Genomic DNA, 53,322 nt, shown 5'->3' on the forward strand with positions numbered 1-53,322 from the left:
TGCCTTCTTCGCCCCCCCCCCCCCCCCCCGCCTCCCCCCTTCCCCCCCCCCCCCCCCCCCCCCCCCCTCCTTCCCCCCCCCCCCCCCCCCCCCCCCCCCCCCCCCCCCCGCAGCCGTTCGGCGGTCAGCCCTCTTCGGCGGCGGCCTGCAGGCTCATCGGCCCCGCGTAGATCTCCGTGCCGTCCTCGAAGAGACGGACCTGGTCGACGCCGCCGTCGAGGAGGGCCTTCCACTCCTCGCCGATCCAGGACTCCGCGTCGCCCTGCGTGGTGAACTCCTCCGGTTCCACGGACGGCGCCGTCTCCGTACCGTCGGCCTTCTCGAACCGCCACGTCCACACCATGTGCGCCTCCTGGATCCCACCGAGTACGTGTCTGTGCCACCGCGGACCGCGTCTCGACGCACTCCGCCATGTCGTGCTTCCGTGCTGATCGGCAGCTTAACGGCCTTGTTGCCGTGCGTCGTGGTGACCCAAGGCGGAGCCGTTGGTGGTCGCGGTCCCCCCTGCCCCACCCCGCCATACGGGAACATGCCGCACCGGACCGGCCTGTCGAGCGATGCGGCCTTGTTGCCGTGCGTCGTGGTGACCCAAGGCGGAGCCGTTGACGGTCGCGGTCCCCCCTGCCCCACCCCTCCATACGGGAACATGCCGCACCGGACCGGCCTGTCGAGCGATGCGGCCTTGTTGCCGTGCGTCGTGGTGGCCCAAGGCGGAGCCGTTGGCGGTTGCGGTCCCGGTCCTGGTGGTTGCGGTCCCGCCCTGCCCCACCCCGCCGAATGGGAACATGCCGTACCGGATTGGCCGTGTCGAGAGGTGCCCCCGCCGCGCCCGGCGGGACGGGACGCGAGAAACTCGGCGATGTGGATGTGACTCTCCTCGGCACCGGGGCCCCGCAGGGCCTGCCGCGCCCCGGCTGCCCCTGTGCCCGCTGTGCGACCGCCGTCGGCGACGAGGCACGGGCGGCGACCGCGCTGCTCGTCGACGGTGCGCTGCTGATCGATCTGACGCCGGGCCCGGCCTTCGCGGCGGCCCGTGCCGGCAAGTCGCTGGCCGGCGTACGGCAGGTGCTGCTGTCGCATCCGCACAACGGGCCGGTGATGGAGGTGCCGGCCGGGCTGCCCACGCCGGGCCGGGTCGCCGACGGGCGGGAGCTGGCGCTGCTCGACGGGCACCGGGTGCGGGCCCTGGCGGTGGACATCCCGGGGACCGGGTACGAGATCTCCGGCCCCGACGGTGAGCGGCTGCTGTATCTGCCGCCGGGGGCGGCGCCGGCCGGGCTGGGCGACGTCAACAACGGCCTGGGCGCCGGTGGCCCGTACGACCTGGTGCTGCTCGACGTACTGGAGCGGCCGGACGCGCTGGCCCGGCTGCGGGCGAGCGGGGCGGTGGACGCGGCGACCGACGTGGTGGCGGTGCACATCGACCACGGTGTGCCGCCGGGACCCGAACTGCACCGCCGGCTGGCGGCGGTGGGCGCCCGGGCGGTGGCGGACGGCGGCTCGCTGGTGGTCGGCGAGTACCACGCGGTGCCGGATCTGCCGCGGCGCACGCTGGTGCTGGGCGGGGCGCGCAGCGGGAAGTCGGTGGAGGCCGAGCGGCGGCTCGCGGCCTTCCCCGACGTGGTGTACGTGGCGACCGGCGGCACCCGGGACGGCGACGAGGAGTGGGCGGAGCGGATCTCGCTGCACCGCGAGCGGCGGCCGAGCAGCTGGCGCACCGTCGAGACCTGCGATCTGGTGCCGCTGCTGGAGGCGGCCGGGCCGGGCGGGGAGGCCGCCGGGACCGGCCCGGACCCCGGCAACGGCCGGCCGGCCGACGCCTCGCCGCTGCTGATCGACTGCCTCGCGCTGTGGCTGACGCAGGTGATGGACGAGGTCGGGGCGTGGGACGACGCGACCTGGGAGGCCGGTGGCCGGCGGGCGCTGCGGGAGCGGGCCGACGCGCTGGTGACGGCGCTGCGGGAGACCCGTCGGCCGGTGGTGGCGGTCAGCAACGAGGTGGGCTCGGGGGTGGTGCCGGCGACCGCGGCCGGCCGCCGGTTCCGCGACGAACTGGGGCGGCTGAACGCGGCGTTCGGCGCGGAGTGCGAGCAGGTGCTGCTGGTCGTCGCGGGCCAGGCGCTTGCGCTGCGTGGATGACGCTTGCCCCGAGGGGCCCGTGTCCGCTTGCCCGAGAGCGAGGTGGCGGGTGCTGTTGACCTGTGACCGGAACCGAGCTGACCGACGCGGCCGTCCGTGCCTACCTCGCGCGACACCCCGAGGCGACCGTGGTCGCCCTCGGCGAGGGGCTGGGCACCGGTTTCTGGCGGTTGGACAACGGGCGGCTGAACTGGCTCACGGTGCAGCCGGCGGAGTCCGCCGCGCTGCGCCGGATGCTGCTGCCGGACGGCGCCCGGCGGCGTACGGTCGCCGGCGCGATGGCCGATCACCGCTGGCTGGACGCGGTGCGCGAGCCGCAGCGCGGGGTCATCGTCACGGCGCCGGGCGGGCTGCTGCGGCGCTCGCCGCCCGGGGTGCGCGCGCTGCTCGCGGCGTGCGCGGAGCGGTTTCCCGGCGGTGCGCTGGTCTTCGACGCGCTGCCGCGGCGGGATCTGCCGCGGCTGGCGGGCGCGCACCCGGGCATCGTCGCCGTACGCGAGCGGCGGCCGGCGGGGCTGCGGCACCGGCTGGCGGGGTTGCGGCCGGGCACACCGACGGTGTGCGAGCTGCACTTCGCGGTGCGGTGAGCAGAGCTCAGCCCCCACGGCCACCGTCCCAGCCCCCGCCGGAAGAACGTGACCGGCCGCACTTCGCGGTGCGGTGAGCAGAGCTCAGCCCCCGCGGCCACCGCCCCGGCCCCGCCGGAAGGGCGTGACCGGTAATCTGCGCCCAATGAGCAGCCTGAACCTCGATGACTTCGCAGAACTGATCGAGCGCCCCGACGGCGGGGCGCGCCGTGACGCCGAGGAGCGGCGGGCGCGGCTGGCCGTGCCGCCGGGGGCGCTCGGCCGGCTCGACGAGCTGGGCGAGTGGCTGGCCGCCGCGCAGCAGCGGGTGCCGGTGCGGCCCGTCGAGCGGCCGCGGGTGCTGCTGTTCGCCGGGGACCACGGGGTGGCGGAGCTGGGGGTGTCGGCCCGGCCGGCCGGCGGCACCCGGGAACTCGTACGGGCCGTGCTGGACGGAGCGAGCCCGGCCGCGGTGCTGGCCCGCCGGCTGGGGGTGCGGCTGCGGGTGGTCGACATGGCGGTGGACTGCGATCCGCAGGAGCTGCCCGAGGAGGTGACCCGCCATCGGGTGCGGCGCTCCAGCGGCCGGATCGACGTCGAGGACGCGCTGAGCGCCGAGGAGGCCGAGGCGGCGTTCCGGGCCGGGATGGCGATCGCGGACGAGGAGGCGGACGCCGGCACCGACCTGGTGGTGCTGGGCGATCTGAGCGTCGGCGGCACGACGGCCGCGGGCACGCTGATCGCCGCGCTGTGCGGCACGGACGCCTCGGTGGTCACCGGGCGGGGCGGGGCCCCGATCGACGACCTGGCCTGGATGCGCAAGTGCGCGGCGATCCGCGACGCGCTGCGCCGGGCCCGGCCGGTGCTCGGCGACCAGCTGGAGCTGCTGGCCGCGGTCGGCGGCGCGGATCTGACCGCGATGACCGGCTTCCTGCTGCAGAGCGCGGTGCGGCGGACGCCGGTGATCCTGGACGGGGTGGTCTCGGCGGCCTGTGCGCTGGTGGCGCAGCGGGTGGCGTTCCGGGCCCCGGACTGGTGGCTGGCCGGTCAGGCGAGCGGTGAGCCGGCGCAGGCCAAGGCGCTGGACCGGATCGCACTCAACCCTCTGCTCGACCACGGCGTCAGTGCGGGTGAGGGGACGGGGGCGTTGCTGGCTCTGCCGTTGGTGCAGGCGGCCGCGGCCCTGGCGGCAGAATTGCCCGTACGCGACTGACGCGGCGCCGGCCGGCAGCGGCCGGCCGCCGTGCCGAGCGATCGGACGGGCGTCCCGCGCAGGGGCGCTCGTGACTTCACGCCCGTACCGGACCACCGGCGGCGCCCCATAAGATCACGCTTTACACGTTTTTTATGGGAGACATCGCTTGCGTCCGGATGAAGGCCACGAGGACCGCCGCCGCGGTCGCTGGTCACAGCGGGGTGCCGGGTTCGGCATCTGGTACCTGCGTACCGTCACGTTCATCAACCTGCTGAGCGCGGTGTGGGTGTCGTTCGGCAACGACATCCGCCGGCACAACATCGAGGAGTACTTCACCCCGTATCTGCTCACGGCGGGCTTCGCGTCCGGCGCCTTCTCGCTGTTCCTCTCGGTGACGCTGCGGCGGCGCAAGCGGGCGGCGTGGATCTTGAACCTGGTGCTGTCCGGGCTGCTGTCGCTGCTGTTCGGCTTCGCGCTGGCGGCCGCCCCGGAGTTCCGCGGCCATCCGCAGAACTGGGTGTCGCTGCTGCTGACGCTGCTGTTCACCGCCGCGCTGGTGGTCGGGCGCCGGGAGTTCTACGCCAAGGGCGACCGCTCGAACCCGAAGCTGGCGGCCCTCACCGCGGTCGGCGGGCTGCTGGTCACCTCGCTGCTGGCGGCGCTGCTGGTGACCGTCACCAACACCGCGCAGGCCGCCTCCGCCGCGTCCTCGACGTTCCTCCAGCGCTGGCGCTACGGGCTGATGCGGCTGGTGTCGCTGGCGCCCGACGACCGGCACTTCCCCGGCATCACCACGCCGGGCTGGGTCGATGTCGCGATCAATGTGCTCAGCGCGCTGCTGCTGGTGGCCGTGCTGTGGGCGGCGTTCCGGTCCGTGCGCAGCACCGAGGCGATCACCGAGGACGACGAGGAGCGGCTGCGCGCCCTGCTCGCGCGGCACGGCGCCCGCGACTCGCTGGGCTACTTCGCGCTGCGCCGCGACAAGAGCGTGCTGTTCTCCCCCAGCGGCAAGGCCGCGGTCACCTACCGCGTGGTGGGCGGGGTCTCGCTGGCCTCCGGCGATCCGCTGGGCGACCCCGAGGCCTGGCCCGGGGCGATCGAGGTGTGGCTGGCCGAGGCCCGGGAGCACGGCTGGGCGCCGGCGGTGATGGGGGCGAGCGAGGAGGGCGGCACGATCTACGCCCGGCACGGGCTGGACGCGCTGGAGCTCGGCGACGAAGCGATCGTGGAGGCCGCGGAGTTCACCCTCGGCGGCCGGGCGATGCGCACGGTCCGGCAGGCGTACAACCGCATCGAGCGGGCCGGCTACACCGTCCGGATCCGCCGCCACGAGGACATTCCGGCCGAGGAGATGGACCGACTGCTGCGGCTGGCGGACGACTGGCGCGACGGGGAGACCGAGCGCGGCTTCTCGATGGCGCTGGGCCGGCTCGGCGACCCGGGCGACGGACGCTGCGTGATGCTGGAGTGCTCCGACGCCGAGGGGCGGCTGCGGGCACTGCTGAGCTTCGTGCCGTGGGGCGAGAAGGGCCTTTCGCTGGATCTGATGCGACGTGACCGCGACTCCGAGAACGGCCTGATGGAGTTCATGGTCCTGGAACTGATCCAGCGGGCGAAAGAGGTGGAGATCACTCAGCTCTCACTGAACTTCGCGATGTTCCGCTCCGTCTTCGAACGCGGATCGCGGCTCGGCGCGGGCCCGGTGCTGCGCCTGTGGCGCTCGCTGCTCAGCTTCTTCTCCAGGTGGTGGCAGATCGAATCGCTCTATCGCGCCAATGCGAAATACCGGCCGATCTGGGAGCCGCGGTACATGCTCTTCGAAAAGAGCACCGACCTGCTGCGCATCGGCATCGCCGCGGGCCGGGCGGAGGGCTTCCTGGAAGCACCCGGTCTGCCCAAGTGGCTGAACCGCAAGCACCTGGAGAACGTGAGATGACCGAGGCTGGGGTGGGGCGGCCGGAGGTCTCCGCCCTGCGCCGCGCCGCGCGTGCCGAGTGGGGCCCGCTGCTGGGGACGGTCCGGTCCGCGCTGGCCGCATCGAAGCTGCGGGCGATTCCGGTGACGCTCGCCGCGGTGTGCCTGACCCTGGTCTTCCAGTACGTGCAGAACCAGCCCTGGGGCTATCGGACGGTCCAGGACATCGGGTCCGTACAGGCCTGGGAGCACCTGTGGGTGGCGCTGCTGCGCACCCCGCTGTCGCTGTTCGTGCCCGCGCTGGACCTTCCGGTGTGGGGCGCGCTGGCGCAGATCCTGGTGGTCTTCGGCATCGCGGAGATCTGTGTGGGCTGGCGGCAGACGCTGCTGGTCGCCTACCTCGCCACGCTCGCCGGGACGATGTACGCGCGGATCGGCATCTGGATCGGCCCGCAGAGCCCCGTCGGGCTGCCCGATTCGGACAAGTACGTCATCGACACCGGGCCGTCGGCGGCCGTGGTGGGGCTGGCGGTGTTCGTCTGCTGGCGCTACCGGGCGTGGTTCACCGGTTCGCTGGTGGTGGCGGCGATGCTCTTCGAGGTGGTGTTCGTCAAGAACAACCTGGCCGGCAAGGAGCACGTCGCGGCGATTCTGGCGGTGCTGGTGGTGTGCGGGCTGTGGGAGGCCACACGGCCGAGGAAGCCGCGGGGCGCGGCGCGGGTCAGCGGCTCGGGGCGCCGCCGATGAGGTGCTCGACCTTGCGGCGCAGCCCCGACCAGCGGCGGTCGTGACGGTAGGCGCGGACCTGTGCGCGGGCCCGCGCCTTGGGCCGTCTGCGGTAGAAGCGCCTGGCCCAGGGCGAGTTGGGCCGGGCCAGCCGAAGCGCGCCGAAGAGCGCGACGAACGGCACGAAGACCCCGATGACGGCGATCCGGGCCTTGCCCTTGACGAGCGCGACGACCGCGAGGAGGAAGTTTCCGGCCACGGTCCGTACGACCGTGAGGCGGTCGTCGGTCTCGTCCGGGCTCAGTTCGTTGACGCCGAAGGGCAGGAAGCCGCCGAGGACCAGGGCGACCAGCGCGGTGGTGAGGATGACGATCTCGACGCTCTTGGTCCCCTCCTCGGTCCAGTAGACGTCGTCCAGGTGGAGGATCAGCGCGAACTCGTCCAGGACGAGTCCGACGCCGATGCCGAAGAGCACCGCCGCCGCTCCGGCGCCGAAGCCGCGCCGGCCGCCGGCCAGGGCGATGAAGCCGCCGACGACCATCAGGATCACTCCGGGGACGACGTGGTGGACGTGCAGACCGCCGGGTGAGATGTCGCGGAACGGGCCCCGGCCCGCGCGGATGAGACGGGTGATGACCCGGGTCACCAGGAAGGTCAGCACGAACGAGGCCAGGGCGAGCAGCAGCGGCAGTTTCCCCGGCTCGACGATGTTGCGGTACCACCAGTGGCCCATCCCACACGCTCCCCAATTGTCGCGTAAGGCCATTTAACGGCCAGTTGGCGGCCATTCCCCGCCGGGGTCGGCCGGATAGCCTGCCGCGGTGAACGAGACCCCCGCTCCCCCGACCCCCGCCGACGCCCTGCGCTTCGCGTTCGGGACGCTGACCGTGCTGCCGGTGCGCGTCACCCGCTTCGACCGGGCCGCGGCGCGCGGCGGGATGCTCTGCGCACCGCTGGCCGGGCTGGTCGTCGGGCTGTGCGCGGCCGCGCTCGGCGGGGCGCTGCTGCCGCTCGGCGGCGGGGCGCTGCTCGCCGCGGTCGCCACCGCCGCGGTGCCCGCCGTACTCACCCGCGGCCTGCATCTGGACGGGCTCGCCGACACCGCCGACGGCCTGGGCAGCGCCAGGCCCGCCGAGGACGCGCTGCGCATCATGAAGCAGTCCGACATCGGCCCGTTCGGGGTCATCACGCTGCTGTTCACCCTGCTGGCCCAAGTGGCCGCACTGAGCGAGCTGTACGCGACGGGCTGGGCGCACGGTGCGCTGGCGGCGGCGGTCGCGGCGGTCACCGCGCGCGGCGCGCTGACCCTCGCCTCCCGTGCGGGGGTGCCGGCCGCCCGCCCCGAGGGGCTCGGTGCGGCGGTCGCGGGCGCCGTCCCCGTCCGTGCGGCGCTGCTGTGTGCCGCGCTGGTGGCCGCCGGGTGCGCGGGGGCGGGTGCCGCCTTCGGCGGGTACGGCGCGCTGCACGCCGGGCTCGCGGCGCTGCTCGGGCTGGGACTCGGCGAACTGCTGCTGGGGCACTGCCGGCGGCGGTTCGGCGGGGTGACGGGGGATGTGTTCGGCGCGCTCGCGGAGAGCGCGGGGCTGGCGGCGCTGGTCGTACTCGCGCTCGGGTGACCGGCTCCTGCGCCAACTCCCTTTCGTTACTGGCCAGTTCACCGAACGCGGGGACCGGGGGCGTACCTACCGCCGTGACCGTTATGCACCCGCGCCGCATCGGGTGCGGCAGCACACCGGGCCTCGCGGCGCCGCCGAGCGTAGGCTCGGCCGCAGCAGCGCCCAAGGCGCACAACGGATTCCCGGACAGGAACAGGACTCTCATCACCGTGACTGCACTGACCCTCAGTACTTCGTCCGCCGCAACGGTGCGCGCGGATGCCGTCGTCGTCGGCGTCGCCAAGGGCGCCAAGGGCGTCGTGGTCGCCCCCGGCGCGGAGGCCGTGGAGGCGGCCTTCGGCGGCAAGCTCGCCTCCGTGCTGGAGACCCTCGGCGCGAGTGGTGCCGAGGGCGAGGTGACCAAGCTGCCCGCCGCCGACGGTCTCAAGGCGCCGGTCGTGCTGGCGGTCGGCCTGGGCGACGCCCCGGCCAAGGGCGAGGCCTTCGACAACGAGGCGCTGCGGCGCGCCGCGGGCAGCGCCGCCCGCGCGCTGTCCGGCAGCAAGAAGGCCGGCTTCGCCCTCCCGGTCGAGGACGCCGAGGCGGCCGCCGCGGTCGGCGAGGGCGCGCTGCTCGGCGCGTACACCTTCACCGCCTACCGCTCCAACGGCAACGGCAACGGCGCCAAGGGCGGCAAGAAGAACGACGGCAAGTCCGCGCCCCTGGGCGAGGTCGCGATCCTCGGCGGCAAGCCGCGCGACAAGGAGTTCAAGGCCGCCGCCGAGCGCTCCCAGGCGCTGGCCGCGGAGGTCAACCGCGCCCGCGACCTGATCAACACCCCCTCCAACGACCTGGACCCGAAGTCCTTCGCCGCCCAGGCGCAGGCCGCGGCCAAGGAGTTCGGCCTCAAGGTCGAGGTGCTGGACGAGAAGGCGCTCAAGAAGGGCGGCTACGGCGGCCTGATGGGCGTCGGCCAGGGCTCGGAGGCGCCGCCGCGGCTGGTGCGGATCGCGCACACGCACGCCAAGGCGACCAGGACCCTGGCCCTGGTCGGCAAGGGCATCACGTACGACTCGGGCGGCATCTCGCTCAAGCCGGCCGGTCACAACGAGACCATGAAGTGCGACATGAGCGGTGCGGCCGCCGTGTTCGCCGCGGTCGTGGCCGCCGCCCGGCTGGGGCTGGAGGTCAACGTCACAGGCTGGCTGGCGCTCGCCGAGAACATGCCGTCCGGCTCCGCCACCCGCCCCGGTGACGTGCTGACCATGTACAGCGGCAAGACCGTCGAGGTGCTGAACACCGACGCCGAGGGCCGCCTGGTCCTGGCCGACGCGCTGACCCGGGCCTCGGAGGAGTCGCCGGACGCCATCGTGGACGTCGCCACGCTGACCGGCGCGATGGTGCTGGCGCTGGGCCACCGCCACTTCGGGATCATGTCGAACGACGACGCCTTCCGCACCTCGATCTTCGAGATCGCGGAGGAGGTCGGCGAGCAGTCCTGGCCGATGCCGCTGCCCGACCACCTGCGCAAGGGCATGGACTCCCCGGTCGCCGACCTCGCCAACATGGGTGACCGGATGGGCGGCGGCCTGGTCGCCGGTCTCTTCCTGAAGGAGTTCGTCGGCGAGGGCATCGCCTGGGCGCACCTGGACATCGCGGGCCCGGCCTTCCACGAGGGCTCGGCCTGGGGCTACACCCCCAAGGGCGGCACCGGCTCCGCGGTGCGCACCCTGGTCCGGCTCGCCGAGCGCACCGCCGCGGGCGACCTCGGCTGACGCCGGCGTCGTCGCACCTGATATGTCCGTACGGCCCCGAGCTCACCGCCCGGGGCCGTCGGTGTGTGCGTTTGTGTACATGTTCGCCCTCAACGAAATCCGCACGTGCTTACGCACCAGTAACCCCCTCTGGGCGGCCGATCGGCCGCCCAGAGCCCGGCCCGCCGTCCCGGCTTCGTTGAACAAGTGCGAAGATGGGTTCTCGGCAGGACAGGGCCCCCCTTACCCAGGGCCGAAGTAAAAGCGGCCGAACAACAGCCGCGGCCCGGTCATCGACGACCGGCTCCGGCGCACCCATGCATGGAGGACGTGACGTGGCGAACGACGCCAGCACCGTTTTCGACCTAGTGATCCTCGGTGGCGGAAGCGGTGGTTACGCCGCTGCCCTGCGCGGGGCGCAGCTGGGCCTGGACGTCGCCCTGATCGAGAAGAACAAGCTCGGCGGCACCTGCCTGCACAACGGCTGTATCCCCACCAAGGCGCTGCTGCACGCCGGTGAGATCGCGGATCAGGCTCGCGAGGCCGCCCAGTTCGGTGTCAAGACCTCGTACGAGGGCATCGACATCGCGGGTGTGCACAAGTACAAGGACGACGTGATCTCGGGCCTGTACAAGGGCCTGCAGGGCCTGGTCGCCTCCCGCAAGGTGACCTACATCGAGGGCGAGGGCCGGCTGTCCTCCCCGACCTCCGTCGCGGTCAACGGCCAGCAGGTCCAGGGCCGCCACATCCTGCTGGCGACCGGCTCCGTGCCGAAGTCGCTGCCGGGCCTGGACATCGACGGCAACCGCATCATCTCCTCGGACCACGCGCTGACGCTGGACCGCGTCCCGGAGTCCGCGATCATCCTGGGCGGCGGCGTCATCGGCGTCGAGTTCGCCTCGGCGTGGAAGTCCTTCGGCACCGACGTCACCGTCATCGAGGGCCTCAAGCACCTCGTCCCGGTCGAGGACGAGAACAGCTCCAAGCTGCTGGAGCGGGCCTTCCGCAAGCGCGGCATCAAGTTCAACCTCGGCACCTTCTTCGACAAGGCCGAGTACACCGCCGACGGCGTCAAGGTCACCCTCGCCGACGGCAAGACCTTCGAGGCCGAGGTGCTGCTGGTCGCGATCGGCCGCGGGCCGGTCTCGGCGGGCCTGGGCTACGAGGAGCAGGGCGTCGCGATGGACCGCGGCTACGTCCTGGTCGACGAGTACATGCAGACCAACGTTCCGACGATCTCCGCCGTCGGCGACCTCGTCCCCACCCTCCAGCTCGCGCACGTCGGCTTCGCCGAGGGCATGCTGGTGGCGGAGCGGCTGGCCGGCCAGAAGGTCGTCCCGATCGACTACGACGGCGTGCCGCGCGTGACGTACTGCCACCCCGAGGTCGCTTCGGTGGGTATCACCGAGGCCAAGGCCAAGGAGCTGTACGGCGCCGACAAGGTCGTCGCTCTGAAGTACAACCTCGCGGGCAACGGCAAGAGCAAGATCCTCAAGACCACGGGCGAGATCAAGCTCGTCCAGGTCAAGGACGGTGCCGTGGTCGGCGTCCACATGGTCGGTGACCGTATGGGCGAGCAGGTCGGTGAGGCCCAGCTGGTCTACAACTGGGAGGCCCTGCCGGCCGAGGTGGCGCAGCTCGTGCACGCGCACCCGACGCAGAACGAGGCTCTCGGCGAGGCCCACCTGGCCCTGGCCGGCAAGCCCCTCCACTCCCACGACTGACCCCAGTCCCGGGCGCGACCACATCCGCAATTCGTAAGGAGCAACCGAAACCATGGCGGTTTCCGTAACCCTGCCGGCGCTCGGCGAGAGCGTCACCGAGGGCACCGTCACTCGCTGGCTGAAGGCCGAGGGTGAGCGCGTCGAGGCCGACGAGCCGCTGCTCGAGGTCTCGACCGACAAGGTCGACACCGAGATCCCGGCCCCGGCCGCCGGCGTCCTGTCCTCCATCAAGGTGGCCGAGGACGAGACGGTCGAGGTCGGCGCCGAGCTGGCCATCATCGACGACGGCACCGGCGCGCCGGCGGCGGCTCCGGCCCCCGCCGCCGCCGAGGCCCCCGCGGCCCAGCCGCAGCCCGAGCCCACCCCGGCTCCGGCCGCCGCGCCGGCCCCCGCCGCCGCCCCCGCGGGCGGTGCCGAGGCCACCGGCACCGACGTGGTACTCCCCGCGCTCGGCGAGAGCGTCACCGAGGGCACCGTCACCCGCTGGCTGAAGGAGGTCGGCGAGGAGGTCCAGGCCGACGAGCCGCTGCTGGAGGTCTCCACCGACAAGGTCGACACCGAGATCCCGGCCCCGGTCTCCGGCACCCTGCTGCAGATCGTCGTCGGCGAGGACGAGACCGCCGAGGTCGGCGCGAAGCTCGCCGTGATCGGTGCCGCGGGTGCCGCTCCGGCCGCCGCGCCCGCCCCGGCCGCTCCGGCCCCCGCCGCCGCCCCGGCTCCGGCCCCCGCGCCGGCTCCGGCCCCCGCCCCGGCGCCTGCTCCGGCTCCGGCTCCGGCCCCCGCGCCGGCTCCCGCTCCGGCTCCGGCTCCGGCCGCCGCCCCGGCTCCCGTCACCCCGGCCCCGGCCGCCGGTGAGGGCGAGGGCGCGTACGTCACCCCGCTGGTGCGCAAGCTCGCCGCGGAGAGCGGCGTCAACCTCGCCACGGTCAAGGGCACCGGCGTCGGTGGCCGGATCCGCAAGCAGGACGTCATCGCCGCCGCCGAGGCCGCCAAGGCCGCCGCGCCGGCCGCCGCCGCCCCGGCCGCGGTGTCGAAGGCCCCGGCCATCGAGGCGTCCCCGCTGCGCGGTCAGACCGTCAAGATGCCGCGGATGCGCAAGGTCATCGGCGACAACATGATGAAGGCCCTGCACGGCCAGGCGCAGCTGACCTCCGTGGTCGAGGTGGACATCACCGCGATCATGCGGATGCGCAACAAGGCCAAGGACGCCTTCGCGCAGCGTGAGGGCGTCAAGCTCTCCCCGATGCCGTTCTTCGTCAAGGCCGCCGTCCAGGCGCTGAAGGCCCACCCGGTCGTCAACGCCCGGATCAACGAGGACGAGGGCACCATCACCTACTTCGACACCGAGAACGTCGGTATCGCGGTGGACGCGGAGAAGGGCCTGATGACCCCGGTCATCAAGGGCGCCGGTGACCTCAACATCGCCGGTATCGCCCGCAAGACGGCGGACCTGGCGGGCAAGGTGCGCGCGAACAAGATCACGCCGGACGAGCTGTCCGGTGCGACCTTCACCATCAGCAACACCGGTTCGCGCGGCGCCCTGTTCGACACCGTCATCGTGCCCCCGAACCAGGTCGGCATCCTGGGCATCGGTGCGACCGTCAAGCGCCCGGTGGTCATCAACCACCCGGACCTCGGCGAGACCATCGCGGTGCGCGACATGACCTACCTCGCGCTCTCCTACGACCACCGTCTGGTGGACGGCGCCGACGCCGCCCGCTACCTGACCACGGTCAAGCAGATCCTGGAGGCCGCCGAGTTCGAGACCGAGATCGGTCTGTAAGGCTCGCTCACCGGCCACGCGTGTGCCCCCGTCCGGAGCTTCCGGACGGGGGCACCGTCGTTCCCTCCCGGACCGCTACTGTGTCGTCACCGCGATCCGGGGGGAGCCGATGGCACGCGAACAAGTCGACGACTTAGTGGTGGTCCTGCCGGGCATCCTGGGCAGCCGGCTCCTGGACGCCGACGGCCATGAGGTGTGGGGGCCGTCCGGCGGAGCGGTATGGCGGGCCATCCACACCTTCGGACGCTCCGTTAAGGCCCTCACCCTCCCGTCCGACCTCGGGGACGACCATCCCGGCGACGGGGTGCGCGCACACGGCGTCATGCCGACCCTGCACGCGCTGCCCGGAGTGGGCCCGGTCGTCGACGGGTACACCGGGCTGCTCGACTGGCTCGAAGGGCTCTTCACGCTGCGCCGTCGCCGCCCCGGCGAGGGGGACGACGTCCCGGCGAACCTCCTGGCGTTCGCCTACGACTGGCGCCTGTCGTGCCGGTACAACGCAGAGCGCCTCAAGGAACGGGTGGAGCGGGCCCTGGCGCAGTGGCGCGACTCGGCACCGCGGCGCCGGGCGGCCCGGGTGGTCTTCCTCTGCCACTCCATGGGCGGGCTGGTGGCCCGCCATTACGTCGAGTGCCTGGGCGGCTTCGAGATCACCAGGCGGGTGGTCACCCTGGGGACACCGCACCGCGGGTCGCTCAGCGCGCTCGTCCACCTGGTCAACGGGCTCCGCGTGGGCTGGGGGCCGTGGGCCGTCCACCTCACCGACTTCGCCCGCAGCCTGCCCTCCCTGCACCAGATCACCCCCGACTACGCCTGTCTCGTCCAGCCGGGCGGCCTTCGCCACCCGCGGGAGGCCGCGGGGCTGGTGGGGGTGGACGAGACACTGCTGCGCGACGCGAGCGCGTTCCACGCGGGGATCCGGCGGGCGGCGGCCACCCGCCCCGGTTGCGGGGCCGAGCTCCTGCCGGTCGTGGGGGTGCGTCAGCCCACGCCCACGACGGCCGAGATCGCCGGTGAACGGCTTCGGCCGCAGGACACCATCGACGGCCTCGACGAGGGCGGAGACGGCCGGGTGCCCCGGCTCTCGGCGGCACCGGCCGGCACGCCGACCGGATACACCCCCTGCGAGCAGCACGGTTCGCTGCAGAACGGGCGCGGCGTACGCGATGCCCTGTGGGGCTGGCTCGCGGCCGAGCCCCCCTACCACCGGACACCGCTCCATGATCCGGTCCCCTTGAGCGTGCACGCCCCGGAGCTGCTGCCGGCGGGCGCGCCCTACGACCTGACGGTCACGGTCCCGCCCGAGGTGCCGGGCGGGGACGAACTCGCGATCAGCGCGACGCTCCACCCCGTGGAGTCGGGACGCCCGCTGCGGCACACGCTCGGCAATCGCGGCGACGGCCGCTACGCGACCTCCTTCCCCGCCCCGGCCCCCGGGCCCTATCGCGTGGCGGTGGGCGTGACCGGCCGTCAGGACTCGTCGGTGACGGCGCTGCTGCTGGTGGGCGAGGGCGATGGGTGAACGCGGCGGCCACGGCACCGCGCTGGGCGTCGTCGTCGAGTCGTACGACCGGCCGGCCTTCCCCGTCCTGCCCGGCGCGCGGCGGCAGATGAGCGAGCTGTGCGCCCTCCTGCAGGAGTACGGCTACGCCCCCCGGCTCCTTGCGGACCCGGCGCGGGACGAGGTGCGCGACGCGGTGCGGTCCTGGTCGGGGCGGTGGCGGGACGACGGCCGCCACGGGCCCGCGGTGGTGCTGTGGTCCGGGCACGCCGAGCTGTCCCACGGCGCGTTACGGCTCATCACCCGTGACACCGCCGACATCGGGGACGAGGAAGAGACCTACTCCACCGAACTGCTGGCGTCGGCCGCCCTGCGGTGCGGCGCCGACCAGATCCTGCTCGTGGTCGACACCTGCCACTCGGGGGCCGGCGTACTGCCCGCGCTGCGCAAGGCCCTGCAGACCTGGGCGGAGCGGACCCTGCCCGAGGGCCGGTCCGCCTGGCTCGGGGTGGTGGCGAGCTGTCAGCCCGAGGAACGGGCCCACGGCCGGGGCGTGCTGCTGGACACCCTCACCCGGGTGCTGCGCGAAGGGCCCGGCGGGTCCGCCTACCGGCACGAGTGGAGCGTACGCAACCGGGGGGTGACCGGCGCGACGGTGGTCGAGGCCGCCCTGGCCCAGTGGCCGCGGGACAGCCAGCGGCCGTTGTTCGTCAGCTCGGGCAGCGCACAGCCGATCTTCCGCAACCCCCGGTGGCGCCGGGAGGCCGGAGAGGACCTGGTGGAGCATCTGGTCCTGGCCGCGCGCGGAGCCTCCGGCGCGGAGGAGGGCTGGTTCTTCACGGGTCGCCGCCGGGTGCTGGGTTCCATCGTGTCGTGGATGCGGGCCGCCCGGCCCGGCCTGTTCCAGGTGACCGGCAGCGCCGGGTCCGGCAAGTCGGCGGTGCTCGGCCGGATCGCCACCCTCTCCGACCCCCGGCAGCGCGCCGCCACGCTCGCGCACGGGGCGCTCGGCGACCTCCCCGACCCCGGCGAGGGCAGCGTCGACGCGGCGCTGCATCTGCGCGGGCTGAACGCACCGCAGATCGCGACGGCCCTCGCGGACAAGCTGGGCCTACCGGTGCCGCGGACCCCGTCGGCGCTGATCAAGGAGCTGGAGGACCCCGACGCCGCCGGGGAGCGGCCGCCGCTGATCGTCCTGGACGGACTGGACGAGGCCGCCCCCGAGAGTTCCGAAGCCATCGTCGAGCAGCTGCTGGCACCGCTGAGCCGGGTGGCGTCGGTGCTGCTCGGGTCCCGCGACCGGCCGTTTCGTCCGCACGGCGCCCGCCGGCCCACGCTGGACGACGCGCTCACCCGGTTCGTCAGCACCACGGAGCTGGTCGATCTCGACGAGGAGCCGGACACCGCCGAGGACGTGGCGGCGTATGTGGGGCTGCGGCTGCGGTCGGAGGGCATCGCCGACCACCGCGTCCGGGAAGTGGCCCCCCGGCTGGCCGAGCGGGCCGTGGCGAGCGCCGGCGGCTTCCTCTTCGCCCGCCTGGTCACCACGTCCCTGATCCGCAGGTGGCACGAGCACGGCGAGGAGGCGTGGAACACGGCGCTCCCCGCCTCGATCGCGGCGGCCTTCGAGGAGGACCTGGACAACGGCCCGCCGCACCCCGGCGCGCAACGCCCCGGCGCGGCCCGCGAGTTGCTGACCGCGCTCGCCTGGAGCGCCGACAAGGGCATGCCCGCCGGAGGCGTCTGGGAGATGGCCGCGTCGGCCTGCAGCCACGAGGGCCGGACCTACCAGGCGGCCGATCTGGACTGGGTCCTGACCGCCTACGGCCAGTACATCGTGGAGGACACCGACGGTCTGCAGGCCGTCTACCGCCTCTACCACCGCGAGCTGATGAACCATCTGAGGTACGCCTCGCTGCGGGAGAAGGACGGCGGGGAGGCGATCTGCCGGGCGATGGTCGCACGGCTCCGGGACGGTTACGAGCGGGGCGTCCCGAAGGAGCAGGTGCCGCCCTACCTGTACTACGCCCTGCCCGGCCATGTGCTGATGGCGGGCGACCTGGGCATCGCCCTGCTGCGGGACCTGGTCCCGCTCGACGAGCAGACCTTCCTGCCCGCCCTCGCGGTCGCGCTCAACGACCACGCGCTGATCGTGACCGCCTCGGACGGTCCCCGGGCCGCCCTCGCCCAGGTCGAAGAGGCCGTCGCCATCCGCAGATCGCTGATGCCCGCCGACCCGGAGGCCCACCGGCTGTTCTTCGCCGGCTCCCTGTTGCAGCTCGCCCAGTGCCGTTCGGGCGCGGGGGACCGGGAGGGCGCCTCGGCGGCGGCCCGGGAGGCCGCCGACTCCTATCGGGAACTCGTCAGGTTGAGCGCCGCCGACTTCCTGCCCGGCCTCGCCGGGTCCCTGCACCTCCTCGTGCGCTGCCTCAGGGACGCCGGGGACCGCAAGGGCGCGCTGGCGGCGGCGCAGGAGGCCACCGAGGCCTACCGGGAGCTGTCCACCACAGGCGGTGCCGCCTACCTCCCCGACCTGGCGGACTCGCTGCACCTCCTCGCCAACCGGCTCGTCGAGGCCGGCGAGCTCGCCTCCGCGCTGGCCGCGGCCAGGGAGGCGGTGGAGATCAGCCGCCCCTTCGCCGAGGCCGATCCGTCGGTCTACCTCGACGGATACGCGATGTTCCTCAACACCTTCGCCACCTCCCTCGCCCGGACCGGCGCCTACCAGGCCGCGCTGCGACCGGCGATGGCGGCCACCGAGGCCCATCGCGCACTCGCCGGGAAGGACCGTGCCACCGCGCTCCCCGGGCTCGCCGCCTGCCTGCACAACCTGTCGCTGTGCCTCAGCCGCGCGGGAGAGCCGGAAGCGGCCCTCTCGGCGGCGAACGAGGCGGCCGAGACCGCCCGTGAACTGGCCGTGGCGGATGCCGTCGAGCACCTGCCCCGGTACGCGGTCGCGCTCGGCAACCTCGGCGATCGTGCCGCCGACTGCGGCCGCGACGAGGAGGCGCTGGCCCTCGCGCGGCGCTCCACGGAGATCTGCCGTGAACTGGTGAACCTGAGCCGCGAGACCCACCTCCCGGCGCTGGCCTCCGCACTGCACCATCTCTCCCTCCGGCTGGCCGCGGTCCGGCAGGACGCCGCCGCGCGCGCGTCCTGCCAGGAGGCCACGGATCTCTACCGCGCCCTGGAGGAGGAGAGCCCCGGCGGGTACCGGCACGAGCTCGCCACCTGCTGCGAGACCCTCGCTCTCCGGCTGGCCGAGCACGGGGAGACCGCGACGGCCCTGCCACTGGCCCGCGAGGCGGTGGACCTGCGGCGCGCGCTCGCCCGGACCGCGCCGCTGCCCCCGCGCCTTTCCTCACTCGCGGGCGCGCTCGAATCCCTCGCGGAGTGCGAGGCGGCCCGCGGCAGCGCGGAGGCCGCCCACGACGCGGCGACGGAGGCGCTCGGTGTCCGTCGCCGGCTCGCCGAGGCCGACCCCGCCGCCCATGTCCCCGCGCTCGCAGGCGCCCTGTGGCAGCACGCGAATCAGCTGGCCGACTCGGCGGACCCCCTAGGCGCCCTGGGCCCGGCCCGGGAAGCCGTGGCCCTCCTCCGTCCACTGTGCGGGCCGCACTCCACGGCCTACCGGCTGTCCCTGGCCAACGCGCTCAGTACGCTCGCCCGGGCCGAGTCGATGTGCGACAACGCCCAGGAGGCGCTGGCCGCCGCCCAGGAAGCCGTCGACACCCACCGCGCGCTGGTCCGGGACGGCGTCGGCGCCCGCCGTCGCTCCGTCGCCGGCTCGCTGCTGAATCTGGCCCGCTGTCAGGCGCGGGCCAAGGACCCCTCGGCCGCGGCGGCCTCGGCCCGGGAAGCCGTCGAGGGCTTCCTCGAACTCGCGCGGGTCTCCCCCGTCCCCCACCTCGACGCCGTGCTGAGCGCGCTGTCCGAGTTGACCGACCACCTGTCCGTCATCGAGCAGATCGCCGCTGTCCGGCCCTTCTACGACACCGCCGTCGACGTCCTGGCGGACCATCCGGCCGTCGTGCGCCGGCTGCGGTACGAGCGCACGACGCTGCTGCTGTACGAGGAGGACCTCGGTCCCGGGACCGAGGAGCTGATCCGGTTCCTGACCGAGGCCCCCGAGGTGCGCGACAAGGCCACCTTCGGCGCACGGGACTTCCTGCGCAATCCTCCGGACGACGACCACGACCGGGTCCGCGCCGCCTGGGTCGACGCCACGGGGAGCGCCCCGCCGGCCTGGCTGGCCCTGCCCGCCTGGGCCTTCTCGCTCGCCTACGGCTGGCTCGGCTGCCCGGACTGGACCGCGGCCCGCCGCTACTGGGAGCAGCACGAGGAGCGCCTCACCACCCCGGAGGCCACCGCCGCCATGACGGAGCTGTCGATGGTCGACTGGGCCGAGCAGGACGCCGGACACCTCCTGCATCTCATGCGGCGGATACCCGCGACCGGCGCGGACGCCGCGTTCCTGCCGTTCGTGCTCTCCGACCGCCTGGGCGCCTGGGTCCTCGACGAGCCCCGTACCGAGGTCCACGACGCCGTGCTGCACCTCGCCCGGCACGACGGCGTCGACGCCGCACAGCGCTGGCTGGAGCGACCACCGGACCTCGCGCGGCGGGCCCGGCAGGCCGGCGTCGCGCTCGATGCCGTGACCCTGCGGCACTGCGCCGTCCTCGAACGTGCTTTGCTGGGAGATCACTACACGGCGCGGGTCCACCTCGCCGTCGCGGACATCCTCTCCGGCACGGCGGCGTCCGCCGCGGCGATCCCCTCCGCGCCGGGCGAGGCCGTAAGGGACCGCGCGATCGAGGACCTCGTCGAGATCATGACGCGGCAGCCCGGCCACGCGGTCCCCCTGCGCGGTCTGCTCACGTCGGTCCTCGCCCGTGACCTGGATAATGACGTCCGACCGCTCGGCCCTTGAAGGAGCACGTCATGACCCCGCCCGTCGTCCATTCGCTGCGCGAGCAGATCCGCGAGCACATCCTCGAGGGGATCGTCAGCGGCCGCTGGCAGCCGGGCGAGCGGATCGTGGAGCGGCGGATCGCGGTGGAGCTGGAGGTCAGCCAGACGCCCGTGCGCGAGGCGCTGCGGGAGCTGGAGTCGCTGCAGCTGATCGAGTCGGCGCCGAACAAGGGCGTACGGGTGCGGAATCTGACCGCGGACGACCTCAAGGAGAGCTACCCGGTGCGGGCCGGGCTGGAGCAGGTGGCCGCGGAGCTGGCGGCCGGGCGGCTGGCCGAGGACACCGCGGCGCTGGAGCGGGAGGTGGCGGCGCTGCGCGAGGCGGATCGGGCCGGTGACGGCGAGGCGCAGGTGCGGCACACGGTGGCCTTCCACCGGGAGATCGTGCGGGCGGCCGGCAACGCCGTGCTGCTGCACACCTGGGAGTCGCTGGGCATCGAGGTCTGGACGACGCTGTCGATCCGCTGGTTCAGCCCCGAGCCGCGGGCGCACGCGCAGGACCATCAGGAGATCGTGGACGCGTTCCGGCGACGCGACCCGAAGATCGGGGCCCTGCTCAAGAGCCATGTGCTGAGCTGCGCTCCGAGGGTCTGAGGGCCTTCGGACCGGCCCCGCGGCCCCCTTTTCTCGCTGGCACGGCGTGCCCCAAAATGCGGCACCCCGTGCCGACCTGCAGTGATTCGCTCGTTGAGCGTTGATCGATCATCGATCAGAGGCGTATCGTCATCTGCCGGGGCGCGACACCCTGCCTGCCGAAACTGCCGAACTCGCACATCGGTGTCGTCGAGTTCCCGCCGTACCCCCTCCGGGCGCGCGGCCCGGACTCGACGACACCCCCGAGCCTCCCGTCCGGAAAGGGGCCACCCATGCCCGAACCCGTGCGCCTGCCGTACAGCCAGCTCGACCAGTTCCCGGACCGTGACCCCGAGGAGACGGCCGAGTGGCGCCAGTCCCTGGACGCCGTCACCGAGGCGGCCGGTCCGCACCGCGCCGCCTATCTGATGCGCCGCACCCTGGAGAACTCGGGGCTGGCACTGCCCCAGCTCCTGGAGAGCGACTACCTGAACACCATCCCCACCGCCGCCGAACCCGCGATTCCGGGTGACGAGGCGATGGAGGCCCGGATCGCCGCCTGGAACCGCTGGAACGCGGCCGCGATGGTCTCCCGCGGCTCCAAGTACGGGGTCGGCGGACACATCGCCACCTTCGCCTCCGCGGCCTGGCTCTACGAGACGGGCTTCAACCACTTCTTCCGCGGCAAGGAAGGCGACGGCAGCGGCGACCAGCTCTACATCCAGGGCCACGCCGCGCCCGGCATCTACGCCCGCGCCTTCCTCGACGGCCGCCTCACCGAGGAGCACCTCGACAACTTCCGCCGCGAGGCCGGCGGCAAGGGCATCCCGTCCTACCCCCACCCGCGACGGCTGCCCTGGCTGTGGGAGTTCCCGACCGTCTCCATGGGTCTGGGCCCGCTCTCCGCCATCTACCAGGCGCGCTTCAACCGCTACCTGACCAACCGCGGCATCAAGGACGTCTCCGACTCCCACGTCTGGGCGTTCCTGGGCGACGGCGAGATGGACGAGCCCGAGTCGACGGCGGCACTCGCACTGGCGAGCCGCGAGGGCCTGGACAACCTCACCTTCGTCATCAACTGCAACCTGCAGCGCCTGGACGGCCCGGTCCGCGCCAACTTCAAGATCGTGCAGGAGCTGGAGGCCCAGTTCCGCGGCGCCGGCTGGAACGTCGTCAAGACCCTGTGGGGCACCGCCTGGGACGAGCTCTTCCGGCTCGACACCACCGGCGCGCTGGCCCGCCGTCTGCGCGAGGTGCCCGACGCCCAGTTCCAGACCTACGCGACCCGCGACGCGGCCTACATACGCGACCACTTCTTCGGCGCCGAGCCCGCCCTCACCGAGATGGGCAGGCTGCTCGGCGACGACAAGATCCTGGAGTGCTTCCACTTCTCGCGCGGCGGCCACGAGGCACGCAAGGTGTACGCGGCGTACCGGGCCGCCGTGGAGCACAAGGGCGCCCCGACCGTGATCCTCGCGCAGACGGTCAAGGGCTTCACCCTCGGCAAGGGCTTCGAGTCCAAGAACGCCAACCACCAGATGAAGAAGCTGACCGTGGACGAGTTCAAGGTCATGCGCGACCTGCTCGAACTCCCCATCTCGGACGGCGACTTCACCGACGGCCAGGTGCCCTACGGCCACCCCGGCGCCGACTCCCCCGAGGTCCGCTACCTCCAGGAGCGCCGCGCGGCACTCGGCGGCCCGGCCCCGGCCCGCCGCGTCCACCCCCTCGCGCCCCTGCCCGCCCCGGCCGACAAGGCCTTCGCCGCCTTCGACAAGGGCTCCGGCAACCAGTCCGTGGCCACGACCATGGCCTTCGTCCGCCTGGTCAAGGACCTCATCCGCGACAAGGAGACCGGCAGGCGCTGGGTGCCGATCGTCCCCGACGAGGCGCGCACCTTCGGCATGGAGTCGCTCTTCCCGTCCCTGGGCATCTACTCCCCCAAGGGCCAGACGTACGAGCCGGTCGACCGCGACCAGCTGATGTACTACAAGGAAGCCAAGGACGGCCAGATCCTCAACGAGGGCATCACCGAGGCCGGTTCGATGGCGGACTTCATCGCCGCCGCCACCGCGTACGCCACGCACGGCGAGACGATGATCCCCTTCTACATCTTCTACTCGATGTTCGGCTGGCAGCGCACCGCCGACCAGATGTGGCAGCTCGGCGACCAGCTCGGCAAGGGCTTCCTCGTCGGCGCCACGGCCGGCCGTACGACGCTGACCGGTGAGGGCCTGCAGCACGCGGACGGCCACTCGCCGATGATCGCGGCGACGAACCCGGCGGCGCTGACGTACGACCCGGCGTTCGCGTACGAGGTCGCGGCGATCGTCAAGGACGGTCTGCGCAGGATGTACGGGGAGAGCGCCCCCGGCGAGGACTCCAACGTCTTCTACTACCTGACCGTCTACAACGAGCCGATGCCCCAGCCGGCCAAGCCCGAGGGCGTCGACGAGGGCATCGTCCGCGGCCTGTACCGCTTCAACACCGCGGCCACGGCGGGAGTCGCGGCGCCCGCGAGCGCCCCGGCGATCCAGCTGCTGGCCTCCGGCACGGCGATCCACTGGGCGCTGGGTGCCCAGCGGATGCTCGCCGAGGAGTGGGGCGTGGCCGCCGACGTGTGGTCCGCGACCTCCTGGACCGAGCTGCGGCGCGACGCCATGGAGGCCGACGCGGCCGCCCTGAACGGCGAGGACCGCACGCCGTACGTCCGCGAGGCGCTCAGCGGTGCCGAGGGCCCGGTGCTGGCCGTCAGCGACTACATGCGCCAGGTCCCGGACCAGATCGCGCAGTGGGTCGAGCAGGACTACACCTCGCTCGGCGCGGACGGCTTCGGCCTGTCCGACACCCGTGACGCGGCCCGCCGCCACTTCGGCGTCGACGCCGAGTCGATCGTGATCGCCGCACTGGCCCGGCTCGCCCGCCGCGGCGAGGTACCGGCCTCCGCGGTCAAGGAGGCCCGGGAACGATACGGGTTCTGAGGCCCTCCGAAACCTGGAGGACACCCCCCATCTCCCGTGCGGAGGCGACCTTCCCGCGCCCGGAGCCTCCGCACGGGATTCCACTGGCCCGGCCGGTCATGCCCTGATTACGGCCGGGCCTTCCCCACCCCCGACCACGACCGGGCGGCCCGCTCTCGCGCCGCCCGGCGTTGTCAGTGCCCCCCGGCATCATGGGGGCATGCGTGCTGCACGGCTGATCAAGATGGTGCTGCTGCTCCAGGCGCGGCCGTCGATGACGGGCGCGGAGCTGGCGCGGGAGCTGGAGGTCTCCGAGCGGACGGTCGTGCGCGATGTCCTCTCCCTCTCCGAGGCCGGGGTGCCGGTCTACGCGGACCGGGGCCGGGCCGGCGGCTACCGCCTCATAGGCGGCTACCGCACCCGCCTCACGGGCCTGGGCCGCAGCGAGGCGGAGGCCCTCTTCCTGTCCGGAGTGCCCTCCGCCCTGCGGGAGATGGGCCTGGCCGACGCCGCGTCCGCCGCCCGTCTGAAGGTCTCCGCCGCGCTGCTGCCCGAGTTGCGGGACGCCGCGACGGGCGCCGCCCAGCGCTTCCACCTCGACGCACCCGCCTGGTATCAGGAGCCCGAGACCCCCGCCCTGCTGCCCGTGATCGCCGACGCGGTCTGGGACGACCGCCGCGTCCGCGCCCGCTACCTCCGCAAGGACACCGAGGTGGAGCGGGAGTTGGAGCCGTACGGCCTCGTGCTGAAGGCGGGGGTGTGGTATCTGGCGGCACGCTCCCAGGGGGACTTCCGGGTGTATCGGGTGGACCGGTTCACCGCCGTCGAGGCCACCGGGGACGCCGGGGGTGACCGGAGCGGCGCGGCCCGGTTCACCCGCGACGCCTCCTTCGACCTGCCCGCGTTCTGGGCGGAGCGGGCCGCGCAGTTCGCGCGCTCGATCCTGCGCGAGGAGGTGGTGCTGCGGCTCTCCGCGCGCGGTGTGCGGCAACTGCCGTACGTCACCGAACGCGCGGCGGCCCGCGAGGCGATCGACGCGGCGCGGGCGGCCGGCGGTCCCGACCCGCAGGGGCGGCTGACCGTCACCCTGCCCGTGGAGTCCGACGAGGTCGCCTACGCCCAGCTGCTGGCGCTCGGCCCGGAGGGCGAGGTACTGGCGCCCCCCGGGCTTCGCGAGCGCCTGGCGGCGGCCGCCCGCCGGACGGCGGCCCTGTACACGGAGCCGGGCGGATCGGGCGGTGCGGAGTCCGGCAGGGGTGGTCCAGGGCCTGTCCGGCTCTGACCCATCGGACAGGCCCTAGCGGTAGTCCGCCGCGCTGCCGTCCTTCCCTCCGAAGACCACGTCCTCGAAGTAGCCGGAGCAGTCCGGCCGGGAGCCGTCCGTGTCGGTGAAGTCGTACTCCTTCGCCAGTTGGCCGCTGGAGAGCGACCGACCGCTCCAGCGCTGCTTGTCCGGGTCGGCGGCCAGCGCCCGTACACCGCGGGCGATCAGCGCCGGCGACTCGGCGATGGCGAAGTGCGGCTCCTGGGCGACCGCGTCGCGCCAGGTCTCCTCCGTCACCCCGAAGTGGTCCAGCATCTCCTCGGACCGCAGGAAGCCGGGGGTGAGCGAGACCGCCGTGCCGCCGTACTCCCTCAGCTCGGCGGCGAGGCCGAAGGCGATGCGGTGCGGGGCGCATTTGGTGAGGTCGAAGCAGAGGTTGTCGCGGTAGGTGCGGTTGAAGGCCTCGGTGCCGTCGGTGATCTCGACGACCAGCCCGCCGGGCCGCCCGATCAGCAGCGGCAGCGCGTAATGGCTGGTGATGACGTGGGTGTCGATGCCGAGGCGGAACATCCGCAGGCCCTTGTCCAGATCGAGGTCCCACAGCTTGGTGTCGAACTCGATCAGCCGGTCGCCGCCCCACAGGCTGTTGACCAGCACATCGAGCCGCCCCTGCTCCCGGCCGATGCGCGTCACCAGCGCCTCGACCTGCGACGGCTCCAGGTGGTCGGTCGGTACCGCGATCCCGGTGCCTCCGGCCGCGGTCACCAGCTCGGCGGTCTGCTCGATGGTCTCCGTGGGGCGGCCGACCTCGCTGACGTGCTCCCGGGTGGTCCGCCCGGTCACGTACACCAGGGCACCGGCCCGGCCCAGCTCCACCGCCATCGCCCGGCCCGCGCCGCGGGTCGCCCCGGCGACCAGCGCCACCCGGCCGGTCAGGTCGGCCGTCACGGCCCGGTCCGCACGCCCCGCTCGTTCCTCATGGCCCGTCACGTTCTCGCTCCTCGCTGTCGGATGCCGGATGCCGGTGGCTCGGTGTCGCCACCGCACATCGCGACCCTGACAGCGAATCCCGACACCTACTGTCGGGATTCAGATCCCCCGCCCGACGTGCCGTCCGCCGGCCCCTACGGCCGTAGCGCCCGTACGCTCCGCCCGTCCCGCAGCCGCCCGAGGACCTCGGCCCGCGCGTCCCGCCCCGCCGGCGCGGCGAGGGTGCCGGCCCTGCCGGCGGCCCGTACGCCGCCCGTGGCGTCGAGGCCGACCACCTCCCGGCTGCCGGCCGCGAGCAGGTACCACTTCCCCGACTTCGCCTGCCAGTGGACGTCCGCGACGACATGCGGCCCGAAGCGGCTGCAGGCCGCGGTGTCGACGGCGCGACCGGCGATCCGCCCCGGGTCGGTGGGGCGGACGGCGGGCGGCAGGAACTGGACGGCCACGGTGCCGGGGCCGCGCCAGGTGTCGGCGCGGGTGCAGACCCAGGCCGCCCTGCCACCGCCCTCGGGAAGGGGCTGCTCGGCGAACGCCCAGTTGTCGACCGAGCGCACCCCGGCGCCGCGCAGGGAGCCCAGCCGGCAGGCCGTACGGGCCCAGTTCTGCAGCGCCGGCGGGTCGGTCGCCTCGCGCGGCCCGCCGACGGTGCCCGGCCCGACGGCGGCGGGCGGCGGCGTATAGGTCAGATGGACGGGCACGAGATCGTCGAGGTCGGCGAGGAGGAAGGCGGGCAGGGCCGCTCCGAGCCGCGTCGAGGGGCGGAACTGCGCCACCGGCCAGCGTCCGCAGCCGGCGCCCGCCCCGGGCGGCGTGGCGATCCGGTCGGTGACCCCGTCCGGGGCGACATGCAGCCCGTGCGGCGGGGCCCCGGGCACCAGCAGGTCGCGGACGGCGACATCGGAGATCCAGGGCGCGAGGAGGTAGCGCATCCAGCCGTTGCCGCGGCCGATCACCAGCCCGGCGCTGGTGGCCGGATCCGCGTCGTCGACGCGCGCGAAGTGCAGGGTGGGGGTGGCGTCCTCGGGCTCGGCGTAGCGGACCAGCCGCTCGCCGTCGTGGAAGACCACGACCATGACGTTGTCGATCAGGCCCGCGTAGAGCAGCTGCGGTGGACGGCCGGGCGGGCGGGTGGAGGTGCCGGCGGTCGCCGTGATCCGGGCGTCCTCGGGCGGCGCCGCCCAGACCCGCAGCGCCCGTGCCAGCAGCTCCTTGTCACCGGTCTCCCGGCCGCGGGCGGGCCAGGCGGTGAAGTCCACCCGCGTGGTGCCGGCCCACTGCTCGTTGGGGGTGCGCAGCAGCCGGGCCGGGTCCAGCGCCTGCTGGGCCTCGGTCGGGGCGCGGCCGGAGGGGTCGCCGTCGCCGCCCGGCACCACCGCCGCCACCCCCGCGCCGAGCGCCAGCACGGCCGCCAGCGCGAGCGAGGCCCGCACCCGCTGGCGGCGGCGCAGCAGGTCCGTCGGCCGGGTCTGCACCGTGCACGGGTCGAACTCCCCGGAGTTCAGCAGGGCGGGCGCATCGGCCCCGGTCTCCCGCTCCAGCAGCCCGGCCGCCCGCTGCGCCGCCTCCGCGTCCTCGACCCCGGCCCGCTCCAGTACGGCCCGCGCCGTGTCCTCGTCCAGGCCCTCCAGGTGCCCCAGCCCGACGGCGGCCCGCACCGGCGCCGGGACCGCGGACAGCGCCTGGTCCAGGGCGAGTTCGTCGGCGCCGCCGGCCCGCGGGAAGAGCCGCAGCCCCCAGACGACGGGCACGGCCGGCAGCACCCGGCCGGGCCGGCCCTCCTGCGCCAGGGCCAGCCGCAGGATCCGCAGCCGTACGAGGTCGTAGCCGGACTCGGGCGCCGGGCCGCGCTGGGCCGGCAGCCCGCGGGCCGGGCGGCGGCGGCCGGCCCGCGGCAGGGCCCGCTGGACCAGTCCGTGGGCGGTCAGGACCCGGCGGTGGCGGCCCATCGAGGGGGGCAGCACGAGGTAGGCGAGGCGGACGAGTCGTGGGTAGTGCTCGACGATGGCCGCCTCGGCCCGTTCGACGTCGGCCCGGGTGCGTTCGTCCATGGGCATGGCGTGAAACAGCCCTTCGCGAAGTGGCGGATTTGCCGTCTATGCCGTCGTTTGGTCGTTGCACGCCTTCCAACGAGTGATTCTTGGGACGGTCACACGACGGTTCGCCCGCACGGGGCACGAAGAGGGGCGGACGCACACCGGTCCGAGCGGCCGTCAGCACGGCGTGCGGCAGTTCACCGGTCCGGATAACGACACCGTCGCATCTGGGGTAGTCCGCATGCGTGGCACGGCGCCAAGGCGGATGCTGGAGCGGTGATGGAAGAGACGGAGTTCTGGGAGCTGGTCGACCACTCCCGCGCGGCAGCGGAGGGCGACCCGGAGGAGCAGGCCGACGCGCTGGTCGAGCGGCTGCTCGGGCTCGACCCGGACACCGTCGTGGACTTCGCCCGCCACTTCGAGTCCCGCTACAACCGGGCGTACACGTGGGACCTGTGGGCCGCGGCCTCGATCCTGCTCGGCGGCGCCAGCGACGACGCCTTCGACTACTTCCGCTGCTGGCTGATCGGCCAGGGCCGGGAGATCTTCGAGGGCGCGCTGCACGACCCGGACCAGCTCGCCGAGCTGCTGGACGACTTCGACGAGGCGGTGGACGGCGACGCCGAGGAGCTGGGGTACGCGGCCGACGAGGCGTACGAGCGGATGACCGGCGGGGTGATGCCGGACCTGGAGCTCCCCCCGCCGCCCCGCGAACCGCTCGGCGGCTACCTCGACTTCGACGACGACCAGAGCCTGGCGGAGCGCTTCCCCCTGCTGTGGGACCGGTTCAAGCCGTAGGGCGCGGCCGGCGCCGGTCGCCGTCAGCACGGCGGACGGACCGCAGATGTCGTCGCCGGCGGTGCACTGCGGGCAGTATGGCTCCATGCGGATCGCGATCACCGGCTCGACCGGGCTCATCGGCACGGCGCTCGTACGCTCCCTGCGCACGGACGGTCATGAAGTCGTCCGGCTCGTACGGCGCGTGCCCACGGCCGCCGACGAGGTGCGCTGGAACCCCGCGGGCGGACAGGTCGACACCGCCGGGCTGACCGGCTGCGAGGCGGTCGTCCATCTCGCCGGCGCCGGGGTCGGCGACCACCGCTGGACGGCGGCCTACAAGCAGGAGATCCGCGACAGCCGGGTACTGGGCACCCGCACCCTCGCCCAGGCGCTCGCCTCGATGGACACCCCGCCCCGGGTCTTCGTGTGCGGCAGCGCGATCGGCTACTACGGCGACACCGGCGACCGGCGTACGGACGAGAGCGCACCGGCCGGCGCGGGCTTCCTGCCGGAGGTCTGCGTGGCCTGGGAGGACGCCGCGAAGCCGGCGCAGGACGCGGGCATCCGCACCGTCTTCGCCCGCACCGGTCTGGTCGTGGCCCGTTCCGGCGGCGCCTGGGGCCGGCTCTTCCCCCTCTTCCGGCTCGGGCTGGGCGGGCGGCTCGGCGACGGCAGCCAGTACTGGAGCTTCATCTCCCTGCACGACCACATCCGCGCGCTGCGCCACCTCGTCGACACCGAGGAGCTGAGCGGGCCGGTCAACCTCACCGCCCCGGAACCGGTCACCAACCGCGAGGTGACCGCCGTGATGGGCCGCGCGCTGAACCGGCCGACGCTGTTCACCGTCCCGGCGCCGGTACTGCGGATCGCCCTGGGGGACTTCGCCGAGGACGTGCTCGGCAGCCAGCGGGTGGTGCCGCGGCGACTGCTGGAATCCGGGTTCGCCTTCGATCATCCGCGCATCATGGACGCGGTCCGGGCCGCCTAGGGGGTCCGACCCCGACCCGCCGGACAGGCCCCAGGGGCGTCCAGGCGGGGTAGACGCCCGGGTCCTCCGGAGGCCGTGGCCAAGGGCGCTCCGACGCGCCCCGGACGCCCCCTGCCGTACGGGCCGCCGCCTCCCTACCGTCCTCGCACACACCATCGGCATCCCGCGCGGCGGCAATGGGCATGACATGGGTGCGCCGCCGCTGGGACCGACCTCCGGGAGGGGCATGTGCCGCGCATCGCATCGACCGTGGACGTCGTCATCGTGGGAGCCGGGCCGGCCGGTCTTGCCGCCGCCCGCCATCTGACCGGCGCGGGAGTGTCGGTCACCGTGCTGGAGGCCGCGGAACGGATCGGCGGCCGGTCCGCCACCGACCGGCTCGACGGCTTCCGGCTGGACCGCTGCGGCCGCCCGCTGGCCGTCTCCGGCGCCGAGCTGCGCCGCACCCCGGGCCTCGGCGATCTGACGCTGCGTCCGTTCGCGTCCGGCCTGAGCGTCCACAACGGCCAGCGCAAGCAACGCATCGGCGCGCCCCGGAGCACAAGGGGCGCACTTTCCGCGGCGCGCGCCCTCTTGCGCGCCGACCGATGTCCTCCGCCGCACGCCGAGCACCGCACCGACCGCACCACACCCGCCGCCCCGCCCCCGGACCGCCCCATCCGCGACGCCCTCGCGGGCCGTCCCGCCTTCCCGCCCCGCACCCATGACGCGTTCCTGCGGCCGCTGTTGGGCGCCCTGCTGTGCGATCCGCAGCTGCGCGGCTCCAGCCGTGGCGCCGCCGCCGCGCTGCGCGCCTTCGCGCACGGGCGGCTGTGGCTGCCGGCCAGCGGCGCCTGCGCCGTGCCCGAGCTGCTCGCCGCCGGGCTGCCACCCGGCACGGTCCGTACGTCGGTGCGGGTCACCTCGGTCTCCACCACGGGCGTCGGCACCGCCGAGCACGGCCGCATCCCCTGCCGGGCGGTGCTGGTGGCGACCGGCGCGCGGGACGCGGCCGAGCTGCTGCCGGGGCTGCGGGTGCCCGCCTTCCACCCGATGGCCGTCCTGCACCACACCGCGGGGGCGGGATCGGCGGGCCGCGCCGCACCGTCCCGCGACACGGCGCTGATCCTGCCGACGGACGGCCCGGTCGGCTACACCTACCTCGCCGGCGCGATCGATCCGTCCCGTACGCCGCCCGGCCGGTCCCTGATCACCACGACCGTGCTCGGCGCCGCGGCGGCCCTGCCGCTGTCCGTCCTCGACAAGACGGTCCGGCCCCAGCTGGAGCGCATCCACGGGGCGCGGACCGACGACTGGCAGCTGCTGACCGCCCATCAGGACCCGTACGCGGTCCCGGCGATGACGGCCCCCTACGACCCGGAGCGCACCGTGCGCGTGCTGTCCGGCCTCTATGTGTGCGGCGACCACCGCGACACCAGCACTCTCCAGGGTGCGCTGAACTCGGGCCGCCGGGCCGCCCGCGCCGTCCTCCAGGACTTCGGGCTGCCGACGCTCACGACGGAGCCGGACACGCTGCGCGCGGCGGCCTGACCGGCTCGGCCGGACCGCCGCGCACCGCCCGGCTCACCCGAGCGCCGCCACCCGTTCCCGGTACCCGCGCACCGCCGCCGCGTCCCGGTACGGCTCCAGGCGGCGCTCGAACTCCCTGACGTACTCATGGGCCCGTACGGACCGCATCTCGGAGGCCTGGAGCGCCGCCTCGGCGCCCAGCGTGCAGGCCTGCTCCAGCTCGCCCAGGCCCAGCCGCGCGGTCGCCAGCACCACCCGGCAGAACAGCCGGCTGCGGGCGAACCCGGCGGCGCGCAGCTGCAGGGAGCGCTCGGCGTGCTGGGAGGCCGCGCGGTACTGCTGGAGATCGCGATGGCAGTGCGCCAGCTCGTCGGCGAGCTGCGCCTCGTCGAAGAAGCGGGCCCAGTACGGGGTTTCGTCGCCGGGGCGGGCGGTCTCCAGCGCCCGCTCCGCGCGGGCCAGCGCCGCCGTGCAGGCCCGCACCTCGCCCATGACGCCGTGGCCGCGCGCCTCCGCGGAGTGCAGCAGCGCCTGGACGGCGGGCGGCGCGCTGGAGCCGATGCCCTGCTGGGCGACGCGTGCCAGCTGGACGGCCTCCCTGCCGTGCCCCAGATAGACGGCCTGCCGGCTCATCGTCACCAGGACGTAGGAGCCGTACGCCCGGTCGCCGGCGGCCTGCGCCAACCGCAGTGCCTGCACGAAGTACCGCTGCGCCAGGCCGTGCGCGGCGATGTCGTACGAGGTCCAGCCCGCCAGCCGGGTCAGATCGGCGGCGGCCGCGAACAGCCGGCGGCCGGTGGTCTCCCCGTAGGTGCCGCGCAGCATCGGCTCGGTCTCGTGCTCCAGATAGCGCACCAGGGCCTGGCGGGCGTGGCCGCCGCCGTAGGCGTGGTCCAGCGCCCGGAACAGCTCGCCGACCGAGCGCAGCGCGGCGATGTCGCCGGAGGTGACCCGCGAGCCCTCGGTGCGGTCGACGCGGTCGGTACGGCGCTGGCGCGGCACCGAGGCCCGGCCGCCCTGAACCGGCACCCGGCCCGAGCCCTCGCCGGCGGGCTCGCCGCGGGCGACGCGGTCGTCGGGGCGGCCGATCAGCCAGTCCCGGCTCGGCACCACGAGCCCGGCCGGGGTGAAGGCGATCTTGCGGAGCTCGGCGTGGCTGCCGGAGTCCTTGCGCCACAGGCCGCTGACGATGTCCACCGCCTCGCTGGGGGTCGAGGCGAATTCCAGCCCGGCGTACACCGGCGCACAGGCGTCCAGCCCGAGGTCCTGGGCGGACAGCCGGCGCCCCAGCCGGCGGGTGAACACCTCGGCGATCAGCGCGGGGGTGGTGCCGCGCGGCTGCTGGCCGCGCAGCCAGCGCGTCACCGAGGTCTTGTCGTACCGGAGGTCGAGGCCGTGCTCGATGCCGAGCTGATCAACCCGTCTGGCCAGTCCGGCATTGGAAAACCCCGCCTCGGCGATGAGCGCGGCGAGCTGGCGGTTGGGTGTGTGGTGCGGGGGTCGGTCCGTCATCAGCTTTACCGGTCTCCTGCCTTCCGGGCCGGGCAGCCGGGTTCGGCGGACCCTGTCCGGCATGCTCATCGCCCTTGTGGAACGGCGTGAATGTAACGGCCTTCGGAGCCTTTCTCGCCGGCCTGCGCCACGCGTTCATCCGATCGTGTGAGCAGGGGCGGGGGTCCGAAGGGTGGCAGGTACACCGGCCGCCTGAAGGGACCGGAATCGGTCGCCGTACAGTGGCATGGGCGCGAAACCATCGGAAGTGCATCAGCGTTGCAGCAAGAGTGCAACAAAGGTTCGAAGAGGAGCTGCCGTGACTGCGATCTCTCGGGGGGAGACCCCCGCACCCGAGGGGCTGCGCTTTGTGCACCTGGGCTTCGGAGCGGACGCCGTGGACTACGAGTCGGCCTGGCAGGAACAGCGCCGGGTACATGCCGCCCGGTTCGCCGACGAGGTGCCCGACACCTGCCTGCTGCTGGAGCATCCGCCGGTGTACACCGCCGGCCGGCGCACCACCGACGACGAGCGCCCCCTGGACGGGACCCCGGTCATCGACGTGGACCGCGGTGGGAAGATCACCTGGCACGGGCCCGGCCAGCTGGTGGGCTACCCCATCCAGAAGCTCCCGCGCCCGGTCGACGTGGTCGCCCACGTCCGCCGGCTCGAGGACGCACTGATCCGCACCTGCGCCGAATTCGGCGTCGAGGCCAGCCGGGTCGAGGGCCGCAGCGGGGTGTGGGTGCTGGGCGACCCCGTCCAGGAGCGGGCGGGGCTCGGCGGGCTGCAGCTGGACTTCGATCCGCGGGTGACGGACGAGCTGTTCGACCCGCGGCTGAACGGCCCCGAGTACGCGCCGTCCAACGCCGGCCAGCGCCGCGAGGACCGCAAGCTCGCCGCGATCGGCATCCGCGTCGCCAAGGGCGTCACGATGCACGGCTTCGCGCTGAACGTGAACCCGGACAACACCTCGTTCGACAAGATCGTGCCGTGCGGCATCCGGGACGCGGGCGTCGCCTCGCTCGCGGGCGAGCTGGGCCGCGAGATCACCATCGCCGAGGTGCTGCCCGTCGTCGAGAAGCACCTGCGGGACGTCCTGGAGGGCGCGGAGCTGCTGCCGCGGGCGGTCTGACCCTACGGCCACCGGCGAGGAACCCCCGGCGACCACCGGGAATGCGGCCCCGCCCCATGGGGTTGCCCCGCACGTAAAGACGTACGAATTGACGGGCGTACCCTGGTGTACGCCAAGGAAACGAAGTCGTAGGGAGCCGGTCGTGTCCGCAGTCGCACCCGACGGACGCAAGATGCTGCGCCTGGAGGTCCGGAACAGCCAGACCCCCATCGAGCGCAAGCCCGAGTGGATCAAGACGCGGGCGAAAATGGGTCCCGAGTACAACGCCCTGCAAAAGCTCGTGAAGAGCGAGGGCCTGCACACCGTCTGCCAGGAAGCGGGCTGTCCGAACATCTACGAGTGCTGGGAGGACCGCGAGGCCACGTTCCTCATCGGCGGCGACCAGTGCACCCGGCGCTGCGACTTCTGCCAGATCGACACCGGCAAGCCGCAGGCCCTCGACCGCGACGAGCCGCGCCGCGTCGGCGAGTCCGTCGTCACGATGGACCTGAACTACGCCACGATCACCGGCGTCGCCCGCGACGACCTCGAGGACGGCGGCGCCTGGCTGTACGCCGAGACGGTCCGCCAGATCCACGCGATGACGGCGGAGCGCGCCGAGGGCTACACCAAGGTCGAGCTGCTCATCCCCGACTTCAACGCCGACCCCGACCAGCTGGCCGAGGTCTTCTCCTCCCGCCCCGAGGTCCTCGGGCACAACGTCGAGACGGTGCCGCGGATCTTCAAGCGGATCCGTCCCGGCTTCCGGTACGAGCGCTCCCTCGAGGTCATCACCAAGGCCCGCGAGGCCGGCCTGGTCACCAAGTCCAACCTCATCCTGGGCATGGGCGAGACCCGCGAAGAGGTCAGCGAGGCGCTGCGCCAGCTGCACGAGGCGGGCACCGAGCTCATCACCATCACCCAGTACCTGCGCCCCACGCCGCGCCACCACCCCGTCGAGCGCTGGGTGAAGCCGGCCGAGTTCGTGGAGCTGAAGGAGGAGGCCGAGGAGATCGGCTTCTCCGGCGTGATGTCCGGCCCGCTGGTCCGCTCCTCCTACCGCGCCGGCCGCCTTTACCAGCAGGCCGTCGAACGGCGCGAGGTCGAGGCGTCCAGTCAGGCGGTTTGAGTTCCCCGGCGCGCCGTCTTGTGAAACGTGGCACATGCTTGAGGACGCGGCCCGCACTCCCCCAGGACGGGGGGCGTGGCGGGCCGCGTCAACGTTTCATTGGTGTTTGACCGGCAGGTCATCCGTTGGTAACACCTTTCCGTGACGATGGATGCACGCACCGTTCACGCACCCCCTCCTGCTCCTGCGAACGCCAGAAGGAGTCACCCACCATGCAGGCCGCGCCGCTCCGCGCCACACCAGCCCTCCCCCGTCCTTCCGTCACCGGTGCACTGCGTGCCGTCGAGGCCGTACTGATGCGCGGCGGGCAGCGCACCGCCCGCCGCAACGCCTGGACGTCGGTCCTGGAGGACCGCCGCCGCGCCAAGGACCGGTACGAGGCCGAGTACGTACTGGAGGCCGCGGCGACCCGTCGCCCGCACGCCACGTAGACTGCGCTGTATGGCGAGGAAGGTAAACGCTGAGGGCGCTGCCGGCGCTGCCGGCGCTGAGAACCCCGGGCGGCTCAAGCAGATCGCCCTGACCTACAAGATGACCCGTCGGGTCGACTCCAAGGTCGGTCTTGTCGTCGCTGGTGTAGGCATCGTCGTATTCGGCGTTCTCCTTGCCATCGGCTTCCTGATCGGCCACCCCATCTACGCGGGCATCCTGGGCTTCGTACTGGCCTTCCTCGCGATGGCGATCGTCTTCGGACGGCGCGCCGAGCGAGCTGCCTTCGGGCAGATGGAGGGCCAGCCCGGTGCGGCGGCAGCCGTGCTGGAGAACGTCGGGCGCGGCTGGACGGTCACCCCCGCGGTGGCGATGAACCGCAGCCAGGACGTGGTGCACCGCGCCGTCGGCAAGGCCGGCATCGTGCTGGTCGGCGAGGGCAACCCGAACCGTCTCCGCGGCCTGCTGGCCGCCGAGAAGAAGCGGATGGCGCGCACCGTCGCGGACGCCCCGGTCCACGACATCGTGGTGGGCGACGGCGAGGGCCAGGTGCCGCTGAAGAAGCTCCGTACGACCCTGCTGAAGCTCCCGCGCGTCCTGCCCGGCGCCCAGGTCACGGCCGTCAACGACCGGCTGCGTGCGCTCGGCGACCTGATGAGCAACATGCCGGTGCCGAAGGGGCCGATGCCGAAGGGCATGCGGATGCCCCGGGGCGGCGGAAAGATGCGCTGAGCCGCGCGACTCGTATACATCGAAACGGGTGGGCCCGGGACCGCGAAGGTCCCGGGCCCACCCGTTTTCTCACGCATCCGGGCCCTCGCTCCCCGAGGGCTTGGAGGTGGCTAGATCCGGACCTGTACGGCGCGCGCGAGACGGTCGTGCAGCCCCCGCCCGTCCCGGTCCCACACCACCGCCGGGATGACCACGACCAGCAGGGCCGTGCGCAGCACCACCCGCGGCAGCGAGATCCGGCCGCCGCCCTCGGCGACCACCCGCAGGCCCAGCAGCCGCTTGCCGGGCGTGAAGCCGACCGTGCCGACCGTCAGCACACTGAGCACCGCGAAGACCACCAGGGCCCAGTTGCTGGCCGACTGCGCCTTGCCGCCGCTGAGCAGTCCGTACGCGATGAGCATGCACAGCGCCCAGTCGATGAAGAGCGCGGCGAAGCGGCGCCCGGGGCGCGCGAGGGACCCCGGTCCCTCCTCCGGCAGCCCGAGCCGCTGCCCGCGGTATCCGAACTCGACACCCATGTCCTCGGCTGCCGCGCGGGGCCCGGAGATCCACGATCCGATTGCTTGCCTGTTGTCCACCCGTCCACGGTACTGCGACCGCATACGTTCGCTTCGCGGAGGGCGGGCACCGGCCGGTGGAGGGGCCGCGGGGAGCACGGACGGCGGCCGACACCGCCCTATCCGTATTACGCCATTTTGACGCACACTGGGGGATATGACCCACCGCGCGGCGGTTAACCTCGGCGAAACAAATGGGTCATGCTTGGGAAATCCCGCCTGCCTATGGTCGGGCGAGCGCGCCTCTGCAGAGGGTCGCGTTCCGAGTAGCAATCCCGCGTCCGCCGACCGGTGACCGGGCTAGGAGGAGTTGGATGTTCCAGAACGCCGACGAGGCCAAGAAGTTCATCGCGGACGAGGACGTCAAGTTCATCGATGTCCGCTTCTGCGACCTGCCCGGTGTGATGCAGCACTTCACGATCCCGGCGAAGGCGTTCGACCCGGCCGAGGAACTCGCCTTCGACGGTTCCTCGATCCGCGGCTTCCAGGCCATCCACGAGTCCGACATGGCGCTGCGCGCCGACCTGTCGACGGCCCGCGTGGACCCGTTCCGCCGCGACAAGACCGTCAACATCAACTTCTTCATCCACGACCCGATCACGGGTGAGCAGTACAGCCGCGACCCGCGCAACATCGCCAAGAAGGCCGAGGCCTACCTCGCCTCCACCGGCATCGCGGACACCGCGTACTTCGGCCCCGAGGCCGAGTTCTACGTCTTCGACTCGGTGCGCTTCAACACCACGTCGAACGAGGGCTTCTACCACATCGACTCCGAGGCCGGCGCCTGGAACACCGGCGCGGTCGAGGACAACCGTGGCTACAAGGTCCGCTACAAGGGCGGCTACTTCCCGGCCCCGCCGGTCGACCACTTCGCCGACCTGCGCGCCGAGATCTCCCTGGAGCTGGACGCCGCCGGCCTGCAGGTCGAGCGCCAGCACCACGAGGTCGGCACCGCCGGCCAGGCCGAGATCAACTACAAGTTCAACACCCTGCTCGCCGCCGCCGACGACCTGATGCTCTTCAAGTACATCGTGAAGAACGTCGCCTGGCGCAACGGCAAGACCGCGACCTTCATGCCCAAGCCGATCTTCGGCGACAACGGCTCCGGCATGCACGTCCACCAGTCCCTGTGGCAGGGCGGCGCCCCCCTCTTCTACGACGAGCAGGGCTACGCGGGCCTCTCGGACACCGCCCGCTACTACATCGGCGGCATCCTCAAGCACGCCCCGTCGCTGCTGGCCTTCACCAACCCGACGGTGAACTCCTACCACCGCCTGGTCCCCGGCTTCGAGGCCCCGGTCAACCTGGTCTACTCCCAGCGCAACCGCTCCGCGGCCATGCGCATCCCGATCACGGGCTCCAACCCGAAGGCCAAGCGCGTCGAGTTCCGCGCACCGGACCCGTCCTCGAACCCGTACCTCGCCTTCTCCGCCCTGCTCCTCGCGGGCCTGGACGGCGTCAAGAACAAGATCGAGCCCGCCGAGCCGATCGACAAGGACCTCTACGAGCTCGCCCCCGAAGAGCACGCGGGCGTCCCCCAGGTCCCCACCTCCCTCCCGGCGGTCCTCGACGCCCTCGAGGCCGACAACGAGTACCTCCAGCAGGGCGGCGTCTTCACCTCCGACCTGATCGAGACCTGGATCGACTACAAGCGCACCAACGAGATCGCCCCGATCCAGCTGCGGCCGCACCCGCACGAGTTCGAGCTTTACTTCGACATCTAAGAGGCAGGGCTGGGTGGCCTGGGGCGGTACCCCGTAGAGGCTGCGTGACCTGCGAAAATAGTTCTCCATAGTTCTCGCTGGTCATCACCTCGTTTCACCCTCTTGTGCACCGAGCGTGCACCGGAAGGCTAATCACCTGACAGGTCGCCAGGACTGCCGCTTAAGGGCCGTCACCCCGCGTTTTGCGGGATGGCGGCCCTGGGTCGTTCCAGGACAATCTGTCGCAAGCCGCACGCCGCAGTACCCAAATCGCCGCCGCCAGTCCCTTCGGGCCCTTACCCGAGATCTGCGCATCACGAGGGCTGGCAGGATTGTGATGGGCGCTGGTGCAGAGTGGCACGAGATCCCCTCTTGCCTGGCGCGCGTGGATGCGGTTGGTCCCCGTACTGGCACCGCAGGAGGCTACAGAGGAGCAGGGGAACCTCTATCCCACCAACACAGCCTCTCCTAACGCCACCGCGCTAAGTCAGCTGCGCATATAAAGATCTTTTGCGGTGCCGATCCCAAGCACCTACCTGATGCGGTTTTCGGCTTCTGCGATATGCAGCACAGCTCGACCAGACCCGCAATCTCACTTCCCGAGTTCCAACACGAGCCATTCACATAAATCAATCATCGCTTGATTCGTCATCGAGATGAATGTCATCCGTTAGATTGAATTGCATGGCAACCATGTACAACATCTGCAAATCGAATTTAGTTTCAGGGTGATCGGATCCGAACCTGCGCATATCTTCCTCGTAGGCTTCTCTTGCGGCAGAAACGGCTTCGTCCCCACGACCCTCCAGAGCACAGGCTGAAGAGAGATTGATTAGGGCAGATGCAAGCTGCCCCCTTTCAGGCCCGGCTGTCGTTCGCAGAATTTTAACTGCAGCCAATAGGTCAGCCTTGGAATCCTTAATAGGAATTTCCCCTACGGCTGCCTGATGCAAACGACACCTACCCCTGATCGCCAGTAGCGATGCGTACATCGAACTCCGCACACCAAACTGCGACGACAGCAAAGGATCCAGGTCCTCCAAGATTTGGGCGGCACGTTCCAAATCACCCCCTTCAATGGCCGTGTCGGCCGCGCCCAGGTGCACGTCGAAATAGAATCGATCACGTCGAGACGGGTCACCGGCCACTTGAGCTTCAGCTACTCTGTCGAGATACTCGCCCTGCCATTCAGTCGAGCCTCGCAAACGAGCCAGCATTGCGGTATCAGAATGGATACCCATAACTAGATCCGCAGGAAGAGAATCCACCAAAAGACCTATACGAGAAATGCACCATGCGTTGATCTCTTCAGCTTCATCGAGTCGGTTAGTTAGCTCCAGCAGGCGAACTCTGACGTGAGCCATGACGAGAGCTCCAATGGGGTGCCCTTCACTCAAATCAATCAATACAGAAAGATCTGGGAGCTTACAAATTGCGCTAGTCGCAAGATCTCGACGCCCCAATTTGACCGCGGCATTACCCAAAGCCATGTAGGCCCTATCGACAGAGTCCTGGTCGGCATGCCGCTCAGTCAATTCGACGTTACCTTCAATTAGAGCCAGCGCTCTATCTACATCGCCCGATTGAACATGAGCCTGCCCCAAAGATTCTCGCGCTGCGAAAAGGAGGCTGAGAGGAGCCAAGCCTTGACGAAACAGACGCTCTGCGATTCGAAGAACTTGATCACCCATGCGCACGGCATTCTCTTCGTCGCCCAGGGCGCACAGGCGATCCACCAAAGTCTTGGCAACGGCCATGACGGCCGGACCATGCATGTGAGCTTGGAAAGCCTCATCGACGATTCTGATGACGTGCCCGATGTGCGAATCAAGCAGCTCTGGAGACTCTTGCCCTCTCTCGACAAACTGTGAGGAAAAAAGCCCGAAGGCTGTTTCAATCCACGTTTCTGATTCCTGCGCGGTTTCGGCTGCAAACAATCTAATCAGTGGATGGACTCGTATGGTGCCGCGCTCAACACTTACCAAAGAGAATGCAGACAGGCACGCTATTGCGTCGTCTCGCTGTATCTCGTCGTAGAGAGCTATGCGCGCATTCCAACCCTCATCATCTCGGGAGTGCCCAGTCCAGGAGAGCTCAGTGCGGGTACGCCTTCGCATGAAGCGACGTTCCTGCTTACTCACCCTCACAGGACCTACGACAAACGGGCGTATAGGCTCATCGTCAAAGATATCCAGTCGTAATGGCTCAGCGCCGAGATGAGCGAGAAGAGTGAGTAGACGGCGAGAGAGCGGGTTCCGACTCTCTGCTTCCGTTATGGCCAACTGGATCGCACTCGCCACAGTAACCGGATGGCGGCCGGCTTGGCCACGATCAAGCATTTGTGTAGATGCTTTGCGGAATCGATCCAAGTACTGCGGGATTGTTAGCCCAACCGTCAAACAATAATTTACGGCTTGATTTACGGCAAGAGGATGGTTCCCGAGGTGGTCTGCCAATTCGGCCATGTGGGCAGTCGGCGTGTTCGGCAGCACCTTCTCTATAAAACAGTGCGCTTCCTCTGACGACCATGATGGCAAATAGACATGGTGATGAGATTCATCGATATGACTAGCTGTCGTGGTGATCAGAACTCGGCACAATGACTGGCGCGGTAACAGGTTGCGCACGATCGATGGTTCCGTAACTCCATCGATAATGAGCAAAGTTGCCGAATTTTCTGGCAGGGCCACGGTCCCACCGGGAGAGCTGCTCACGATCGCTTTCTGTCCAGTGAGCTCCTCCAGGCCAAGCAGAAGACCGGCTCGAGTGGTCCCATCGATCACTTCGACCCTGAGGTCTCCCGAGTGTAGGGCGGCAAATTGACCAGCCAGGCTAGTTTTGCCTGCACCCGCCATTCCAGATATCACGACAGGCAAAACAGGGTCAGGGCTGCCTGGTGTCAACCGACGCTCCAGCTCGCCTAGGTGCGCGGTCCGTCCAACGAATAATGGGTCGGGGTCCCATCCCGGATGTCGGGATGTCGGCATCGTGCGCGCTTCATTCTTATCAGCATTCTGAAGCAGCAGTCGCCGCAATTCTTCAGTCGACAGATACCGTCTCCTCTGGCGGTTTAGAGATTCAAGTTGCGCACATGCGCGTATGGTTGCAGCAATGCTTTCAGGTCTCCCCAGCCGTGATTGAGGTCTATCTGTACCGGCTTCAGCGATCCTCCCGATCAAAGCCTCATAACAGGATTCCGCGTGAATTGGCGATCTCCCTAGAGACTTAAGGAAATCTGCAGTTCTCCTCACTCCGACGTCAGTTATCTCATTTCGCCGAGGGAGTGGATACGTGGGAAAATTGAGGTGCTCAATGAACTCCTCTGCCTCCACAGGAGGTATCTTTAGACGCTTCTGCAGCTGCGCCACTGCCGTATTTCTGGCCGAGGCATCTTGAGATATTTTTGCCTGTCGGAGCACATTAGCTGGTCCACCGAAACCTGCGTTGCTATGAAAAGCAACAGTGCATGCCTTCCCTGCGGCCTTCCATGCTGAGTAGAGGTCGATCAAGACGCGGTCCTTGTCCAAAGCGGACCATGTCCAGGTTGGATCACTCTTGTGGTGCGGCTCGCGATGCTTAATCGAGACAAGCTCGGGTGGGCCTTCTCGAGGCAGCAGGATCACATCCGTGGAGTACTCGACCAGGACACCCCGAAGGTCAGCGCCGAAGTGTTCCAGCAGTGTTAGCGCTATGCACTCATCTTGGTACTCAAACCGGGCACGTGTCTCAGGGCCTGTGTTTCTTTCATCGCGTGGAAGCGCCTGAGTAGCTTCGAGAAACGGATCGTTCTCGCCTGCGGGAGACGTGACCATAGGGCAATGATACGTCTCAACAGATCAACTACACCCTGGCTTGGGCAAGTTGACGCAATGGCCTTGCGCTAGCTCCAGCCATCAAGTGACACCTGGGGGCCGCCTGCCAGGTAGTGCTGCAAGGCGGCTGCGGTAGTGCCTACGAAGGCTTCAGGAACGGAAGAGGCATCGACCCAGCGAACCTGCGCATGCTTGCGCGGCTCACGGTTCTCGGGGTCGCCTGTCCATTCGTGAGCCGCGAAGACAACGGTGAGAAAGCCGTTAGGCGCTTCAACTCCCCATGCTCCGTGGATGATGTGGGCGACCTTGAGGGTCTCCGGCTTCACCGTGAGGCCCGTCTCCTCATACAGCTCGCGGACCGCGGTCTCTGTGATGGGTTCGCCGGGTTCGCTCTTGCCGACCGGGAGGTCCCACATGCCCTGGGCGAATTTAGCGTCCTGGCTGCGCTGAAGCAGGACGACGCGGTTAGTGGCCTTGTCGTGGACGATGACGGCGGCGACCAGCAGGGTCATGGAGTCGAGGGCGGGCTTGAGGGCCTTGGGCTGGTCGTCGGCCTGCGGCTGAGCCACGGTAGTTCCCTTCGTCGGGCGGGTTGGTGGGCAGCTTAGGTGAGTGCTCCGCGGACGCGGCAGGCAAGTGCGGCGGCGCCGGGTACTTTGCGTCGCTGGTAGACGGCGAGGGTGGAGCGGAGCGAGGTGATGGCCTTGCGGGTGCGGTCCGAGGTCATGCCCTCCATGAGCGTCAGAGCCCGGGACCAGGTGGCGACCGCCTCGTCGGCGCGAGCCTGGGCGGCGAGGCTGTCGCCCAGGTCGGCGTAGGTGAGGGCGTGGACGCGCTTGTACCTTTCGGGGTCCCAGCGGACGAGGGCGTCGCGGTGCTGCTGTTCGGTGCCGATGTGGTCGGCGAGATCGGTCAGAGTGCGGGCGGTGTGGCTTGCAACCGTACCGGCGGCCGGGCCGCTGACACGGGAGAAGCTGGGCTGGGGGTGGTCGTCGCGGAGCAGGGCGTCTTCGGCGGCCAGTAGGGCTCGAGCTGCGGAAGGTTTCTCGCCGACAGCGGCGTAGGCGCGGGCGTGGGTGATGTGGAGGAGCGCTTCGGTCTGACCGCCGACGTGGCCGAGACCGCGGGCGAGAGCACCTTCGACGAGGTCGACGCAGTAGTGGGGCTGTTTGAGGCTGAGGGCCTGGTGGGCAAGGGCGCGCATCATCCAGGCTGCGTGGCCGTGCGGGTCGGCTTCGCAGGCGAGCTGATATCCGACCTGGTAGTAGCGCTGGGCTGCGCCTTCCTGGCCAAGGTCGTGGTGCTTCCAGCCTGCCAGGTAGGCAAGTTCGGCGACCGCGCCGAAGGCAGCACGGCGTAACGCTTCGCTAGGGAATCGTCCGCGGAGCATGGGTGCAGCGGTGTCGGCAAGGTAGGCGGTGACGGTGGTCAGGCCGTGGCCGCCGCCGAGGCGTTCGTCAGCTGCACTGAAGGCTGCGGTGATCTGGCGTACGACGTCCACGTCCTCCATGCCGGCCACGGCCTTGCCGGTGCGGGTTCGGAGCATACGAGCGGTGGCCTCGTGGTCGTATGCAAGCGGCATGGCGACGCCGGCGGTGGTGAAGGCAGCCACCGCTAGGAAATGGCGGCGTTCGACGTCGGCGCGGCCCAGGTCGGTTGCGGCGAGTACAGGGTCCGGCTCGTCCGTCGCCGCTGTCTCAGCCGCCCGCAGGCCGATCTCGGTCCGGGTGATCGTGCGGCTCGCTCGGCGGGAGAGTGCCTCGGCGAGGTACTGACCGGTTCGGCCGGTCGGCTGGCGGGTGCCGTTTACCCAGTGGGAGACGGCCGATTTGTTGGTCTGGAGGATCTCGCCGTTCTCCGCGGCGATGCGACGGACGTCCTTCGCCAGCGCCTCGTATGTACAGCCGGTCGCGTCGATGGTCTCGCGCAGGCGGAAGTTGGGTTCTCTCTGTGCTGCCACGACCGCCTCCGATTCGGGGCTGTAAACCGCGTATACCGCTCCGGCTGCCTCTCACCGTACCCATCGCGCGTGACGGCAGGTTCACTGAACATCAGCCGCCCGGTACGGCCCGACCGTGATCCAGGCTTCCCCCTTGGTCCGGGCGGCCTCCCGAAGTTCCGTACGCCTACACCGGGTTCGGGCATACCTATGTCCGAACCCGGCCGATCAGAGACGGAGACACGGTGACCACCATCGACATCACGGCCATTGCGGTCGAGCTGCCCGAAGCATTCGACGAGCGCTGGAGCCGCCTGCCTGGCATCCAGGTCGACGGCCGACGCATCACCATCGACCCGGCCGAGTACTTCTTCCGCTTCGAGTCGCACACCTGGCTCGTCGCCGACTGGGAGCTGGTCAAGTCCCGGCTCATGGAAGTGCAGGAAACGACTGAGAGCGCCGTCGAGCAGCTCGCGCTGGACTTCATCAAGGCCCACAGCGAGTCCACCTCTGACGCGGCCCGTGTTCTGGCCACCGCTTACGAGGTGTACGCGTACCTGTTCCGCGAGGAGCACCTCGCCGGCCTCGGCCTGCCGCAGATCACCGCTGAACATCTGCGAATGCTGCGTGAGGCGGCCACGCTGATGGCGCTGAACAAGGTCGAGCTGGACGGACACATCTCCAACGTCGGCCCCTGCTGGTTCTTCCACGCCCTCCGGCACCTCTTCGCCTCGGAGGCGATCAATGAAGGCGTGGACGTCTATACGCTCGCCGACATCCTGGGGCACGAGGACCCGGCGTTCACGCTGCGCCGGTACGTGCACCGGGTCTCGGGCGCCGTTGAGAAGGCTCGCAAGGCAATCGGGCAGCGGTACCGGGCTGGGGTCTGACTCAGCGCACAAGGTCTCGCAACGTGCGGGCTACTTCTGGGAAACTCCGGTCACTCCGACTACTTGCTGTGCCTCAGGAGCCTGTCGGCGTCTTCTGCCAGGTACACGGAGGCAAGGCGCCCCGGATGCCACACGACGATCTGCGTTGTGCCGTACCCGTACCAACCTGGCCCACCGAACGCTGCCGCAAGGCCGGACTCCTGCCACTGCTCGATACGGCTTCGGTCGTCCTCACTCACCGAATACGGCGAGGACGTGATCGCAGTCGGCAGTCCGTCCTTGAGCCAGAAGATGGGGTGATCAAGCCAGCGCTCGTCGTTGCGGGGGCCAGAACCGTAGTTCTCACACGCGTCGGGTTCGCACTGCCTGCTGGCGTTGCGCAACAGCCATCGTGGGCAGCACCCACTCTCGCTGCTACGCAGACCGTGGTCTTCGGCCCATTCGACGATGACCAGTTGAGCCACACGCGCGTGGGCAGCAGCCTCCTTGTACTGGTCCTCGCTTAGCCCACTGCGTCGCCGATTCGGGGTAGAGAGTCCGTACGGCCACAAGATCTCGCCTTGCTGCTTCTTGAAGATCTTCGACGCCCGAATCTCTAAATCGCGGCTCACTTCTGCCTCCTGGGGCCTAGCGAACAGGTCATGCCCGGTGAGGGGCTACGGCTGGCCTACCCAGATCAGAGGTCATCGCATGCCGGTGACAGGACACAGGGGCAGCTCTATCCGGCACTCGCACCATCCGATCGCTGACTCAGCGCAAGACGTTGGTGTAGCTTGTACGCGGCGCTGCTGCGGCAGTGCGTCTCGCTACATCCGGTCCCGGCGCCGGAGCGAGCAGTGGGCTCTTGAGAGTCACCCGCAGTTGGCAGTCAGTACGCATCAGGACATTCGACCTGTCTCTCCTGTCGTCGCCGGGCGGCAAGTGGAAGGGGCAAGGTATGTCCAAGTCGCGCAATGCCAACAGTCTGGCGAAGAAAATCGTTCGCCAGACGTCGCTCAAACAGGCGACCGCTTCACGACTGGCGAAGCAGCTCCACGTCTACCTCGGGTCCTCGGTCGTAGATTCCCCCGACCCACGTCAGCGCCGTCTGGAAGCACACATGGCGCACGTGTTGGCCAGCAGCTTCAAGGATCGTCAGCTCAATGGCGCTCTTCTTGGTGTGCGAGGAGCAGAGCCTGAGAGTCAGAGCGTGAAGCTGACCCTGGAGTCCGACATGGCGGACGAGGTTCTCCACGAACTCCTCCCGCGGTTCGATCACTTCTACGGTGGCGTCCGCGGGGTCGCCGGCCTGCGCATTCGGGGTAACGAAAGACAGTTGAACCTTCATGACGCGGCCAGCTCGGCTCACGTCACCGTAACGCGTGCGGATGGTGGCCCCATCCATCTGCCGTCCGCGCGCGACGGCGAGGTGCTTCTGTGGAAACGGGTTCCCGGTGGCCTCTCTCGCGACGAAAAGCAGGAGACTGAGGATTGGACAGACTCGCGAGGGATCGACGACCTGCGGGTGCGCGATTTGCTGCTCAGTCGAATTCTGCGCCTCCCAGGGCTGGTCAACAGGACTGCAGAGCCACACGGATTCGCCAACTGCTACACACATCACGCCGGCGATCTCGTGATCGAGTGGTGCTGCGGTGACACCACGGAAGCGCTCTGTGCAGTCCTTTTGGCTCACGGCTTCGCTGACGACGTACCCAGAGCGAAGACGATCGAGTTGCTCTCTCGCCACTCTGCTCATTTCGGCGATCGCACAGTGATCTTGAATCGCCACGGGTCATGCCTGTACGGCCGCAGCACTGAGGATGTCGTGGAGTCCATCAAGGAGGGTTACAAGTCATGACCCTGTCCGGGATGGCGCTCGTAGTACCGGCGTGCCTGGTCCTGGGAGTCGTCGCACGCTACGTACGGGATCTGGCAGTGCTTCGCCGCCTGGAACGACTTCTAGCGGGCTGCGACCAAGGGCAACGACTTGAGGTCTGCCGGATCCTCGCTGCCTCATTACACACGGCTGGGAGAACGGAGCCGCGGGACGAGGTGCCGCCCAGCGAGCCAGCGGCGCGGTGAGGCTTCTGGCCTCCGGGATGCGGAGGACTCCGCCGTGTGCACCCATTGTGCACCGGTAATCACTCGATCCTAGAAAGCTTGCAGGTCAGGACGGTTCCTCACCTCTACTTCGACATCTAGAAAGTAAAGCTCGAACTCGGCGAGTAGTTGGCCGAAGGACTCCCCGAGCGTCTGCCTCCAGCAGGTCCTGCTGGAGGCAGACGCTCGATCTGCTCGTAGGGGCACTGGACTGCCGACGGCTGCGGAGTCAGTCTCCCTCCGGCGTTGCCCACCACGGATCGTATTCGCGCACGACCGGCTGGGTAGCTGGATGGTGGCGCAATCCGTGAGGCCCTGAAACGGGGGCTTCGGGCATGTCGATGAGCCAGTCCAGCACGGCATCGGACTGCATGTCCGGGTGTTCCAAGTCGTCGATCAAGGCATCAGAACCACGGCAGTCGTACGGCTGTGGCAGCGTGAAACCAGCTTCGACAGCATCGCGGACAATCTCTTCGCAGATCGCGCGCCACCGTCCCTGTCCCCACCAATGACACGTATAGCTTGTCGAGCCCCCGATCGTCATCAGCCTCAAAGTGGTATCCGGACCAAGAAGTTCGCTGTCGAGGCGTTGCCATTTACGGATCTGCTCACGCACCGTCGACTGCACCTCCGGCCATCCGTCGCCGAACAGGGAGGAGACAGTCCGACCGTTGGGGAGTTCCCAGTCTGTATCAGTCAGTGACTGCTCGATCCCGTCCCAGTCGATACCTTCGTACGGGCAGACATGAGGCAGCACCGCGCGAGTCACCGCAATGTTCACTCGGGCCATCAGCACGTCCGAGGGAAGATGGTGAGCCTCCACAGCCGTTTCATTGCGCCAGCACCAGGCCGCGATACCCAGAGCCGCCGCATCGGGCACCGGATCCGGGTGCACGTTGCGGCCCGCCATACCGACAACCCAGCGCAGATAGGTGCTGAGATCGGGGTGCTGTACAGCTTCCTTGACGATGTCTGCAACCGGGATCTTCCGGTAGGAGGCTGCCGGGCTGAAGAGGGAGAGTAGCGATTCCGCTTCGAACGCCTCCGCGGCTTCTCGATCAGCCCCCTCCACCACACGGACGCGAGTTGCATCGAGCAATCCCAACGCGCCGGCTCGATGTTGGACCACCGTGACCGCCTCGTCGCCCTGGAGGGTGACCGTGAGTTCGACCTCTTCATCGAGTGCGGAAAAAGATTCTGGGAAATCGCCGCATACGTCTTCGTGGGGAAGAAATCGGAGCCGGCTTTCACGCGGGTAGTACTCGATGTCCAGCGCGGCGCTGGTACGCCACAGCGTGGCGAAGAGCATCGGGCCAGTTTCGGCATCCCAGTCCGAATCGTATTCGTCCGGGACCTCCCAGCCAGCCCAGTCGAGCGGGCCGAGCACTTCCATGAGCCGGTCTACGTACTCGCCCCACTGTTCGGTGTCCGGGCGACCCGCTTGCCTCTCGGGTGCTGCTGCCGCCTGGCTGCCCAGCTGGCCGATGAGAGCTGCCGTACGTCTGCTGAAGAGCGATTCGGCCGACTCACCTTCCTCCGGGGTGACACCGGTGACGCTGTTGAGATACGCCGTATCGTCTGCCAGTTCCTGCTTGCGGCAGCGTGCGCACAAGTATCTGTACGGCTTGCCCCACTTGGCGGAGTAGCGCGTCAGTGAGCGACTCTGCCGGCAGTCACGACACGGCCCATAGCCCTTCTTGGGCCACCACAGCCACCAGTCGCCGTCGTAGTCGCCGGGCGAGGGCACCATCCCGCGGCCCAGTAGCGCGTCGGCAAGTGCCTCCAGGCTGCCGCCGTTCCTGTGAGGCATCTTTGCGTGCAACTGGTCATGCGCCGCAAGCAGTTCGTCGTCCGTGATCGCCTCTTCTCCCTGTAAGCGGCGCCGCACGGACACCGCCGCGGCGAGTGCTTGGACGGCGGGATCATCCCGCCGAAGTGACTGTCTGCTGCTTTCGACGACGGCCATCGCCTTGTCGACATCGGCTTCAGTGATTCCAGTGCTCCCCATGCTCCAGAGCTTACGAGCGACCTCTGACAGGGCTTTGAGTCAGTCTCCGGCGTGGTCACCAGTGCGCGGACGTGCCGGGTCTGGTTCACGGAGCACATCGTTTGTCTCTTTCCGGGAGAATACGCAAAGCCATGACAGTGCCGTCCTCACCGAAGGAGACCGCGCCCCACTTCGGAGCGGTCGCACCATTCGGCAGCGTGGGGCGGAGCTCGTATGCGCGGCGCCGGTACGCCTCGACCTTCCCTTCGACCAGAAGCTGATACAGGTCCTCTGCCACCCCTGAGAACGCCTCGACGCGGGTCCTGTTCAACCTGAAGACCTGGTCAGTACCGAAGAAGCGGGTCGCGCCGAAGCAGTGCTCTGCGTCCCGGACGCTGGGTGATCCTGCGAATGTTCGCTGTTCGTAGTGCTTGCGACCCTGATCGCTGGTCAAGTACTGAGCGATCTCCATGCCAGCGCCGGCAAACGCCAGTTGGCCCGCAGCACCGGTTCGGGCAAGTACCTGACCGAACCACGCGCGATCTTTTCGTGGAATGAGGAAGCCGTCGTGGAAGCCTTCCTCGCCAGCGCGGGCAGGCACCCTCACAGCGTTGACATACGGAGGGTTCCTCTTCGACGGCACGGCGTCCGCACTGTCGCGTCCTGTGATCGATCGCACAGGTAACAGCCCCTGGCCCGGTGCCTGCAGAGCGTGGACTGTGGTGCCCTCCTTGGCCAGCAGCTCGGTGGACATCAAGAGGCAGGGCGTGGTGTTCCACTCGGCAAGGTGGAAATGTTCAGCGCGCTCACTGGCCCTGGCCAGTTGCTTGAAGGCTGAGCGGTCGCTCTTCCCCGTGCGCTTGGTCGTCTTCTGGTGATTTCCGTTGGCCGTCACCACGAAGAGCCGGGACGGTTCGCCGGGCTTCCATGCCTCGATGAAGAAGTCAGGCCGTGGTCGAGCGCCTAGGGAAGGCCGCGGTCCGGAGCGCGCGAATCCAGCAAGCAGCACCGACTCGGCGTCGACAGTCGAGACCAGGTGGTCCGGGAAGCGGGCCCGCACTGTGCGCTCTGCGATCGCCAAGCCCAGCGCTCGTCCCAACTCTCGGGCCTGCATCCCCCTGTAGGAGAGTTCTGGGTTCTGCCCCTCCTCGGTGAGAGCCAGGTAGCCACTGGCACCAACTCCCAGGGCCTGGCAGTACTTCAGGGCCTGCCAGTGCTCGGCCAAGCCTCTTCCGCGCCCATGACGAGCCAAGGTGGCGGCTCGTGCGAAGACGCCGAGCAACTCCCAAGGCGTGGTAGCGAGATCGTTCTGTTCGGCCGTCTGTAGTGGTTCCAGCCCGGGCTTACGAGGAACTCGTTCCTCCTCGCCTCGCTCGCGTGCACGTTTGCGGGCGATGGCTGTGGCTGCCTTGTCGGTGTCCATCACCAGCGCGGCTGTCGAATTGACGCGTACAGGGATCTGATGACGCAGTAGTGCGAGGATGCTTTCCGCAGGTACTGACATGGTGTGTCACGGTATGGAGGGGAGAGCGGGCGCACGCAAGTGCGCATGGGCGCCCAGGGGTCTCCCGGTAGGCGGACTGCTGCTCGGATGGTGCCCCTCCGGTCCGCAACCCCCGGCGGGTGCACAGTGTGCACCCGTTGTGCACCAGGCCCGTCATCCAGGTCACATATTCGCAGGTCAGAATGGCTTCCGTGCTCTACTTCGACATCTAAGAACCCCGCAGGCCGGAGCGGCACTTCGCTCGCCTGGACAGTTGTAGGCCGTCGGCCGCGTTCTTCCAGCTTGGGAAGGCGCGGCCGGCGGCTGATTTCGCGTGTGTGGGGGCCGTGGTGTCAGGGGCGGCCCAGGAGTTGGGTGCCGGCGGTGGTGTCGGTGCGGGCGGTGAAGTAGTCGGTGAAGGCGCGGAGGAACTCGTCCTCGGTGATGCGGCCGTCGCCGTCGGCGTCGAGCTGGCGGAAGCCGTGGTTGAGTTCGGCGGGGTGGACGCGGGAGCCGCCGAAGAGGACGCGGTATTCGTCGGCTCCCACATGGCCGCTGCCGTCGGTGTCCGCGGCGCGGAAGAGGGCGCGCAGCGCCGTGTGCAGGCCCTTGTGCAGGTAGTCGGGGTCGCGGTCGGCACCGGCGACCATGGCGGCGGTGAACTCGGCCCGGCTGACGCGGCCGTCGCCGTCGGTGTCCATCGTGGTGCGGATGTGCTGCCACCAGGTCTCGAAGCCGGCGTACACCTCGCCCTCGGCCGCTTCGTCGAGTTCGAGCTGCCAGCAGACGTTGTGCGCCATGGCCTGCAGGTCGGCGGAGGTGAGGTACCCGTCGCCGGTCTGGTCCAGGACCTGGCGGAAGAACGCCTCCGCGCGCGCCCGCGGCGAGCCGCCGCGGTTGCGCCGGGGCCGCGGCACCCGGCCGGTCGCCGGGGCGCCCGCGCCGCCGTCGCCGGGTGGGGCGGTCGCCGGGCGGGCGGCGGGGACGCCGGTCGGGGGGATGCGGTAGCGCAGTCGGTCGGGCAGGCGCGTCATGGCCTGGCGCATGCCGCGGTGCAGGGCCCAGGACAGCGCGGCGGCGCTGCGGGTGCGGGGCAGGTCGAAGCGCTCACGGAAGGCGGGGGGCAGGTCGGCGAGGGTCAGGGCCGCCAGGAAGCGGGCGATGAGGCGGCGCAGCAGCGGCCAGGCGGGCCCGAGTCGTCCCAGACGGCGGGGCGCCGGGGCCTGGCGCAACATCGTGAACAGCAGGTCGTGCACGGCGTCGCTGTACTCCAGGCGTTCGCGGATGATGCGGTCCATGTAGGCGGGCACGTCCGCGGCGGCCTTCGGGAACAGCTCGTCCGGCAGGCCGAACTCGGCGCACACGGCGCGGAACTCGGCGTAGAGCCGGTCGAGTTCGGCGGGGCTCATGGGGTCGCCGGACAGCTCGCGCATCGCCGTCATCGACTCGTACAGCGTCACCAGCACCCATACCCGCACGGCCGGGTCCAGCGCCGTGAACGGCCGGCCCTGGTCGTCGGTGCCCTGGATGCGGCGGTGCGTACGCTCCAGCCGGGCGATCTCCCGGCGCAGGCCCTCGCGGTCGGAGAAGAACAGCCGCTCGCCGCTGTCCATGGTGTGCTCCATCCGCCGCCAGGGATGCGCCCGGTAGGTCGAGAACCGCGCGGCGCCGGCGGCGACGGCCGGGTCCGCGTTCTGCAGCACCAGCAGCCGCCACGCCACCAGGGCGATGCGCTTCTCCGCGAGGGTGCGGCGCAGCAGGGATTCGGGGGCGGTGTGGGCAGTAGGGGTCACTGGCGTCTCCTGGGGGGTGTGAGGCGTCCGTGCGCATGATCGGATAGGCGCATCGCGGTACAAATAACGTGCGGGTGGGCCCGCGGAGACGCTTTCGGCCGCGAAACCACTCGTCAGGGCGGAGCGGCACGGGGGTGGTCGGGGACGCGCGGTCTGACGGAGATGGTCGGCGGGCGGCGCGCGGGGGCCGGTGGGGTGGGTTTCCGGGCAGGTGGCTCCCTGCGGGGCACAATGGCGTTATGCCCGAATCGCCGGAGGTCGAGGCGCTCGGCCGGTTTCTCGACGCTCACCTGGCCGGGCGGGCCGTGGACCGTGTCCACCCGGTCTCCGTTCATGCGCTCAAGACCTACGAGCCGCCCCTCGACGCCTTGGAGGGCCGGACGTTCGACGGTGTGGGGCGGCACGGCAAGTTCCTGGACCTCCGGGCGGGGGAACTGCACCTGGTCGTCCATCTGGCCAGGGCGGGCTGGGTGCGCTGGAGCGAGCGGGTGCCGACGGCGGTGCCGCGCCCCGGCAAGGGACCGCTGGCGCTTCGGGTGCGGCTCGCCGAACCCGCCGGTGCGGGCTTCGACGTGACCGAGGCCGGGAGCCAGAAGCACCTCGCGGTGTACGTCGTCACCGATCCGCGGGAGGTGCCCGGGATCGCGCGGCTCGGCCCCGACCCCCTTTCCGGGGCCTTCACCCTGGCGTCGTTCGCCGGTGTGCTGAAGGGTGACCGCCGCCAGATCAAGGGCGTGCTGCGTGATCAGAGCGTGCTGGCCGGCATCGGGAACGCCTACTCCGACGAGATCCTGCACGCGGCGCGGATGTCCCCGTTCAAGCCGGCCTCCGGGCTCCGTGCGGAGGAGGTGGCCCGGCTGTACGAGGTGATCGGCGCGACGCTCAACCACGCGGTCGAACGGTGCCGCGGGCTGGCGCCGGAGGAACTCAAGGCGGCGAAGCGGAGCGGCCTTCGGGTCCACGGGCGGACGGGGGAGCCCTGCCCGGTCTGCGGCGACACGGTCCGCGAGGTGTCCTTCAGCGACTCGGCCCTGCAGTACTGCCCCACCTGCCAGACCGGGGGCAGGGTCCTCGCGGACCGGCGGCTGTCCAGGCTGCTGAAGTGACCGGACCGGGGGGGGGGGGGGGGGGGGGGGGGGGGGGGGGGGGGGGGGGGGGGGGGGGGGGGGGGGGGGGGGGGGGGGGGGGGGGGGGGGGGGGAGGGGGGGGGGAAACAGAG

Annotated in this window: 36 protein-coding genes and 2 pseudogenes; 25 read left to right on the forward strand and 13 right to left on the reverse strand. The window is 70.7% G+C overall.

Annotated elements, in window-relative coordinates:
* Positions 1-124: 124 nt before the first annotated feature.
* Positions 125-343 (reverse strand): hypothetical protein, encoded by a 219-nt coding sequence (locus tag AC0680_RS31885; protein ID WP_478635700.1) that lies wholly within the window; start codon positions 341-343, stop codon positions 125-127.
* Between the two features lie 518 nt (positions 344-861).
* On the opposite strand from AC0680_RS31885, the gene AC0680_RS31890 reads away from it, so the two are divergent.
* The 5 genes from AC0680_RS31890 (at position 862) to AC0680_RS31910 (ending at position 6,561) form a co-directional block, all read left to right on the forward strand.
* Positions 862-2,139 carry a bifunctional adenosylcobinamide kinase/adenosylcobinamide-phosphate guanylyltransferase gene (locus tag AC0680_RS31890; RefSeq protein WP_478635702.1) on the forward strand — a complete coding sequence of 426 codons (1,278 nt, stop codon included), beginning with the start codon at positions 862-864 and terminating at the stop codon, positions 2,137-2,139.
* Between the two features lie 62 nt (positions 2,140-2,201).
* Positions 2,202-2,726 carry a class I SAM-dependent methyltransferase gene (locus AC0680_RS31895; protein WP_478635705.1) on the forward strand — a complete coding sequence of 175 codons (525 nt, stop codon included), beginning with the start codon at positions 2,202-2,204 and terminating at the stop codon, positions 2,724-2,726.
* A gap of 145 nt (positions 2,727-2,871) precedes the next feature.
* Entirely contained in the window at positions 2,872-3,918 is a 1,047-nt protein-coding gene (gene cobT, locus AC0680_RS31900) for a nicotinate-nucleotide--dimethylbenzimidazole phosphoribosyltransferase (RefSeq protein WP_478635708.1), read from the forward strand.
* 148 nt (positions 3,919-4,066) lie between these two features.
* Positions 4,067-5,836, forward strand: coding sequence for a phosphatidylglycerol lysyltransferase domain-containing protein (locus AC0680_RS31905; RefSeq protein WP_478635711.1), 1,770 nt, complete (start codon positions 4,067-4,069; stop codon positions 5,834-5,836).
* Entirely contained in the window at positions 5,833-6,561 is a 729-nt protein-coding gene (locus tag AC0680_RS31910; protein WP_478635714.1) for a hypothetical protein, read from the forward strand. Before AC0680_RS31905 ends, AC0680_RS31910 begins: the two co-directional genes overlap by 4 nt.
* Here the strand turns inward: AC0680_RS31910 and AC0680_RS31915 are convergent.
* Entirely contained in the window at positions 6,536-7,273 is a 738-nt protein-coding gene (locus tag AC0680_RS31915) for a hypothetical protein (protein ID WP_478635717.1), read from the reverse strand. The genes AC0680_RS31910 and AC0680_RS31915 overlap by 26 nt on opposite strands.
* 88 nt (positions 7,274-7,361) lie before the next feature.
* Here AC0680_RS31915 and AC0680_RS31920 point away from each other — a divergent pair, with 88 nt between their 5' ends.
* From AC0680_RS31920 to AC0680_RS31960, 9 genes are all read left to right on the forward strand, one after another.
* Positions 7,362-8,156: an adenosylcobinamide-GDP ribazoletransferase gene (locus tag AC0680_RS31920; RefSeq protein ID WP_478635720.1), complete on the forward strand. Its 795-nt coding sequence runs from the start codon at positions 7,362-7,364 to the stop codon at positions 8,154-8,156.
* A gap of 209 nt (positions 8,157-8,365) precedes the next feature.
* Complete coding sequence (locus AC0680_RS31925; protein WP_478635722.1) at positions 8,366-9,910, forward strand: leucyl aminopeptidase; 1,545 nt, start codon at positions 8,366-8,368, stop codon at positions 9,908-9,910.
* Positions 9,911-10,224: 314 nt separating this feature from the next.
* Positions 10,225-11,613 (forward strand): dihydrolipoyl dehydrogenase, encoded by a 1,389-nt coding sequence (gene lpdA, locus AC0680_RS31930; protein ID WP_393494412.1) that lies wholly within the window; start codon positions 10,225-10,227, stop codon positions 11,611-11,613.
* Positions 11,614-11,665: 52 nt separating this feature from the next.
* Entirely contained in the window at positions 11,666-13,396 is a 1,731-nt protein-coding gene (gene sucB / locus AC0680_RS31935; protein WP_478635725.1) for a 2-oxoglutarate dehydrogenase, E2 component, dihydrolipoamide succinyltransferase, read from the forward strand.
* 109 nt (positions 13,397-13,505) lie between these two features.
* Positions 13,506-14,918, forward strand: a complete 1,413-nt coding sequence (locus tag AC0680_RS31940) for an esterase/lipase family protein (RefSeq protein ID WP_478635727.1) — start codon at positions 13,506-13,508, stop codon at positions 14,916-14,918.
* Entirely contained in the window at positions 14,911-19,827 is a 4,917-nt protein-coding gene (locus AC0680_RS31945; RefSeq protein WP_478635729.1) for a tetratricopeptide repeat protein, read from the forward strand. Before AC0680_RS31940 ends, AC0680_RS31945 begins: the two co-directional genes overlap by 8 nt.
* An 11-nt stretch (positions 19,828-19,838) precedes the next feature.
* The gene (locus tag AC0680_RS31950) at positions 19,839-20,462 is read left to right on the forward strand and encodes a GntR family transcriptional regulator (protein WP_478635732.1); all 624 of its coding nucleotides are present in this window, start codon (positions 19,839-19,841) and stop codon (positions 20,460-20,462) included.
* A gap of 272 nt (positions 20,463-20,734) precedes the next feature.
* Entirely contained in the window at positions 20,735-23,422 is a 2,688-nt protein-coding gene (gene aceE, locus AC0680_RS31955) for a pyruvate dehydrogenase (acetyl-transferring), homodimeric type (RefSeq protein WP_478635735.1), read from the forward strand.
* 199 nt (positions 23,423-23,621) lie between these two features.
* On the forward strand, positions 23,622-24,683 hold the full coding sequence (locus AC0680_RS31960) for a helix-turn-helix transcriptional regulator (RefSeq protein ID WP_478635738.1): 1,062 nt from the start codon (positions 23,622-23,624) through the stop codon (positions 24,681-24,683).
* 15 nt (positions 24,684-24,698) lie between these two features.
* On the opposite strand, the gene AC0680_RS31965 is transcribed toward AC0680_RS31960, so the two are convergent.
* Positions 24,699-25,655, reverse strand: coding sequence for an SDR family oxidoreductase (locus AC0680_RS31965; RefSeq protein ID WP_478635740.1), 957 nt, complete (start codon positions 25,653-25,655; stop codon positions 24,699-24,701).
* 134 nt (positions 25,656-25,789) lie between these two features.
* Complete coding sequence (locus AC0680_RS31970; RefSeq protein ID WP_478635742.1) at positions 25,790-27,703, reverse strand: hypothetical protein; 1,914 nt, start codon at positions 27,701-27,703, stop codon at positions 25,790-25,792.
* Positions 27,704-27,967: 264 nt separating this feature from the next.
* Between AC0680_RS31970 and AC0680_RS31975 the strand changes: the two genes are divergently transcribed.
* The 3 genes from AC0680_RS31975 (at position 27,968) to AC0680_RS31985 (ending at position 30,986) form a co-directional block, all read left to right on the forward strand.
* Positions 27,968-28,486: a DUF4240 domain-containing protein gene (locus AC0680_RS31975; RefSeq protein ID WP_478635745.1), complete on the forward strand. Its 519-nt coding sequence runs from the start codon at positions 27,968-27,970 to the stop codon at positions 28,484-28,486.
* 85 nt (positions 28,487-28,571) lie between these two features.
* Positions 28,572-29,456 (forward strand): TIGR01777 family oxidoreductase, encoded by an 885-nt coding sequence (locus AC0680_RS31980; RefSeq protein WP_478635748.1) that lies wholly within the window; start codon positions 28,572-28,574, stop codon positions 29,454-29,456.
* Positions 29,457-29,684: 228 nt separating this feature from the next.
* Positions 29,685-30,986 (forward strand): NAD(P)/FAD-dependent oxidoreductase, encoded by a 1,302-nt coding sequence (locus AC0680_RS31985; RefSeq protein ID WP_478635751.1) that lies wholly within the window; start codon positions 29,685-29,687, stop codon positions 30,984-30,986.
* 33 nt (positions 30,987-31,019) lie between these two features.
* On the opposite strand, the gene AC0680_RS31990 is transcribed toward AC0680_RS31985, so the two are convergent.
* On the reverse strand, positions 31,020-32,477 hold the full coding sequence (locus AC0680_RS31990; RefSeq protein ID WP_478635753.1) for a regulator: 1,458 nt from the start codon (positions 32,475-32,477) through the stop codon (positions 31,020-31,022).
* Positions 32,478-32,775: 298 nt separating this feature from the next.
* On the opposite strand from AC0680_RS31990, the gene lipB reads away from it, so the two are divergent.
* From lipB to AC0680_RS32010, 4 genes are all read left to right on the forward strand, one after another.
* Positions 32,776-33,591, forward strand: a complete 816-nt coding sequence (gene lipB / locus AC0680_RS31995; protein WP_478635754.1) for a lipoyl(octanoyl) transferase LipB — start codon at positions 32,776-32,778, stop codon at positions 33,589-33,591.
* 142 nt (positions 33,592-33,733) lie between these two features.
* On the forward strand, positions 33,734-34,699 hold the full coding sequence (locus AC0680_RS32000) for a lipoyl synthase (RefSeq protein ID WP_478635756.1): 966 nt from the start codon (positions 33,734-33,736) through the stop codon (positions 34,697-34,699).
* Between the two features lie 212 nt (positions 34,700-34,911).
* Positions 34,912-35,130 carry an SCO2195 family GlnR-regulated protein gene (locus AC0680_RS32005; RefSeq protein ID WP_384436599.1) on the forward strand — a complete coding sequence of 73 codons (219 nt, stop codon included), beginning with the start codon at positions 34,912-34,914 and terminating at the stop codon, positions 35,128-35,130.
* Positions 35,131-35,140: 10 nt separating this feature from the next.
* The gene (locus AC0680_RS32010) at positions 35,141-35,860 is read left to right on the forward strand and encodes a DUF4191 domain-containing protein (protein ID WP_478635758.1); all 720 of its coding nucleotides are present in this window, start codon (positions 35,141-35,143) and stop codon (positions 35,858-35,860) included.
* A 110-nt stretch (positions 35,861-35,970) separates the two neighbouring features.
* On the opposite strand, the gene AC0680_RS32015 is transcribed toward AC0680_RS32010, so the two are convergent.
* Positions 35,971-36,438 (reverse strand): RDD family protein, encoded by a 468-nt coding sequence (locus AC0680_RS32015; RefSeq protein ID WP_478635759.1) that lies wholly within the window; start codon positions 36,436-36,438, stop codon positions 35,971-35,973.
* Between the two features lie 293 nt (positions 36,439-36,731).
* Between AC0680_RS32015 and glnA the strand changes: the two genes are divergently transcribed.
* Positions 36,732-38,141 (forward strand): type I glutamate--ammonia ligase, encoded by a 1,410-nt coding sequence (gene glnA, locus AC0680_RS32020; protein WP_384436590.1) that lies wholly within the window; start codon positions 36,732-36,734, stop codon positions 38,139-38,141.
* A gap of 608 nt (positions 38,142-38,749) precedes the next feature.
* Here glnA and AC0680_RS32025 read toward each other — a convergent pair.
* From AC0680_RS32025 to AC0680_RS32035, 3 genes and pseudogenes are all read right to left on the reverse strand, one after another.
* A complete protein-coding gene (locus tag AC0680_RS32025) occupies positions 38,750-41,932 on the reverse strand; it encodes a hypothetical protein (RefSeq protein ID WP_478635762.1) in 3,183 nt (1,060 codons plus the stop codon).
* Between the two features lie 68 nt (positions 41,933-42,000).
* Positions 42,001-42,535 (reverse strand): annotated as a pseudogene (locus tag AC0680_RS32030) (NUDIX domain-containing protein).
* Position 42,536: 1 nt separating this feature from the next.
* Positions 42,537-43,892, reverse strand: a complete 1,356-nt coding sequence (locus AC0680_RS32035; RefSeq protein ID WP_478635765.1) for a tetratricopeptide repeat protein — start codon at positions 43,890-43,892, stop codon at positions 42,537-42,539.
* Positions 43,893-44,116: 224 nt separating this feature from the next.
* On the opposite strand from AC0680_RS32035, the pseudogene AC0680_RS32040 reads away from it, so the two are divergent.
* Positions 44,117-44,686 (forward strand): annotated as a pseudogene (locus tag AC0680_RS32040) (tyrosine-type recombinase/integrase); the annotation flags it as partial.
* Between the two features lie 134 nt (positions 44,687-44,820).
* On the opposite strand, the gene AC0680_RS32045 reads toward AC0680_RS32040, so the two are convergent.
* Positions 44,821-45,372, reverse strand: coding sequence for a hypothetical protein (locus AC0680_RS32045; RefSeq protein ID WP_478635768.1), 552 nt, complete (start codon positions 45,370-45,372; stop codon positions 44,821-44,823).
* Positions 45,373-45,698: 326 nt separating this feature from the next.
* Between AC0680_RS32045 and AC0680_RS32050 the strand changes: the two genes are divergently transcribed.
* On the forward strand, positions 45,699-46,598 hold the full coding sequence (locus AC0680_RS32050) for a hypothetical protein (protein ID WP_478635770.1): 900 nt from the start codon (positions 45,699-45,701) through the stop codon (positions 46,596-46,598).
* A 471-nt stretch (positions 46,599-47,069) separates the two neighbouring features.
* Here AC0680_RS32050 and AC0680_RS32055 read toward each other — a convergent pair whose 3' ends face one another.
* From AC0680_RS32055 to AC0680_RS32065, 3 genes are all read right to left on the reverse strand, one after another.
* Entirely contained in the window at positions 47,070-48,848 is a 1,779-nt protein-coding gene (locus AC0680_RS32055) for a hypothetical protein (RefSeq protein ID WP_478635772.1), read from the reverse strand.
* 85 nt (positions 48,849-48,933) lie between these two features.
* Positions 48,934-50,331 (reverse strand): hypothetical protein, encoded by a 1,398-nt coding sequence (locus AC0680_RS32060; RefSeq protein ID WP_478635773.1) that lies wholly within the window; start codon positions 50,329-50,331, stop codon positions 48,934-48,936.
* Between the two features lie 332 nt (positions 50,332-50,663).
* Positions 50,664-52,103, reverse strand: coding sequence for an oxygenase MpaB family protein (locus tag AC0680_RS32065; RefSeq protein ID WP_478635775.1), 1,440 nt, complete (start codon positions 52,101-52,103; stop codon positions 50,664-50,666).
* Positions 52,104-52,342: 239 nt separating this feature from the next.
* Here AC0680_RS32065 and AC0680_RS32070 point away from each other — a divergent pair, with 239 nt between their 5' ends.
* Positions 52,343-53,209, forward strand: a complete 867-nt coding sequence (locus AC0680_RS32070; RefSeq protein ID WP_478635777.1) for an Fpg/Nei family DNA glycosylase — start codon at positions 52,343-52,345, stop codon at positions 53,207-53,209.
* The last annotated feature ends 113 nt before the right edge of the window (positions 53,210-53,322 follow it).

This window comes from Streptomyces sp. NPDC043738, assembly GCF_056436545.1.

Coding starts and splice junctions, on each gene's coding strand:
- AC0680_RS31885 (WP_478635700.1), bottom strand. CDS start 343: ATGGTGTGGACGTGGCGGTTCGAGAAGGCCGACGGTACGGAGACGGCG.
- cobT (WP_478635708.1), top strand. CDS start 2,872: ATGAGCAGCCTGAACCTCGATGACTTCGCAGAACTGATCGAGCGCCCC.
- AC0680_RS31910 (WP_478635714.1), top strand. CDS start 5,833: ATGACCGAGGCTGGGGTGGGGCGGCCGGAGGTCTCCGCCCTGCGCCGC.
- AC0680_RS31915 (WP_478635717.1), bottom strand. CDS start 7,273: ATGGGCCACTGGTGGTACCGCAACATCGTCGAGCCGGGGAAACTGCCG.
- sucB (WP_478635725.1), top strand. CDS start 11,666: ATGGCGGTTTCCGTAACCCTGCCGGCGCTCGGCGAGAGCGTCACCGAG.
- AC0680_RS31940 (WP_478635727.1), top strand. CDS start 13,506: ATGGCACGCGAACAAGTCGACGACTTAGTGGTGGTCCTGCCGGGCATC.
- AC0680_RS31945 (WP_478635729.1), top strand. CDS start 14,911: ATGGGTGAACGCGGCGGCCACGGCACCGCGCTGGGCGTCGTCGTCGAG.
- AC0680_RS31950 (WP_478635732.1), top strand. CDS start 19,839: ATGACCCCGCCCGTCGTCCATTCGCTGCGCGAGCAGATCCGCGAGCAC.
- aceE (WP_478635735.1), top strand. CDS start 20,735: ATGCCCGAACCCGTGCGCCTGCCGTACAGCCAGCTCGACCAGTTCCCG.
- AC0680_RS31960 (WP_478635738.1), top strand. CDS start 23,622: ATGCGTGCTGCACGGCTGATCAAGATGGTGCTGCTGCTCCAGGCGCGG.
- AC0680_RS31970 (WP_478635742.1), bottom strand. CDS start 27,703: ATGGACGAACGCACCCGGGCCGACGTCGAACGGGCCGAGGCGGCCATC.
- AC0680_RS31975 (WP_478635745.1), top strand. CDS start 27,968: ATGGAAGAGACGGAGTTCTGGGAGCTGGTCGACCACTCCCGCGCGGCA.
- AC0680_RS31980 (WP_478635748.1), top strand. CDS start 28,572: ATGCGGATCGCGATCACCGGCTCGACCGGGCTCATCGGCACGGCGCTC.
- AC0680_RS31990 (WP_478635753.1), bottom strand. CDS start 32,477: ATGACGGACCGACCCCCGCACCACACACCCAACCGCCAGCTCGCCGCG.
- AC0680_RS32005 (WP_384436599.1), top strand. CDS start 34,912: ATGCAGGCCGCGCCGCTCCGCGCCACACCAGCCCTCCCCCGTCCTTCC.
- AC0680_RS32010 (WP_478635758.1), top strand. CDS start 35,141: ATGGCGAGGAAGGTAAACGCTGAGGGCGCTGCCGGCGCTGCCGGCGCT.
- glnA (WP_384436590.1), top strand. CDS start 36,732: ATGTTCCAGAACGCCGACGAGGCCAAGAAGTTCATCGCGGACGAGGAC.
- AC0680_RS32025 (WP_478635762.1), bottom strand. CDS start 41,932: ATGGTCACGTCTCCCGCAGGCGAGAACGATCCGTTTCTCGAAGCTACT.
- AC0680_RS32050 (WP_478635770.1), top strand. CDS start 45,699: ATGTCCAAGTCGCGCAATGCCAACAGTCTGGCGAAGAAAATCGTTCGC.
- AC0680_RS32055 (WP_478635772.1), bottom strand. CDS start 48,848: ATGGGGAGCACTGGAATCACTGAAGCCGATGTCGACAAGGCGATGGCC.
- AC0680_RS32060 (WP_478635773.1), bottom strand. CDS start 50,331: ATGTCAGTACCTGCGGAAAGCATCCTCGCACTACTGCGTCATCAGATC.
- AC0680_RS32070 (WP_478635777.1), top strand. CDS start 52,343: ATGCCCGAATCGCCGGAGGTCGAGGCGCTCGGCCGGTTTCTCGACGCT.